Raw genomic sequence first — 57,671 nt, 5'->3', positions numbered from 1 at the left:
AGGGCGACCTGCCGACGCCGTCCTTCATCACCGATGCCGCGTCGAAGGCATTGGCCGACGGCGAGACGTTCTACACCTGGCAGAGGGGCATTCCCGATCTCAGGCAGGCGCTGGCGCGCTACTACGCCAGGCATTTCGGCAAGACCTTCCCCGAGGAACAATTCATCGTCACCGGCTCCGGCATGCATGCCATCCAGCTGGCGCTCGACGCGCTTGCGGGCGCCGGCGACGAAGTGATCTACCTGTCGCCCGCCTGGCCGAATTTCGACGCCGCCGCCGCGATCGCGGGTGCCGTGCCGGTGCCGGTCACGCTCGATCACTCCGGAAATGGCTGGTCCTGCGACGTCGAGAAGATCGCTGCGGCGGTCACGCCGCGCACTAAGGCGTTGTTCATCAACACGCCGTCCAATCCGACCGGCTGGACCGCCGACCATGAGACCTTGCGGGCGATCCTCGATCTCGCCCGGGCCAAGGGCCTGTGGATCATCGCCGACGAGATCTATTCGCTGTTTCACTACGGCCATGGCCGCGCGCCGTCCTTCCTCGACATTGCCGAGGCCGAAGACCGCATCCTGTTCGTCAACAGTTTCTCCAAGAACTGGGCGATGACCGGCTGGCGGGTCGGCTGGATCAAGACGCATCCGAGCCTGCAGCAGGTGTTCGAGAACCTGATCCAGTATTCCAACTCGGGCGTCGCCCAGTTCATGCAGCGCGGCGCGGTCGCGGCGCTCGACGAGGGCGATGCCTTCGTCGCCGAACAGGTGGAGCGGGCGCGGAAAGCCCGCGACCTGGTCTGTCGCATTCTCGGCGAAACCGGCAAGGCGCGCTTCACCGTGCCGCAAGGCGCCTTCTACCTGTTCTTCACGGTCGACGGCATCACCGATTCACGCAGCGCCGCCTTCGACATCGTCGACAAGGCCAATGTCGGCCTGGCACCCGGCACCGCCTTCGGCCCCGGTGGCGAAGCGTTCCTGCGGCTGTGCTTCCACCGCCGCCTCGATCAACTCGAGGAAGCGGCAAACCGGCTGGCAAGGTGGATGAAGACTGTTTGAGATCGGTTGGGATTGATCGCCGGCAGGAGATGACAGCGTGCGCCGGCAGCCTGCCGACCGTCGCATTCTTCGGCTGATGTCGCGGCATGGATCCCTAGGGTCTGCGCCGCGTCGCTCCGCTCCTTGCTTCGCCCTAGGATGACGAAGCGATGGGTGTTTCGGCTAATGTCAAAGGTTTGCGATGGCCAATCTCCAATTTCCGAGATTAGCCGAAAAGCCTCGCTGCCTTCGTCATCCTAGGGCGTAGCAGTCGCGAAGCGACGTCGCGGAGACCCTAGGATCCATGCCGTGGCCTCTAGGCATTGCTGGGGGCTGAAGAAACGGGCGGAAGGCAGCGCCCCAACCAGCCAGTCGGCCACAAACAGCGCCGTCAGCCGCCCGACTTGGGCACCAGCAGCGGAATAATCCGGTCGCTTTTGGCGACGGCCGGCCGTCCCGCCGAACCGTAGGGGATGCCGAGCGCGTCCCAGGTCTCGACCAGCGCGTCCTGCAGTTCGGCGATCAGCGCATCGGAATGGAATGGCGTCGGCGTGATGCGCAGCCGCTCCGTGCCGCGCGGCACGGTCGGGTAGTTGATCGGCTGGATGTAGATGCCGTGCACGCCGAGCAGGCGGTCGCTGGCCATCTTGCAGAGTTCCGGATCGCCAACCAGCAGCGGTACGATATGGGTTGGCGACGCCATCACCGGCAGGCCGGCCGCCGACAGGATCTGCTTGGTTCGCGTTGCCTGCTGCTGCTGGGCGTCGCGCTCGGCCTGTGAGCGCTTCAGGTGACGGATCGAGGTGGTGGCCGCGGCGGCGATCGCCGGCGGCAGCGCGGTGGTGAAGATGAAGCCTGGCGCGTAGGAGCGAACCGCGTCGATGACGGCGCTCGTGCCGGTGATGTAGCCGCCCAGCGTGCCGAAGGCCTTGGCAAGCGTGCCTTCGATGATGTCGATGCGGTCGGCGAGGCCTTCGCGCTCGGTGATGCCACCGCCGCGCGGCCCGTACATGCCCACTGCATGGACCTCGTCGATATAGGTCAAGGCATTGTAGCGCTCGGCGAGCTCGACGATCTCCTTGATCGGCGCGATGTCGCCGTCCATCGAATAGACGCTTTCGAAGACGATCAGCTTGGCGCGTTCGCGGCCCGCCGCCTGCAGCAGGCTTTCCAGATGCGCGACGTCGTTGTGGCGGAAGATCTTCTTCTCGGCGCCCGAGCGCCGCACGCCTTCGATCATCGAGGCATGGTTCAGCTCGTCCGAGATGATCAGGCAATTGGGCAAAAGCCGTGCGATGGTCGAGATCGAGGCCTCGTTGGAGACGAAGCCGGAGGTGAAGACCAAGGCGGCTTCCTTGCCGTGCAGGTCGGCCAGCTCATGCTCGAGTTCGACCAGCGGGTTGGACGTGCCAGAAATGTTGCGGGTGCCACCGGCGCCCGAACCCATCTTGCCGGCCGCGTTCTGGAACGCGGCGATGACGTCGGCGTGCTGGCCCATGCCGAGATAGTCGTTGGAGCACCAGACGGTGATTTCCTCGGCGCGGCCGTTGGAACGCCAGATAGCACGCGGAAACCTGCCCGCGATGCGCTCGAGGTCGGCGAAGACGCGGTAGCGACGCTCGGCATGGAGCTGATCGATCGCTTCCTCGAAAAACCGCTGATAGTTCATATCGACTTCCCAATTTTGCGCGGGATCATAATCATTGGCCTTTTGGTCGTCCACCGGGCCGATTTGGTCAAAATGCCACGCCCCGGACCTGTTCCTAACGACAGCGGATCGTGGCCTATTCCCAATTCATGGCACGGTCTTTGGTTCACTTTTGTTTCCGCACGATGCCACATCAAGTGAACGCTGGTTACCTCTCGTTTTAATGGGCAGACGGCAGACTTTCCAGTAAGGCGGTTGTTGAGACAGTTTCCGATAAATCTTGGGTAAGCGAGGACTTGGGATGACGGTTTTGGTAACAGGCGGCGCCGGCTATATCGGCAGCCATATGGTCTGGGAGTTGCTGGATGCGGGCGAGAACGTCGTCGTTCTCGACCGCCTTTCCACCGGCTTCGAATGGGCGGTGGCGCCTGAGGCGAAGCTGGTCGTCGGCGATGTCGCCGACAAGGAATTGGTCGGCTCGATCATCCGGGAAAACAAGGTCGACGCCATCATCCATTTCGCCGGCTCGATCGTGGTGCCGGAATCGGTCGCCGACCCGCTCGCCTACTACGAGAACAACACCTCGAAGACCCGCACGCTGATTGAAACCGCGGTGCGCGAGGGCGTGCCGAATTTCATCTTTTCCTCGACAGCCGCCGTCTATGGCGGCGCCGGACTGGAGCCGGTGCGCGAGGATGCCCGCCTGGCGCCGGAATCGCCCTATGGGCTGTCCAAGCTGATGAGCGAGTGGATGCTGCGCGACGCAAGCCTTGCGCACGACATCCGCTACACGGCGCTGCGCTATTTCAACGTCGCCGGCGCCGATCCGAAGGGCCGCACCGGCCAGTCCACCCCGGGCGCCACCCATCTGATCAAGGTCGCCTGCGAAACCGCGCTCGGCAAGCGCCCGTTCATGCAGGTCTTCGGCACCGACTATCCGACGCCGGACGGCACCTGCATGCGCGACTACATCCATGTCAGCGATCTGGCCGCCGCGCATCGCCTGGCCTTGCAGAGGTTGCGCGACGGGGGGCAGAGCCTCGTCGCCAATTGCGGCTACAGCCATGGTTATTCCGTGCTCGAGGTCATCGACAGCGTGCGCCGCGCCTTTGGCCATGATTTCGAGGTCAGGATGGGCGACCGGCGTGCCGGCGACGCCGCGGCGGTGGTCGCCAATTCCGATCTCGCCCGGTCCGAACTCGGCTGGACCCCGCAGCGCGACGATCTCGACCAGATCGTCAACGACGCGCTGGCCTGGGAGCGCATCCTGACCAGCAAGAATTCCGCACGGAGCTAAGCCCGCGCTTTCTCCAAGGGCTCGCAAGGCGCGCGGCGAAGCGCTATGGAAGCATTCGCGATACGGTGCCGAGGCGCCGTGCCGCGAGGAGCTTTGGGGGATCGCATGAAGATAACGGTGCTTGGAGCCGGGGTCGTCGGCACGGCAGCCGCGTATTATCTGGCCGCGGACGGTCACGAGGTCATCGTGATCGAGCGCCATCCGGCGCCGGCGCGGGGCACCAGCCAGTCGAATGCCGGCCTGGTGTCTCCCGGGGATGCCACCGCCTGGGCCTCGCCTGCGGCACTTAAGACGTTCCTGCGCGGGCTCTACAATCATGATCTCGGCATCAAGGTCAGGCTGCGCTTCGATCCCTATTTCCTCGCCTGGAGCCTGCGCTTCCTGCGCCAGTGCACGGTGGCCCGCCTGCGCGCCAACAGCCAGGTCAAGCTGCGGCTGGCGCTCTATTCGCGCGACTGCATCAACGCCATCTCCGCCGAGACTGGCATCCATTACGACGAGCGCAAGAAGGGCATCCTGTATTTCTTCCGCTCGCAGCACAGCCTCGATACCGGCACCGACAATTATCGCTATCTGGCCGAGCATGGCCTGCCGATCGAGATCGTCGGCCGCGATCGGCTGGTCGAGCTTGAACCGGGTCTTGCCGGCGTCAAGGAAAAGATCGCCGGCGGCGTCTATTCGCCGATCGACCAGACTGGCGATTCCCGGCAGTTCGTGGAAAATCTGGCCGCCTATGCCGCCGAAAAGCTCGGCGTGAGGTTTCGCTACGGCACCACGGTCGAAGGCCTCGACATCGAAGGCGACCGGGTGCGCGCCGTGATGACCTCGGCCGGGCCGATCGTCGGCGATGCAGTGGTCATCTCGATGGGGCCGGAGAGCGGTCTGCTCGGCCGCCGCTATGGCATCGACCTGCCGGTCTATCCGGTGAAAGGTTACACGGCGACGATTCCGCTGGAGGACGAGAGCAAGGGCCCGACCATGGGCGGCGCCGACGAGGACCAGCTGATGGCCTATTCGCGCCTTGGCAATCGATTGCGGTTGGCTTCGACCGCCGAATTCACCGGCTTCGACCGCACCCACAAGCCCAGCGACTTCGCCACCATGTTCAGGACCGGCAAGGATCTGTTTCCTGGCGCCTTCGACGAGAAGAAAGCCGAGCTGTGGGCGGGTTTGCGGCCGATGATGCCGAACTCGGTGCCGGTCATCGGCCAGGCGAAATACCGCAATCTCTATCTCGACACCGGCCACGGCCATGTCGGCTGGACCATGGCCTGCGGCTCGGGCAAATTCCTCGCCGACCTCGTTGCCGGGCGCAAGCCGGAGATCGATCCCCAGGGACTGGTCTACGGGGGATAAAATGTCGGGACCGCAAGTCGCCATCGACCTTGGCCGCATCGAGCGCAACGCCCGCACCATCGTCGACCGCTGCGCGCTGTCTGGCATCAAGGTGTTCGGCGTCACCAAGGGCACATGCGGCATGCCGCAAGTGGCGCGCGCCATGCTGCGCGGTGGGGTGGCCGGCATTGCCGAATCCCGCTTCGAAAACATCCGCCGGCTGCGCGCCAGCGGCATATCGGCGCCGATCATGCTGTTGCGCAGTCCGCCGATGGCGCGCGTCGAGGAGGTGGTGCGCACCGTCGACGTCAGCCTGCAGTCGGAACTGACCATCATCCGCGAGATCTCGCGCATCGCCGAGCGCATGGGCCGTGTCCACGACATCATGCTGATGATCGATCTCGGCGATCTCAGAGAAGGCATCTGGCCGAACGACCTCATCCCCACGGTCGAGCAGATTCTGGACATGAAGGGCGTGCGCATCGCCGGCATCGGCACCAATCTCGGCTGCTTCGGCGCCATCATGCCGACCCAGGAAAATCTCGGCCAGCTCGTCGCCCATGCCTACAAGACCGAGCGTCTGTTAGGAAAAAGCCTGGACTTCATCTCCGGCGGCGCCTCGTCGTCGCTGCCGCTGTTGCTCGAAGGCAAATTGCCGGCCGGCATCAATAATCTCAGGGTCGGCGAGGCGATCCTGCAGGGCGGCGTCGAGACTTTTCGCGATGTGCCATGGGCCGAACTCGAACCCGATGCCTGTCGGCTGACCAGTGACGTCATCGAGGTCAAGCTAAAGCCGTCACGGCCGATCGGCATGTCGGGCTACGATGCGTTCGGCAACCAGCCGGTCTTTCCAGACGAAGGCGACAGGCTGCGCGCCATCGCCAATATCGGCCGCGAGGACGTGCTGGTCGAAGGGCTGACGCCGATCGCAAAGGGGATACGGGTGCTCGGCGCCTCCAGCGACCATCTGCTGCTCGATGTGCAGGACGCCGATCCGCCGCCGGCCGTCGGCGACCGCGTCGCCTTCCGCATGAGCTATGGCGCCATGCTGCTGGCGATGACCTCGGAATATGTCGAAAAGGCCCCGATGCATGACGTCGCCGACTTCTCCGGCCGCAAGATGGTACAGATCACGGCCGAGCCTGGGGCCGCCGGCATCCTGGCCAGGGAAGGCACCGGTGCTCGGCTGGAAACGATGAATTTCGATGTCGTCGAACTGGCCGATATCGATCGGCCGCCCTCGGGCCTGATCCGATTCGCCGCCGGCGCCGATCGTCGCATCGCGCACAAGGCGCTGATCGCAACGGCCCGCGCGACCCACTCCTTCGGCCTGATCTGGATCGATTCCATCGCCGCGCTGATGCCGGAGGACGAAGATGGCATCGATCTGCCGGAGGCGTCCGTGCTGGCGCGTACGCTTGGGCTCGACCACAAGGCGGGCGCGCTGCAGCCGCAGCTGTCGCCGGAAAACGTCGTCATCGTCGGGCTGCGCCATGCCGATCCGGCGGAAGCGCGGGTGCTGAAGGATTCGCGCGTCTCGGCCTTCACCATGACCGACATCGACGCCATGGGTATGCGCGACCTGATGCACGAGGCGATCCGCATCGCCACCTCCGGCACACAAGGTTTTCATGTCAGCTATTCGCCCACGGCGACCGAATTCGCCGGCTGGGCGGCTGGTTCCGGCGGCCTCACCGTGCGCGAAACGCATCAGTCTATGGAGGCGATCGCGCTTTCCGGCGGACTGCTGTCGATGGATGTCTCCGGCCTTAGTGCCGATCTGGAGCCCAGGATCGGCACCGAGACCATCAACTTCGTCATGTCGGCCTTCGGCAAGCGGATCCTCTGATTACCCAACTGCCTCGACCGCCGTCCGCCACGCGCGCGCATACTCCGCCCAGGCCGGATCGACCGGGGGCTCTTGTGTCTGGCCCTTGCCATGCGCGGCTCCCTGATCCGATGCCAGCAGAGCGGCCCCGATGCTGGTGCCGGTCGCGGCTTGCGATGCGATGACCGCACGGCCAGTGCTCGCGGCGAGCATCCGTGTGAACAATTGGTTGTGCGCAAAAGGTCCCTCGACGGTGGTCGGACCATCGCCGCCGATGAGGTCGAGGCAAGTGACGGTCATCAGCGCCAGGTAGAAGGAGATGGCGGCAAAGCGCTGGCCGGGAGGGATGGCCTCGCCCTTGCGCCATGCGGCCGCATGATGCGGAAACGGCCCCGAGCCTTGCTGGGTAGAAGGTAAAAGCAAGGTCTTGCGCGCCAGCACGGCGGCGACGTCGTTGTCGGTCCAGTCCTGCGCCGCGCCTTCAGTCAGCAGCGAGAATTCGCGGCCGCCCATGAAACGCGCCGAGGGCACGGGGTCGCCGATCGCATTGACGTTGACCAGCGTATCCCTTGCAGGGTCGAGCGCCACCGTCCTGCCGCCGACCGCCATCGACACCACCCAGGTGCCGGTCGAGACGACCGAGAAAGGCGGTTTGTCGGCCAGGAGATGCGGCAGCAGCGAGGCGTTGGAATCGTGCAGGCCGCAAAAGACGGGCGTTTGAGGATCGAGCCCGGTGCGCTGCGCAAGCACGGGCAGGACCGAGCCAAGACGGTCCCTGGCAGGTCGCACGGGCGCCATCAGGCCGCGCCAGCCCAGCCGGTCGACCAGCGCCGAAAAATCCGCTGTCCAGGGGTTCCACAGATCGGTGTGGCAGCCGAGCGATGTCACCTCATTGGCGGCGACGCCGGTCAGGCGCAGCGCCCAGTATTGTGGGTACATCAGCATCGCGGCGACCTTCGCGAACTCCGTCGGGAAGCTTTGCTGCTGCCAGAAGAATTGCGCGCCGAGATTGAGGCCGAGCGGCAGGCGCGGGGTGCCGGTCTCGGCGAAAGGCGGGCGGATCGCGTCATAGTCCGCCGCGAGCCCGTCGGGTCCGTCGAATTCATAGTCGAGCACAGGCAGCACCAGCTCGCCCGTGGCGTCGACCAGCACGCCGGTCGCGCCATGGGTGGTGATCGAAATCGCGTCGATGCGCTGGTCGCGGTTGAGGTCGGCGAGACTGTCGAGGATGAACGCCCACAGCGCGTCGACATCGTGATGCGGGTAGGGCGCCTGCCGCACCGGCGCGTTCGCCATGCGGCGCAGCGCCACCTCGCTCAATGTGGCGAGATCGACCAGCGCCACCTTGGCGTTGGTCTTGCCGATATCGATGACGGCGATGTGGCGGAGCGTGCTCATTCCATATGGAACACGGTTTCCAACGGCACAGCCACTGGCTCGTTGTCCGCCTTCGTCTCCATGACATCGGCCATGTGGGCCCACCAGCGTTGCATCACCGGATGGCTGGGCAGATCGGCCATGCCGTGATCGTCGCGCCGCCACAGCACGCCGAACAGGATGTTGGTGTCTTCGTCGAGATGGATCGAATAGTCGGAAACGCCGGCCTGTTTCAGCAGCGTCACCAGTTCGGGCCAGATTTCGTCATGACGCTTTTTGTATTCGGCCTTCATGCCCGGATTGAGCATCATCTTGAACGCGTATTTATGGGCCATCATCTGCTACCACGCAGCCGCCGCCAGACGATCGGCAGGGCGATGACGATGATCAGGAGCAGGCCGATGAAGATCGACATGACGATGCCGGGCACGTTGAGCAGGCCCAGACCAAATGTCACCAGCCCCATGATCAGGGCGGCAAGCACCACGCCGACAATGCTGCCGGCGCCGCCAAGGATCGAGACGCCGCCAAGCACCACCATGGTGATCACCTCGAGCTCGTAGCCCTGCGCGATCGACGGCCGCGTCGAGCCGAGCCGCGAGGTGATCAGCACCGAGGCGATGCCCGACATCAGCCCGGTCAGGCAAAACAGGATGAATTTCGTGCGGCCGACGCGCACGCCGGAAAACTGCGCCGCGATCGGATTGTTGCCGATGGCGAAGACACGGCGGCCGAAACTCGTGCGGTGCAGCACAAACCAGTAGACGACGGCCGCGATGAGAAAGAGCACCAGTTCGAACGACACCACCCACCAGACATAACCCTGGCCGAAGAAGGCGAAGCTTTCTGGATAGCCCTTGTAGGCCTGATCGCCGAGGATGATGAAGGCGATGCCACGAAACAGGCTCATCGTGCCGATGGTGACGACGATGGACGGCAGGCCGAGGCGCGTCACCAGCAGCCCGTTGAAGGCGCCGCAGCCGAGGCCGACGCCGATGCCGATCAAGACAAGCACCGGCGTGTCGGCGCCGGCCTGCACCGCCATCCCCATCATGGTCGAGGCAAGGGCGATGATGGCGGCCACCGACAGGTCGATCTCGCCGGAAATGATCAGCAACGCCATGGCAAAGGCGATCAGGCCCTTCTCGGTGAAATTGAAGGTCAGGTCCGACAGCGAATAAGGGTCGAGGAAATAGGGCGAGGCGAAACTGTTGATGGCGAAGATGGCGATGGCCACCACGACCAGCAGCGCTTCCCAGGAAAAGATCGCCGAGGAGAGCGGCTTGTCGAGCCGGTCGGGAATGTGGCGCGGGGCGGGAACGTCGGTCATGCCGCTTCCACTTTCCTGAGGATGATGCGGCCTTGCTGGCGCTCGCCGCGTGCATTGAGCACGACGGCCAGGATGATGGCGCTGCCCGAGATCGCCATCTGCCAGAAGGGCGAAATGTTGATGACCGGCAGCGCGTTGGAGATGATGCCGAGGAACAATGCGCCGAGCACCGCTCCGCCGACCGAACCGATGCCGCCGGCGATCGAGATGCCACCGATGACGCAGGCGGCGATGATGTTGAGCTCATAGCCGTTGGCGACCTCGACCGAGGCGATGACGTAGCGCGAGATCCAGAGATAGCCGGCGAGGCCGCCGATCATGCCGGCAATGCAGAAGACGATGAATTTCGTGCGGCCGACATCGATGCCGGTATAGACCGATGCCGTCGGATTGACGCCGATCGCATAGATCGAGCGGCCGAGCGCGGTACGCGTCATCAGGACGAAGAACAGCGCGATGACCAGCATGGCGATCCAGGACAGCACGGGAATGCCGAGCAAAGCGGCGCGCTGGAAGCCGATGAAGTCCGGGCTCATCTTGTCGGCATTGACCCAGGCGCCGCCCGAAATGACGAAAGTGGCGCCGCGATAGATGGTGAGCGTGCCCAGCGTCACCACGATCGATGGGATGTTGAGCCGCCACACCAGAAGACCGTTGATGGCGCCGAGCACCAGCCCGACGGCAAGCGCGATCACGATCAGCAGCGGGATCGGGATCGCCGGATGGGTGGCGTTCAGCATCGCCACCACCATGCCGGTGAAGCACAGGTTCGAGGCCATCGACAGGTCGATGGAGCGGGTCAGGATGACCACCATCTGGCCGAGCGCCAGGATCATCAGGATCGAGGTGTCGTTGAACACCTGGCGCAGATTGCCTGGGTCGGCGAAGGCCGGAAAGCGCGTCGAGATCAGCCCGATCAGCACGGCGATGGCGGCCAGCAGCCAGATTTCGCGGTATTTGAGCAAAGCCTTCATGCCGCGATCCCCGCTGCCGTCCGGACCAACGTCTCGGCGTCCAGTCCCTTATTGTCGTAGACCGCGGCGACGAGGCCCTCGCGCATGACGACGACGCGGTCGGACATGCCAAGAATTTCCGGCAGTTCCGACGACACCATGATCACCGAAAGGCCCTGCGCCACCAGCTCGGCCATGAAGCCGTGCACGGCGGCCTTGGAGCCGATGTCGATGCCCTTGGTCGGCTCGTCCAGGATGATCACCTTGGGTGTCGTCGCCAGCCATTTGGCGATGACCACCTTCTGCTGGTTGCCGCCCGAAAGCGTACCGACATCCTGGCTGAGCGAAGAGGCGCGCAAATCCAACCGCTCGGTGTAGGAGCGGGCCAGCGAAAACTCCTCCGCCAGCCGCAGCATGCCCGACTTGGAGGTGCGGGCGAGCGATGGCAGCGAAACATTCTGGAAGATCGGCAGGCCGATCACCACGCCTTGCTTGCCGCGTTCCTCCGGCACGTAGACGATGCCGGCCTCGATCGAATCCGCCGCCGATTTCGGCGCGATCGCCTTGCCTTCCAGCGTGATCGTGCCGCCTGATATGCGGGTGATGCCTGAAATCGCCTGCATGACCTCGCTGCGCCCGGCGCCGACGAGGCCATAGAAGCCGAGGATTTCGCCCTTGTGCAGATCGAAGCCGATATCCCTGAACTCGGTCGGATGTGACAGGCCGGAAACGGAAAGCACCGGCGCGCCGATCTCGGCCTTGCGCTGCGGAAAGATGTGGTCGACCGAACGGCCGACCATCATGCGCACGATCTGGCTCTGGCCGGCATCCCTGATCAGCCCTTCGCCGACCATCTCGCCGTCGCGAAACACGGTGTAGCGGTCGGCGATGCGGTAGATCTCGTCGAACTTGTGGCTGATGAACAGGATCGCCTTGCCCTGCTCCTTGAGGAACTCGATGAGCAGGAACAGATCCTCGATCTCTTTCATCGAGAGGGCGGCCGTCGGCTCGTCCATGATGACGATCCGAGAGTCGATCGACATGGCGCGCGCGACGGCGACGAGATGCTTGTTGGCGATGCCGAGATCCCTGAGCCGCGCATCGGCGTCGATATGGCCGGCATGCATGGTGTCGAGAACTTCGCGCGCATTGTTGCGCATCGTGCGCCAGTCGATGGTGCCGAAGCGGCTGCGCGGCGCATGGCCGAGAAAAATGTTTTCGGCGACGCTGAGATCGTCGAACAGCACCGTTTCCTGATGGATGGCGGTGACGCCAATTCCGAAGGCGGCATGCGCGCTTGGCAGCGTGACAGCCTGGCCGTCGATGCTGATGGTGCCTGCGTCGGGCTGGTAGATGCCGGTCATGATCTTGACCAGCGTCGATTTGCCGGCGCCGTTCTCGCCGATCAGCGCGGTCACCTGGCCCGGATAGAGCGACAGGCTGACATTGTGCAGGGCGCGGACACCGGGAAAGCTTTTCGAGATGCCGGACAGCGTCAGGCGTGCAGCCGAGGCCGGAGGCCGCTCCTGCGTCTCGCTGTGTCGGGCCGTCGTGTCCATATCCGTATCAAGCCCTGAAACTAGAGCAATTCCAGGAAAAGCGTGTAACGGTTTTCCGTCCGGAATTGCGTGAAAACAAAGAGTTAGAGCGGGTCGGCGGTTCCATCAAACGCTGAACCGCTCTAGGTCCGTTTGAAGTCGCGGCGGGACGTGAGCCCCGCCGCGTCAGCTTGAGAACTCGGAGATCAATAGATCTTGGAGAACTTCTCGATGTTGCTCTTGTCGAACTGGAAGGGCGGAGCCATCGCGGCCGAGTTGGTGTCGTCGAGCGTCACCTTGCCGACGCGGCCGATCGACAGCGTCGCACCGGGCTTGGCTTCTTCCTTCTTCACCGCCAGGTCATGGGCGAGGTAGACGGCGGAATAGCCGAGGTCGATAGGGTTCCACAGCGCGACCGCCTGGCTGGCGCCGTTGTCGATGAACTTCTTGAACTCGGACGGCAGCGCCAGGCCGGTGACGTTGACCTTGCCGATCAGGTTCTCGTCGGTGACGACCTGGGCGGCGGCAACGACGCCGACGGTGGTCGGTGCGATGATCGCCTTGAGGTTCGGGTAGGACTTCAAGAGGCCCTTGGCCTCGTCGGTGCTCTTGGCCGAATCGTCATCGCCATAGACGGTGGCGACGAGCTTGATCTTGGGGAACTTCTCCGGGAGCACCTTCTTGGCCGCTTCGATCCAGGAATTCTGGTTGGTCGCGGTCGAGGAGGCCGACAGGATGGCGACGTCGCCGCCTTCCGGCAGATAGTCGGCGGCGAGCTTGATGATGGTCTCGCCGATCAGGCCGGTGTCCGACGGGTTGAGGTGAAGCTGGCGGCCTTCCTTGGCGACGCCCGAATCCCAGGAGATGACGGTGATGCCGCGCTCCATGGCCTTCTTCAGCACCGGCACCAGCGCGTCGGCGTCATTGGCGGAAATCGCGATGGCGTTGACCTTCTGCGCGATCAGCGAATTGACCACTTCGATCTGTGCCTCGGCGGTCGCCTTGGTCGGGCCGGTGTAGATGATATCGACGTCGCCGAGTTCCTTGGCGGCCTCTTCGGCGCCCTTGTTGGCGGCATCGAAGAAGCCGTTGCCGAGCGACTTCACCACCAGCGCGATCTTGACGTTTTCCGCGTAGGCGGCATTCACGAACATGGCGGCCGAGAATGCCGCGGTCACCATCAATTTCTTCAAGAAGCTCATCTGATATCCTCCCTTGAGCGTTGCATTTCCATCGCCGCCGCGGACGTGAGTTGGTCTCAGGCCTGCAGTGAAGATTCTTCCTTTGTCGACTTGCGGGCGACGATCAGCGTCACCCCCGCGGTCTCCAGCATCTTGGCTTCGCGGTCCTCGATGCCGTCGTCGGTGATGACGGTGGCGATGCGCGAAAGACCGCACAGGATCAGGCTGGAGCGTTTGCGGAATTTCGAGGAATCGACCAGCACCACCAGTTCGTCGGCCTGGTCGATCAGCTTCTGCTCCGCCTGGATCAGCAGCGGGTCGCCTTCCATCAGGCCGAGCGGCCCCAGCCCTTGAGCACCCATGAACATGCGGCGCGCGTAGAAATTGCGCGTCACGTCATTGTCGAAGGGCGACAGGATGATGTTCTGCTCGCGGTAGATCGTGCCGCCCGACAGCATCACCGTGTTCTTGGAGTGCTTGAGCAGGTGCTCGGCGATCGGGAACGAATTGGTGAAGATCGGCATGCGGCGCCCGGTCAGGAAATGCACCATCTGGAAGGTGGTGGTGCCGCCATTGATGATGATCGGCTCGCCGTCCTTGCAAAGTTCGACCGCTTCTCGAGCGATGGCGCGTTTCTGCGAGGCATTGAGCGTTTCGTTGACGGAGAAGGGCCGACCGGCCAGCCCGATGAACTGCGGCGGCGAGATCGCCTCGGCGCCGCCGCGCACCCGGCGCAGGCGTTTCTGGACATGGAGAGCCGCGATATCGCGCCGGATCGTTGCCTCGGAGGACTCCGTCAGGTCGACCATCTCCTGCACCGTCACCACAGGTTTTTCCTGGACGGCGGACAAAATGATCCTGTGGCGCTCTTTTTCGTGCATGGTTCCTCCCTGCGTGGCCATCTAGGCATCCAAAACGAGCAGTGTCAATCATTTCCGATCATATAATTTCATTGTGCAGTGCAATATGATCGATATTGATCGTTTGTGATTGACAAGCCGTCTGCTTCCGTAGACATTCCCGGCCAAATGGACCGTGCCTTTTCGGGTCCCTAGGGAGGATTACCTATGCTCGACAAGCGCTCCGGCTCGCGCCTCGCCAATCTTTGGGATGATGCGAAAGTGCAGGGGATGAGCGGTCCCGAGCTGCTGGTCTATCGCTCGAACACGCTCGGTTCCGACAAGCGCGTCACCAATTATGGCGGCGGCAATACGTCGTCGAAGATCCGGCAGAAGGACCCGCTCACCGGCCAGGACGTGGAAGTACTGTGGGTGAAGGGCTCGGGCGGCGACAGCGCCTCGATCAAGCTTGACGGCTTCGCCACGCTCTACATGGACAAGCTGCAGGCGCTGAAGGGCCTTTATCGCGGCGTCGAGCACGAGGACGAGATGGTAGGGTATCTGCCCCACTGCACCTTCAACCTCAATCCACGCGCGGCCTCGATCGACACGCCGCTGCACGCTTACGTGCCGAAGCCTTTCGTCGACCACATGCATCCCGATGCCATCATCGCCATCGCCGCCGCGAAGGATTCCAGGGCGCTGACCAAGGAAATCTTCGGCGATGCCATCGGCTGGTTGCCGTGGAAACGGCCGGGCTTCGAACTTGGCCTGTGGCTGGAGAAATTCTGCGTCGAACACCCTGCCGCCAAGGGCGTCATCCTCGAAAGCCATGGCCTGTTCACCTGGGGCGATACCCCGAAGCAATGCTATGAAACGACAATCGCGGTGATCAACCAGGCGATCGAGTGGTTCGAGCGCCGCTCCGAAGGCGTGGCGATCTTCGGTGGCGAGGTGGTGAAGGCGCTCGACGCTACCGCGCGTCGCGCGATTGCCGCCAAGCTGATGCCGAAAATCCGCGGGCTGATCTCGGAAAAGAGCCACAAGCTCGGTCATTTCGACGATTCGGCCGCCGTGCTCGAATTCGTCAACTCCAGGAATTTGCGCCCGCTGGCCGCGCTCGGCACCTCATGCCCGGACCATTTCCTGCGCACCAAGATCCGGCCGCTGGTGATCGAGTTCGATCCGGCGAAGCCCGATGTCGACGCCGTCATCGCGCGCCTCGCCGACGACATTGCCGAATATCGCGTCGGCTACCAGGCCTATTACGATAGCTGCAAGCATCCGGATTCGCCCGCCATCCGCGATCCCAATGCCGTGGTCTACCTGATGCCCGGCGTCGGCATGTTCACCTTCGCCGGCGACAAGGCGACGGCGCGCATTTCGGGCGAATTCTACGTCAACGCCATCAACGTCATGCGCGGTGCCTCGACCGTATCGTCCTATGTCGGCCTCCCCGCGCAGGAAGCGTTCGACATCGAATACTGGCTGCTCGAGGATCTGAAGCTGCAGCGCATGCCGAAGCCGAAGTCGCTCGCTGGCCAGATCGCGGTGGTCACCGGCGGCGCCGGCGGCATCGGTCGCGCCACGGCCAACCGGCTGTTGCGCGAAGGCGCCTGCGTCGTGCTGGCCGATATCGACGAGGCGGCGCTCGCCAGCGCCAATGAGGAACTGGCAAAGGCCTATGGCAAGGATTTCGTCCGGCCGGTGCTCATCAACGTCACCTCGGAGGATCAGGTCGTCGCCGGCTTTGCCGAGACCGCGGTCGAGTTCGGCGGCATCGACATCCTTGTCTCCAATGCGGGGCTCGCCTCCTCGGCGCCGATCGAGGAGACGACGCTGGCGCTGTGGAACAAGAACATGGACATCCTGTCGACCGGCTATTTCCTGGTCTCGCGCGAAGCGTTCCGGCTGTTCAGGGTACAGAAGATCGGCGGCAATGTCGTCTTCGTCGCCTCCAAGAACGGCCTTGCCGCATCGCCCAACGCATCAGCCTATTGCACCGCCAAGGCCGCCGAGATCCACCTCGCCCGGTGTCTGGCGCTTGAGGGCGCGGAAGCGCAGATCAGGGTCAATGTCGTCAATCCGGACGCGGTGCTGCGCGGCTCGAAGATCTGGACCGGCGAGTGGAAGGAACAGCGCGCGGCCGCCTACAAGATGTCGACCGACGATCTGGAAGAACATTACCGCTCGCGTTCGATGCTGAAGCGCTCCGTCTTCCCGGAAGACATCGCCGAGGCGATCTATTTCCTCGCCTCCGACATGTCGGCCAAGTCGACCGGCAACATCATCAACGTCGACGCCGGCAACGCACAGAGCTTTACGCGCTAAGCCTTCCTTCTCCCCGTTCTACGGGGAGAAGGTGCCCGAAGGGCGGATGAGGGGCGGCGCCAGCCGTGCGAGTACCGGGAGGAACAGCAGTGTCCGAATTGATCATCTCCGCCGACATCGTCGCCAGCAGTAACGCAGCGCGCAAGGCCGACCTCGAGCGCGACTATGCCTCGCTCGGCGAACGCCTCGACCGCCGAGGCATCGCCATCGACGCCATCCGCGACAAGGTCGAAAACTTTGCTGTGGCGATCCCCTCCTGGGGTGTCGGAACCGGGGGAACGCGCTTTGCCCGCTTTCCCGGCGCCGGCGAGCCGCGCGATGTCTTCGACAAGATCGAGGATTGCGCCGTCATCAAGCAGTTGACGCAGGCGACCCCGACCGTCTCCCTGCACATCCCGTGGGACAAGGCCGACCCGAACCGGCTGAAGCAGGCGGCCTCCCGCTTCGGCCTCGGTTTCGACGCCATGAACTCCAACACCTTTTCGGACGCGAAGAACCAGGAGCATTCCTACAAGTTCGGGTCGCTGTCACATGCCGATGCCGGCGCTCGCCGGCAAGCGGTCGAGCACAATCTCGAATGCATCGAAATCGGCAAGACGATCGGCTCAAAGGCCCTGACGGTGTGGATCGGCGACGGTTCGAATTTCCCCGGCCAGGTCAATTTCGCCAAGGCGTTCGAGCGTTATCTCGACGCCATGCGGGAGGTTTATGCCGGCCTGCCGGCTGACTGGAAGCTGTTCACCGAACACAAGATGTACGAGCCGGCCTTCTATTCCACGGTGGTGCAGGACTGGGGCACCAACTACATCATATCGAAGGAATTGGGCGACAAGGCCTTCTGCCTCGTCGACCTCGGCCACCACGCGCCCAACGTTAACATCGAGATGATCGTGTCGCGGCTGATCCAATTCAGGAAACTCGGCGGCTTCCATTTCAACGATTCGAAATATGGCGACGACGACCTCGACGCCGGCTCGATCGATCCCTACCGGCTGTTCCTGGTCTTCAACGAGCTGGTCGACGCCGAACTGTCGGGCGCCGAGGGGTTCGATCCCGCCCATATGCTCGACCAGAGCCACAACGTCACCGATCCCATCGAGAGCCTGATGCTGTCGGCGGTCGAGGTGCAGCGCGCCCATGCGCAGGCGCTGCTGGTCGATCGCAAGGCGCTCGAAGGGTTTCAGGACGGCAATGACGCGCTGATGGCGACGCAGACGCTGAAGGCGGCCTACCGCACCGATGTCGAACCGCTCCTGGCCATGGCGCGGCTAAAGACCGGCGGCGCCATCGATCCGGTCGCCGCCTACCGGGCGGCGGGCTACCGCGCCAAGGTCGCCGAAGAACGTCCGGCGGTCGCCGGCGGTGGCGGTGGAATCGTCTGAGGTCGAGCCACTCCCCCTCATCCGGCCGCTTCGCGGCCACCTTCTCCCCGAGGGGAGAAGAGGTCAGCGCCGGCGCAAGCTCCTCTCCCCTTGGGGAGAGGTCGGATTGCCCGAATTGCTCTTGCAATTCGACTTGGCAATCCGGGTGAGGGGGTCTCTCACGCGCTTATTCAATTGTTATTGGACGAACGCCTCCCGAAGGTCTTTCCTAGGCGTCCCCGCTTAGGAGTCCCGCCATGCATCTCACCCGCCGGACGCTCATTGCCGTCAGCCTTTCGATCACCTTCGCCTTCCCACCATCCGCCGCCGTCCTCGCCGCGTCGCCAGCCCCTGCCAAAGGCGAGAACGGCATGGTCGTCACGGCGCAGCATCTCGCCTCGGAAGTCGGCGTCGAGGTGTTGAAGAGAGGCGGCAATGCCGTCGATGCGGCGGTCGCCGTCGGCTATGCCTTGGCCGTCGTCTACCCCAATGCCGGCAACATCGGCGGCGGCGGCTTCATGACCATCCGCTTCAAGGACGGCAGATCGACCTTCCTCGATTTTCGCGAGCGAGCGCCGCTTGCCGCGACCAAGACCATGTATCTCGACAAGGACGGCAACCCGGTGAAGGGCGCCAGCCTCGACGGCTATCTGGCGGTCGGCGTGCCGGGCTCGGTCGCCGGTTTCGAGATGGCGCGCGAGAAATATGGCACCGTGTCCAGGCAGGATTTGATGGCGCCGGCGATCGCCTATGCCAGGGATGGCTTCGTCCTAAACCAGGGCGATGCGGCGTCATTCGCCGGCGGTGCCGACAGGCTGGCGAAGGATCCAGCGGCGGCGGCCATCTTCCTCAAATCCGACGGCAAGCCTTACGGCATTGGCGAGAAGCTGGTTCAGCCCGACCTTGCCGCCTCGCTGTCAGCCATTTCCGAGAGAGGGCCCGATGCCTTCTACAAGGGCGCTATCGCCGACGCCATCGTCAAGGCGAGCGGCGCCAAGGGCGGTATCCTGGCCAAGGGCGATTTCGAGCAATACGCGGTGCGCGAACTGAAGCCCGTCACCTGCTCCTATCGCGGCTACGAGATCATCTCATCGCCGCCGCCGAGCTCCGGCGGCGTCATCATCTGCGAAATCCTCAACGTGCTGGAAGGCTATCCGCTTTCCTATCTCGGCGCCGGATCGGCCGAGACCGTCCATGTCATGGTCGAGGCGATGCGCCACGCCTATGTCGACCGCAATTCGGCGCTCGGCGATCCCGATTTCGTCGACAATCCGGTCTCGAAGCTGCTCGACAAGGGCTACGCCAAGGACATCCGCGACAAGATCGATCCATTCCGGGCCGGCGTGTCGCAGGACCTGATGCCGAAGGGATTTGGCGAGTCGAAGGAGACCACGCATTATTCGATCATCGACAAGGAGGGCAACGCAGTCGCGGTCACCTACACGCTGAACGGCTCGTTCGGCGCCGGCGTCGTTGCCGACGGCACCGGCATCCTGCTCAACAACGAGATGGACGATTTCACCCAGAAGCCCGGCGTGCCCAACCTCTATGGCCTCGTCCAGGGCGAAGCCAACGCCATCCAGCCGAAGAAGACGCCGCTGTCCTCGATGAGCCCGACCGTCGTGGCCAAGGACGGCAGGCCGTTCATGGTCATCGGCAGCCCGGGCGGCTCGCGCATCATCACCATCACGCTGGAAGCGATCGTCAACGTCATCGACCACGGCATGAACATCCAGGAGGCGATCGACGCGCCGCGCATTCATCACCAATGGCTGCCCGACACCGTCTATATCGAGCCGTTCGGCCTGTCGCCGGACACCGAAAGGCTGCTGGCCGGCATGGGCTACCACCTCGATCTCGCCGACCAGAGCTGGGGCCAGGCGGCGGGCATTCTCGTCGGCGGCAAGAGCCTGGCCGAAATCGAGAAGGGCGGCGGCGCGCGTTACAATGGTGCCATCGACAGCCGCGCGGCATCGGGCGAGGCGCTCGGATACTGACAGGCGGCAAGCCCGTTCCCTGAGCGGCGAAGCCGGACTCCGCCTTTCGGGACCGGCAAGTGCCGTCAGGTCACCAGTGTGATGGTCGATGCAATCAGCATCAAGGCGGCAATGCCGACGAACAGCGCGTAGATGCGCGGCCGGTCGAGCAGAAGCGCATTGCCGGAAATCCAGGCCGACGTGGCGCCGCCGAGGGCGAAGAGGAAGCCGTTGCGATGGCCGAACGTCATCGACGCGGCCATCAGCCCGCCGATGATCAGGGCGCCGAACACGATGATCACGGCGACCGCGTATTTCTCGAAGTCGTTGCCGCCGCCCATGGCTGGACCGATTGCGTTCAGATTCGGCAGGTCGTCCGGATCGAAGGGGTTCGCCGACCCGTATTCGTCTTGACCCATGGATTCTCGCATCACTTGATCTCCGCTGACCGGCAACAAACCATCAACGCCTGCCGAGTGCAACCCGATCGCGCTGTGGCGGATGCGCCCGGCACCGGCTTCGGCCCGTTTTTGGCGATGGTTTGCTGACGGATTTCCGGAGCTGTTGCCGGTTCGCGTCACCTGCGTCCCTCGCATTTGTCGCCTCCCATCTCGTCTTAAAACTTGACTGGAAATATCCTGTTTTATAGTCAACCGGGATCGGTCGCCGAAGACCAGGTCCCGGCAAACAGGCAAGACAAGTTGAACACAGACCATCGACCCCGGCCAGGAGAGGCAAATCGCCCGCACGGCCTGATCACACGCCGCCGCGCGCTCGCGCTGTTCACCTTGCCTTTGGCCGGCATGGTGACGCCGCCAGCCAAGGCGAAGCCGCTGCGCATCGTCTGCCTCGATGACGGGCTGGCGGAGACCTTGCTGATGCTCGGCGTCACGCCGGTCGCCGTCGCCGACCGCGAAGTCTGGGAGAAGTGGGTCGTCGAGCCGAAGCTGCCGCCCGAGGTCGCCGATATCGGCACGATCCTGGAGCCCAATCTCGAATTCCTGCAGCAGCTTCGTCCCGACGTCATCCTCTCCATCCCTTTTCTCGATGGCATCAGGCCGCTGCTCGAACGCGTCGCGCCGGTGACGACGATCGGCATCTATACGCCGGACGGTCAGCCCTATCAGCGCGCCGTCGAGGCGACCCGGCAACTGGCCAGGCTGGTCGGCAAGGAAAGCGAAGGCGAGGCGCTCATCGCGGCGACGGCGGCCCATTTCTCGACCATCAAGCAGCAGTTGGAGCCGCTTTCGGCACGGCCGGTCTATGTCGTCAGCTTCCTCGATCCGCGCAATGTGCGCGTCTATGGCGAAAAAAGCCTGTTCCAGGCGGTGTTCGACCGCATCGGCATGCGCAATGCCTGGACCGGCGAGACCAATTACTGGGGATTTGCGACCGTCGGCATCGACGGCCTGACGACGTCCGACGACGCACGCCTTGCCTATCTCGAACCCTTGCCCGAAGGGGCAACCGGTACACTGACCGAGAGCCCGGTCTGGAACGCCATGCCGTTCGTTCGCAACCGCTCGATCATGCGCCTGCCCGCGGTGCTGATGTTCGGCACGCTGCCTTCGGCGCGCCGCTTTGCCCGGCTGCTGGCCCGGGCGCTGATGGCGGAGACCGCCCGTGGCTGAGCAGCAAGCAATCTTGCCCGACGATGCCAGCCTCATGCGCGGCCAATCCTCGCCGTCCCGCATGCCAGACAAGTATCCTCTGGGCGCGATGCTGCTCTGCGTCGTGCTTGTCTGCGCGGCCAGCGCCGCGACCCTCTCCAACATGAGCGTGCAATTGCCGGCGGCACGTTGGCCGGATGCGCTCGCAAATCCCGATGTTGAAGATATCAGGCAGGTGCTCGTTCACTACGCCTTCCTGCCAAGGCTTGCCGTCAGCCTTCTCTGTGGCGCGGCGCTTGGTTTGGCCGGCGCGGTGCTGCAGCAGGTTCTGCGCAACCCGCTCGCCTCGCCGGAGACCGTCGGCGTTTCGGCCGGTGCCTATCTGGCGCTGGCGCTGGCGACGCTCCTGGCGCCCTCCCTGTTGGCCCACGGCCGCGAATGGGTGGCGCTTGCCGGCGCTTTCACGGCCCTTGCCGCGGTCCTGGCGCTCTCCTGGCACAAGGGCCTGTCGCCGCTTTCGGTCGTGCTCGCGGGGCTGGTCGTCAGCCTTTATGCCGGCGCCATCGGTGCCGCGCTGGTGGTGCTTCGGCATGAATGGCTGGCCAGCCTGTTCCTCTGGGGCGCTGGTTCGCTCGGCCAGCAGGACTGGTCGGCGACGCTGTGGCTTCTGCCGCGCCTTGGCGGTGCCGCGCTGGCGATCGGCCTGATGGTGCGCCCGCTGACCTTGCTTGGCCTCGACGACGAAGGCGCGCGCAGCCTCGGCGTTCCGCTCGGTGTCTATCGCTTCGCCGGCCTGGCGGCGGCGGTCGCCCTGATCGCCTTCGTCGTTGCCGCCGTCGGCGTCATCGGCTTCGTCGGTCTCGCAGCCGCCATGCTCGCGCGCATCGGCGGCGCCCGCCGGCTTGGCCAGCAACTGGTGATGGCGCCGCTGATCGGCGCGGCACTGCTGTGGGCCGCCGATCAGGGGGTGCAGGTGGCGACCGGGCCGCAGGGCGACCTGCTGCCGACCGGCGCGATGACCGCGCTTCTCGGGGCGCCGCTGCTGCTGTGGCTTCTGCCCCGACTCGCGCTTGGGACGGAAGCGCCGGCCCTGACCACCGAGCGGTTGCCCAGAACGACAAGGCCGGGCCTTGTGCTGGCGGCGATTGCTGGCGTCCTGCTTCTGCTGCTCGTGCTGGCACTGCTCTACGCGCCGGGGCCAGATGGCTGGACATTCGCGTCCGGCGATCAGCTGCAACCCTTGTTGTCCTGGCGGCTGCCCAGAGTGTCCGCGGCGCTTGCCGCCGGCGCGATGCTGGCGCTGGCCGGGCTGATGATGCAGCGGCTGACCGGCAATCCGATGGCAAGTCCCGAAGTGCTCGGCATCAGCGCCGGCGCGGCGCTTGGCATGATGGTGGCGCTGTTCGCGCTCACCGACGCCAGCCGACCGGTGCAGACCGTGGCCGCCACGATCGGCGCCTTCGCCGCCCTTCTGGCGACGCTGGCGATCGGCCGCCGCGCCGCCTATGCTCCGGAGCGGCTGCTGCTTGCCGGCGTCGCTCTGACGGCCCTGTTCGACGCGCTGATCCTGGTGCTGACCGCCACCGGCGATCCGCGCGCCATGCTGCTGCTCAACTGGCTCACGGGTTCGACCTATGGCGTCGACGCGGGCTCGGCGTTTTTGACCTCGATGACAGCCTTTTGCCTGTTCCTGGCGACCCCACTCTTCATGCGCTGGCTGGACATGCTGCCACTCGGATCCGCCGCGCTTCAAAGTCTCGGCGTCAACCTCAAGGCAACACGGCTGCTGGTGCTCCTGATGGTCGCCGCACTCACCGCCGCCTCGACCCTTGTCGTTGGGCCGCTGACCTTCATCGGCCTGATGGCGCCGCACCTGGCCCGACGCCTCGGCCTGTCACGCGCGCTGCCGCAAGCCATCGGCGCGGTGCTCGCCGGCGCGCTGATCATGGTCTGTGCCGACTGGATCGGCCGCACCGCCATCTTCCCGCGCCAGATCCCGGCCGGCCTCGTCGCGACGCTGATCGGCGGCCCCGTCCTGATGTGGCTCCTGCGCCGCCGCTGACGTTTGTCCCTGTGGAGATATTCATGTCCAAGTCGACGCCCGCTTTGATCGCCGACACCACTGCTCACGATTTCGTTCCGGCCTATGGTGGCGCCCCCTGGCGGGTCTTCATCCATGTGCCCTCCGGCCCGGCGCCCGAGACCGGCTGGCCGGTGCTCTACATGACCGATGGCAATGCCGTCATCGCAACGGCGGTCGACGCCATGCGCGCGCAGGCCTTCTATCCCGCCGGCACCAATGTCGGCTGGGGCGTCATCGTCGCCATCGGCTATCCCGTCGAGGGCGCCTACGACCCGCTGCGCCGCTCCTGGGACCTGGGACCCCCACCGGGCCAGACCTACCCGCCCTTCTACGAAGGCACACCGGAAGTCAGGACCGGCGGGGCAGGGGAGTTCCTGGCCTTCATCGAGGATGAGCTGAAGCCTTGGGTCGCCAGCCGGGTCAGAATCGATACCAGCCGCCAGGCACTTTACGGTCACTCCTTCGGTGGCCTGTTCGCGCTCTACGCCCTGTTCACGCGCCCGCTTTCGTTCCGTACCTTCATCGCCGCCAGCCCGGCCATCTACTGGGAAGACCGCGCCATCGACCGCTTCCTGAAGCCATTCGAAATCGCCATACCAGAAGGATTGGAGGCTGACGTGATCCTGTCGGCCGGCGAATACGAGACTGAAAAGCTGGCGCCGTTCCAGATCGGCGCGGAAGACGAGGAAAAGCGCCTGCAGCAGAAGAAACTGATCCGCACCGACGAATTCGCGCGGGCGATGGCGGAACGCCTCGACGCGCTGCCGGGCCTGCGGGCGAGTTTCGAGCTGCACGCCGGCGAGAACCACATGTCGATCCTGCCGGTGACCGTCAATCGCGCGGTGCAGGCGGCGTTCGCGGTGCGGTAAATTTCTGTTCAGCGCGCCGGCAGCAGTTCGAACAGCTTGGCGCCGTTTTCCTGGCCGCGCTCGTCATAGCCGATAATGCCGAACCATCGGGCGACGTCGGGCCCCTGCAGCCAGCTGCGCGAGTGGATGGGCAGGTTCCCGGCAAGCGCCTGGATATGCCTGATGTGCCGCTTGCAGAAGCGCACGGTCGAGCCGCGGAAGAAATCCTCCTGCGCGGCAAACAGCGTATCGGCCGCGTCGCTGTTCTCATGCCAGGCAATGATCGCCACGGCCTTGTCGCCCTCGACCAGTGCGTGCGCCCGGCCTTCCTTCAGATTCATCATCAGATTGTCGTAGGCGATCTTGCTGTCCTTGCCTGCCGCCGCGTACTCGTCCGACATCCGTTTGGACAGGCCATGGAAGACATCCTCGAGATCCCCCAGCGTCGCTGCGCGTGCTCTCATTTCACCTCCTGCAGCCCCGGCAGGGAGTTTGCCCTAGGGTTGTGGGATCACCAAGCAAATTGAATCCGCAAGAAGGCGGATGAGAGCAAAGTCGTACCGCCCACTGAAGCGGTCAGACCCGCTCCAGCGCGATGGCGATGCCTTGGCCGACGCCGATGCACATGGTGGCCAGCGCATAGCGTCCGCCGCGTTCGCGCAGCTCCAGTGCCGCCGTGCCGGAGATGCGGGCGCCGGACATGCCTAGGGGATGGCCGAGCGCGATGGCGCCGCCATTCGGGTTGACGTGCTCGGCATCCTCGGCGATGCCAAGCTGGCGCAGCACGGCGATGCCTTGCGAAGCGAAGGCTTCATTGAGCTCGATGACGTCGAATTGTTGCGGCGTCAGGCCAAGCCGCGCGCATAGCTTTTGCGCTGCCGGCGCCGGACCGATGCCCATGATGCGCGGCGCGACACCGGCGGCCGCGCCGCCGAGGATGCGGGCGATCGGCGTCAGCCCGTATGTCTTCACGGCCGCCTCCGAGGCAACGATCAGCGCCGCCGCGCCGTCATTGACCCCGGAAGCATTGCCGGCCGTCACCGTGCCGCCTTGCCGGAACGGCGTCGGCAATTTGCCGAGCGTCTCGACCGTGGTACCGGCGCGGGGATGCTCGTCCTTCGAGACGACGACTGCGTCGCCCTTGCGCTGCGGGATCGTCACCGGGGTGATCTCCTTCGCCAGCCGGCCATTGGCCTGTGCCGCGACCGCCTTGTCCTGGCTGCGTGCGGCGAAAGCATCCTGGTCCGCGCGGGAAACTGCGAAGTCTTCCGCCACGTTCTCGCCGGTCTCGGGCATGGAATCGACGCCGTACTGCTTCTTCATCAGCGGGTTGACGAAGCGCCAGCCGATGGTGGTGTCATAGATCTCCGCATTGCGGGAAAAAGCAGCGTCGGCCTTGGGCATGACGAAGGGCGCCCGGCTCATCGATTCGACGCCGCCCGCGATCATCAGCTCCGCTTCGCCGGCCTTGATCGCGCGCGCGGCGATGGTCAGCGCGTCCATGCCCGAGCCGCACAGCCGGTTGACGGTCGAACCCGGTATCTCCTTCGGCAGCCCGGCGAGCAGCAGCGCCATGCGCGCCACGTTGCGGTTGTCCTCGCCGGCCTGGTTGGCGCAACCATAGACGACGTCGTCGACCGCCTGCCAATCGATGCCGGCATTGCGCTCGACCAATGCCCTTAGCGGTATCGCACCAAGATCGTCCGATCGTACCTGGGATAGCGAACCGCCGAAGCGGCCGATCGGCGTGCGGATGTAGTCGCAGATATAGGCCTCGGCCATGTCAGGCTGCTTTCCCTTTTCCGGTCCCTTCATGCGCCGCCTTGGTGCGGGCCTGCAGGTCGCGCAATGTCTTCAGTTCGAGTTCGCTTGGCGCCGGCGTTTCGTCAAGCGCCTCGGCGAACCTGACCGTCCAGCCACAGCTCTCCTGCACCTGTTGACGGGTGACGCCGGGATGCAGCGAGACGACAATGAATTCCTTGGTCAGCGGATCCGGCTTCCAGATGGCGAGATCGGTGATGAGAAGCGTCGGGCCTGATGTATCGATGCCCAGCCGCTTGCGATGATCGCCGCCCTCGCCATGGCCGAAGGAGGTGAAGAAATCGATCTTCTCGACCATGCCACGCTTCGACTGCGCCATGGTGATGTAGATCTCCTTCGACGAGGTCGCGATCTCCGGTGCGCCGCCGCCGCCGGGCAGCCTGGTCCTGGGATGGAAATAGCCGCCGATCACGGTGGTGTTGATGTTGCCGAACTTGTCGAGCTGGGCGGCACCCAAAAAGCCAATGGAAATGCGGCCGCCCTGTAGCCAGTAGCGGAACATCTCCGGCACCGCGACGGTGGTGACCGCCGTCTCGCACAATTCGCCATCGCCGATCGACAGCGGCAGCACATCGGGCGCGGTACCGATCGTGCCGCTTTCGTAGATCAAGGTGATGTCGGGCGCGTGCGTCAGCCGGGCCACGTTGCAGGCGGCCGATGGCGCGCCGATGCCGACGAAGCAGACATCGTCGTTTTTCAACGCGCGGCTGGCGGCGATGGTCATCATCTCGTTGGGGGTGAAGCCCAAGGGGCCATCATTGTCGCTCATGCCGCTCTCCTCAGATGCTCGATCCGGGCGGCGAAATCATCGGCGCTCTTCTCGATCACATTTGCCTGCATCCAGGCCTGGAATTTCTCGCGGTCGCCGGCGATCTCGTCCCATTCGAGATAGGCGGCATTGTCCCTGACATAGTAGCCATGCGCGTAGGATGGATGCGAACCGCCCGGCACGACCGAGATCGCCGCGATGGTCCAGCGCGGCAGCACGGTCAGGTTCGGGTGCAGATCGTCGAAACTGTCGACCACTTCCTCGACCGTCACCACCGCGCGTTTGGCGGCGAGCACCGCTTCCTTCTGGATGCCGATGATGCCTTCGACCAGCACATTGCCTTTTCTGTCGGCCTTCTGCGCATGGATGAAGGTGACGTCAGGCCGGATCGAAGGCACGGCCGCGAGCACCTCGCCGGTGAACGGGCAAGTGACTGACTTGATGTTCGGATTGACCTCGACCAGCCCGGCGCCGCGATAGCCGCGAAACACCGCGCAAGGCAGCCCGGCCGCGCCTGCCTCATAGGCATTGGCCATGCCGGCGTGACTGTGCTCCTCGATTTCGATCCGCCGGGGGAAACCGTTCTCGATGGCATCACGGGCGCGCCGCAGCAAGCCGACGCCGGGATTGCCGACATAGGAGAAAACAATCTTTTTCGCCATGCCCATGCCGATCATCTGATCGTAGATCAGGTCGGGCGTCATGCGGATCAGGGTCAGGTCGCGAAACCCCTGGCGGATCGCCTCATGCGCGGCGGCTGTGGGGATCAGATGGGTGAAACCTTCGAAGGCCACCGTGTCGCCGTCATGCAAATTCTCCGCGACAGCCTCTTTCAGGGGCAGGAACTTGACCATTCCAATGGCTCCGCATCTGCAAAAAAGTTCGTATTGCGAACATGTGTTTTATATGCGATACTTTTACGTCGAGCTCTGCCGCCGAGTCAATCCGGTGGCATTGGATTTCCGGAGGCGGCATTGGACGACGAGACCGTTTCGCGTGACCATGTCGGATCGCTCGAGCGTGGGCTTGGCGTGATGGAGATTCTGGCCCGGCATCCCACCGGCATGACCCTGACGGAGATGGCCGAGGAAGCCGGCCTGACCCGCGCCGGCGCGCGGCGCTTCCTGCTGACCTTGGTCGCCACCGGCTACGCGACCCAGTCCGGTCGTGTATTTTCCTTGTCGCCGCGCCTGCTGACTGTCGCCCGCACCTGGCTGGGAGGCGCCTCGCTGTGGACCTTCGCGACGCCCATAATGCGTGCCGTGGCGGCGCAGTTGAACGAGGCTTGTTCGGCGGCGATCCTGTCGGGCGAGGATGTCGTCTATGTCGCCCGCATTCCCGGCCGCCGTATCGTCAGCATCTCGCTTGATGTCGGCACCAGGCTGCCCGCCTATTGCACCTCGATGGGAAGAATGCTGCTGGCAGGACTGACATCAGGGGAATTGGAAGCATTTCTTGGCAAGGCGACGATCGAACGGCGGACGCCGAAGACGATTGTTGAGAGGTCGTTGCTCGCGAAGGCCATTGCCAAGGCCAAGACGGACGGGTTCGCCATCGTCGACGAGGAACTGGAGCTTGGACTGCGCTCGATCGCCGTACCGATCAACGACCGCGCCGGCCACATCGTCGCGGCCATCAATGTCTCGACCCAGTCGGCGCGCTTTTCGGTCGAGGCGATGGAACGCGACATCCTGCCGGTGCTTCGAATGGCCAAGGGGCGGGTGGAGGAGTTCTTCGTCGTCTGAGGCCCGGGATTTCCGGAACACTCTCGGAAAAGATCACACGCGCAAGCGTAGAGGCTTCGGCGAAGGGGAGTGGCGGGAGGGAAATGGTGCCCAGAGGCGAGGCACAGAAAATAGGCAGATTCAATGCCTTGCGGCGCGGCTGGACAGTTTCGCTTCCCACGCAATCATTGATCTTTTCGCAAAAGTGTCCAGCAGCTATCATGGCGCATGTCTGACCAGGTTCCGAGCCAGAAGAGACCGAAGCTCATCGTCGTCGTCGCTTTCGATCGTGGCAATGATGGCGAGCTATTCCCTGCATTCGGCCCGGCCGATCAGCAGAGCGAGGAGCGCGCAATCCGCATTGCCAAAGATCTGGCAGGGAAGCACGTCGGCGTGCCTACGTTTGAAACGACCTCTTGGCCGTCGTCGTCCGTGATGATGGTTGCATAGCGAGTTGACATAGAAGTCTCCTTGTGGGGGCTCAGATGGAACATCGTTGCTGTCATCAAGTTTGGGCCTGAATTGCCTTGATTCAGAAAGTGAACCCGATGACAGACAATCTATCGCGCCGAGAGGAACAGAAGGGAACAGGCCGGGTCCTCAAGTGGGGAGTGGTCTTGGCCGGGGCCATTTTACTATGCCTGCTGGCAATTTTTGTGCTTACGCCCCTGTCAGGGGGCTCATGGCGGACAGCGCCGTTCAAGCGCGCTCCTGAGCAAAACCAGGGTGGGAATGCGCCAGCGGAAACCTCGCCGTCGCCGGGCGTCCACAAAGATCCCAATGGATATGCCAAAATGCCAGGTTCGCAGTAGCCCTCGAAGCCGCGACCCTCACGCAGCTCGATCCCCACGAAGTCAACAAAAAACCCGCCTGATTTGGCGGGTTCCCGGCGCAACACACCACTATGACGGCGCGCGGCTTGAACAGGCTGCAAGCTTCAGCCTACATCGTTGAGGATCGGACGGATGGCATCCTCCGGTTCTATTTCCGCCGCGGCAAAGCAAAGAAGATCCCGCTACCCGGCGTCCCCGGCACCGACGAATTCAACACAGTCTATTATCAGGCCCTGAAAGGCGAGATCAAAATTGGCGCTACAGGTCCAAAGCTTGCCGGCAAGGGAACTCTGCGTTGGCTGTGCGAGCAATACTATGCGTCGGCCGAGTTCAAGCACCTCGACCCGAAGACGCGCCAGGTTCGCCGGCTCATTCTCGAATCCTGCTGGGCTGAGCCGACCAAGCCGGGCGGAACGAAGCTCTTCGAGGATATGCCCCTGCCAGCCTTTACGGCGAAGTCGGTGCGCGTGCTGCGCGACCGCAAGGCCGACCTGAAGGAAGCAGCCAACGGCCGCGTCAAGGCGCTGCGCCAGGTCTTCAAATGGGCATGCCTTCCCGAGATCGACCTTGTCACCGTCAACCCGGCCCGAGATATCGCCTATTTCAAAACAGGGTCGGAAGGCTTCCACTCCTGGACCATCGAAGAGGTCGAGCAGTTCGAGAAACGGCATCCGGTCGGCACCAAGGCCCGCCTTGCCCTCGACCTGCTGCTCTACACCCTTCAGCGCCGAAGCGATGTGGTGCTGTTCGGCAAGCAGCACGTGCGCAAGGGCGTTCTCCACTTCACCCAGTACAAGGGTCGAAACAAAAAACCGATCACGTTGGAAATCCCGATCCACCCCAGGCTGCAGTTCACCATCGACAACAGTCCCTGCGGGGATCTGACGTTTCTGGTGACCGAGTTCGGCCGTGGCTTCACTGGCAACGGCTTCGGCAACTGGTTTCGGAAGCGGTGCGACGAAGCCAACTTGCCGCAATGCAGCGCCCATGGCCTACGGAAGGCAGCATCAAGCCGCATGGCCGATCGCGGCGCCACCGAGCATCAGATCATGTCGATGACGGGGCATCAGACCTCAAAAGAGGTGACGCGCTACACCAAGGCAGCGCGCCAAAAGGTCATTGCCAAGAGCGCGGTCGGACTGCTTGCCGATAGGGAAGGTGCGGAGGAAACCGAGAACAAAAGTGTCCAGAAAAACGGAGTGGTGTAAATCGGCTGGACAAAACGGGGCAAAAAACCGTGCAAATCAGACGGCAAGGAAAGTGATGGTGCCCAGAGGCGGATTCGAACCACCGACACGCGGATTTTCAGTCCGCTGCTCTACCAACTGAGCTATCTGGGCCTGTTCCGGCTAACGAAAACTCGTGCTCCGGATTTCATGGCAGCGCCGTGGGCGCCCCTTGAAAGCGCGTGGGTTATAGCATGGGAATCCGGCCTGTCCAGCGCCTAGATGTGGATTTCCGGCAGGAAAAGAAATGCCGTGCGATCCGCTGCTTTCCGCGCCGCGGTCCGGCCTATCTGGCGCTTGCCAGCCCCTTGCGGAAATCGGAAGGCGTCATGCCGGCGAGCTTGCGGAAGGATTTGTTGAAGGCGCTGAGCGAGCCGAAGCCAGAGTCCATGGCGACGCGCAGCACATTGGCGTCCTGGTGCATCAACAGTGCCTGCGCATAGCTCAGCCGCAACAGGTTGACATATTCGTTGAGCGTCATGCCGGTCGATTTCTTGAACAGGCTCATGGCGTATTTGGGGTGGATGTCGGCGGCCGCCGCTATGTTCACGCAATCGATGTCGTAGAGGAAATTCTCGGCGATGAAATCGCACATGCGACCGACATTGCGCGACGATTGCTGGTCGAACGGGTTGCCCGCTTCCTGTCCGGCCGGGTTTTCCGGCACCAACCTGTAAGGTTCGAACCGCACCCGCTCCAGCCGCAGCAGCAGCTCGTTGACGGCGTGCTCGGTCCTTGCCGCATCGCCCGAGCGGGCATAGCGGTTCCAGCGCGCAAAATTGTCGTTGTCGGATTGGTCGGTGGCGCTGGTCACCAGCGTTGCCCCGGTCATCAGCCGGTGGCGTATGTCGGCTGGCAGATGCAACCGGAAGAAATGCACCAGCGGCAGGTGCGCGCCGGCATAGATGGCGTCGTCGCTGAGATCGTCCATCTGATGCGGCAGGCCGCCCCAGAAAAAGCACATCTCCCCGGCCGAAAGCGAAATCTCATGCTCGTTCATGCGGTAGTGCACACTGCCGCGCACGATGAAATTCACCTCGACCTGGGCATGCCAATGTGGCTTGAGCATCACCAGCGGCGCGGTGTGAAACATCTGCAAGAGCAGCGGCAGCCCTTCCACGCTGCTGGCGCCTGGCTGGTAAAACGGCCGTTCCGGCATCTTACTTTCCGCCAATTCCGTATTCCCTTTGTCGGCGACAAGCCTTCCGCGCCGCCTAGTCTAGCCGGGCTCGCAGAGAGAGCAAATGAAATGGGAGGATTTCAATGCGCATCACACTGACATGCGCCGCGCTCGCGCTTGCCCTGGGCTCAGCCCCGGCCTTTGCGCAGTCCGGCGAAATCACCATCTGGAGCTGGAATGTCGCCGCTTCGTCGCTGAAGGCGACGGTTGCCGGCTTCAACAAGGCCCATCCCGATATCAAGGTCACGGTCCAGGATCTCGGCAATCAGCCGACCTACGACAAGTCGATCGCCGGCTGTGCCGCCGGCGGCGTCGGACTGCCCGACATCGTGACCATCGAGAACGGCGAGGCCGAGAATTACTGGAGCCAGTTCCCAGACTGCTTTGTCGACCTGCACACGCTGGGCTACAGCGCCGAGGACCAGAAGAAATTCCCCGATTTCAAACGCACCGAACTCGAGGTCGGCGACAAGGCCTATGCCATGCCGTGGGATTCCGGCCCGGTCGCCGCCTTCTATCGCCGCGACTTCTATGAGAAGGCCGGCGTCGATCCGGCATCGATCAAGACCTGGGACGATTTCATCGCCGCCGGCAAGAAGATCCAGGCCGCCAATCCGGGTGTCTCGATGACCAACGCCGATTTCAACGGCGACAGTGAATTCTTCCGCATGATCGCCAACGAACAGGGCTGCGCCTATTTCGCGGAGGACGGCCAGTCGATCACGGTCAACCAGCCCAAATGCGTCGACGCCATGACCAAGCTCAAGGAGATGAAGGACGCCGGCATCGTCACGTCCGCCGACTGGGGCACCAAGATCACCAACAACACCGCCGGAACCGTCGCCACCCAGGTCTATGGCGGCTGGTATGAAGGCACCATTCGCACCGAATCGGCGGGCGAGAACGGCAAATGGGGCGTCTATCTGATGCCGAGCCTGACCGCGGACGGCCCGCGCGCCGCCAATCTTGGCGGCTCCTCGCTCGCCATCACCTCGGCGTCGAAGAACAAGGAAGCTGCCTACGAGTATTTGAAATACACGCTCGGCACCAATGAAGGCCAGATCACCATGCTGAAGGAGTTCGGCCTCGTCCCCTCGCTGGTCTCGGCGCTGAACGACCCCTATGTCAGCCAGGGCTTGCCCTACTGGGGTGGCCAGGCGGTGTGGAAGGATATTCTCGGGACCTTGCCCAAGGTGGTTCCGAGCCGGGGCACGCAGTTCCAGAGCGATGCCGAGATCATCGTCCGCGCGGTGCAGACCAAATATCTCGCCGGCGGCTATCCCGACGCCAAGGCGGCACTCGACGATGCCGCCAGCCAGATCGCCTCGGCGACCGGGCTGCCGGTCAAGTAAAGCGCCGTCTTGCCTTCTCCCACAAAGGGAGAAGGAAAAGCGAAAGGAGGAGAAAAGATGCGCAACCGCAATGCCACGGCCTATCGCTTTCTCACGCCCTATCTCTTGATCTTCGCCATCTTCTGGGTATGGCCGATCATCTCCTCGTTCATGATCTCCTTCCAGGCGACGCGCACCGTCCCCTGGCGCTTCGCGCCAGGCTTCAATTGGGGGCGGCTGATCGGCGATCCTGCCTTCTTCAACGCGCTGAAGAACACGCTGCTCATCCTGGTCATCCAGGTTCCGGTGATGATCGCGCTGGCCATGGTGATGGCGGTGCTGCTGAATTCGCCGCTGCTCAAGGCCCGCGGCCTCTACCGCTTCGCCTTCTTCGCCCCGGTGGTGGTCGGTGAGGTCGCCTATTCGGCGGTGTTCCGGCTGATGTTCAGCCTCGATTTCGGCATCGTCAACAAGCTCCTGAACAGCATTGGCCTGCCCAAGATCGACTGGTTCTCGAATGTCACGCCGGCCATGGCGCTGATCATGATCGCGGTCACCTGGCGCTGGGCCGGTTACAACGCCATCATCCTGCTCGCCGGCATGCAATCCATCCCAGAGGATGTCTATGAGGCGGCGACGCTCGACCGGGTGAGCAAGCTCAAGCAGTTCTTCTACATCACGCTGCCGCTGCTGAAGCCGGTCATCGTCTTCTGCGCCGTGCTATCGATCATCGGCACCATGCAATTGTTCACCGAGCCGTTCCTGATCACCGAACGCGGCGGGCCGGGCGGCGGCACCGAGACGCTCGGCCTGCTGCTTTACCGCCAGGGTTTCCGCTCGCTCAACTTCGGCTATGCCTCGGCCGTCGCCTACACCATGGCGGGGCTGGCGATCGCCATCACGCTGGTGCAGCTGTGGCTGACGAGGGAACCGAAATGAGCTCGCTCGCATCGGCAAGACTGAAACGCAGCATCGCGTTGCATCTTTTCCTGACGCCGCTGGCGCTGATCTGGCTGTTTCCGCTGTGGATGATGGTGGTGTTCTCCACCATGCCCGACAATGGCATCTTCAGCCCCGGCATCGAGCTGTTGCCGCACGGCAATTTCATCGACAATTTCAACAATCTGCAGCGCGACACCGACTTCGTCGGCGCCATCGTCATCTCGGTCTGCGTGGCCGTGACCTACACCTTCCTGTCGGTGATGCTGACCTCGATGGCGGGCTGGGCGCTGGCGCGCTACCAGTTCGTCGGCAAAGGCGTGGTCGTCGCCATCATCCTCGGCACCATCACGCTGCCCTATGCGGTGGTGCTGATCCCGCAATTCATCATGGTGGCGCGCGACTTCAAGCTCGCCAACACCTGGGTGGCGCTGATCGTGCCGCCGCTGTTCAATTCGCTTGGCGTGCTGTTCATGCGCCAGAGTTTTTCGATGATGCCCGACGACCTGTTCGACGCCGCCCGCGTCGAGGGCGTCAAGGAGTGGCGCATCTTCGTCTTCATCGCCCTGCCGCTGGCGCGGCCGATGCTGGCCGCGCTCTGCATCATCCTGTTCCTCGCCTCCTGGAACAACTATCTGTGGCCGCTTTTGATCAACAGCCAGCCCGGTTCGATGACAGCACCCGTGGCGCTCGGCACGCTGATCGGCCTCACCAAGGTGTCGTGGGGCGGCATCATGGCGGGCGCGGTGATGCTGACGGTGCCGATGCTCATCGTTTTCGTGCTCCTGCAGCGTCATTTCATCGCCGGCATTGCCGCCGGCGCGGTCAAGTAAGAGGCAGCATGGCAAACGTCACGCTCACCAATGTCGCCAAGCGTTTCGGCGCCTTCGAGGTTGTCCACGGCGCCAACATCGACATCAGGGACGGGGAATTCGTCGTCTTCGTCGGCCCGTCAGGCTGCGGCAAGTCCACGCTACTGCGGATGATCGCCGGGCTCGAGGACATCAGCGGCGGCGAGATCGCCATCGGCGGCAAGGTGGTCAACGATGTCGAGCCGGCCGATCGCGGCATCGCCATGGTCTTCCAGTCCTACGCGCTCTATCCGCATATGAGCGTCGAACAGAACCTCTCCTTCGGACTGCGCATGACCGGCAATCCCAAGGCCGATACCGACCGGCGGGTGAAGCGGGCGGCCGAGATCCTGCGCATCAGCGAATTGATGGAGCGGCGGCCGAAAAAACTCTCCGGCGGCCAGCGCCAGCGTGTCGCCATCGGCCGCGCCATCGTGCGCGAGCCGCAAGTGTTCCTGTTCGACGAGCCGCTCTCCAATCTCGACGCCGAACTGCGCGTGCAGATGCGGGTCGAGATCTCGCGGCTGCACAAGGAACTCGGCACCACCATGATCTATGTCACGCACGACCAGACCGAGGCGATGACGCTCGCCGACCGGATCGTCGTGCTGCGCGCCGGGCATGTCGAGCAGATTGGCCGGCCGCTCGATCTCTATGACAATCCCGACAATATTTTCGTGGCCGGCTTTGTCGGTTCGCCGAAGATGAACTTCATCAAGGCCCACATTGTCGGGCGCGATGCAAAAGGGGTTCTGGTCGAGCTGGCGGGCGAGGAGAAAACCCGCATTGTGCAACCATTGGCAGGGCCCGCACCCGAAACCGGCAGCAAAGTCATCGTCGGCGTGCGGCCCGAGCATTTCGGCGGCGCCGGTGAAGGCGATGCCGATCTTACCGTCGCCATCGACGTCGTCGAGCATTTGGGCGGCACGAGCTTCCTTTATGCCAGGACGGCCCATGGCGAGGACGTGGTGATCCAGCGCGACGCGGCAAGGGTCCCCGAGACATCGGAGGTCACCGTTTCCATCCGCAAATCCTATTTGTTCGACGAAAAGGGGCTGCGGCTGCGCTGACCGGCCGCCCCTTTCCAAGCCCGCAAGGAGAATGACATGACTGTATCAACGCCCATTCGCTGGGGCATCCTCGGGCCGGGAGACATCGCCAGGGCCTTTGCCGGCGGCGTCGCCGGTTCGCGCACCGGGAAATTGGTCGCCATCGGAGCGCGCAATCCCGGCAAGCCGGGCCTTTCGGAAAAATTTCCCGGCGCCCGTATCATCGACGGCTACGACGCGCTGCTTGCCGATCCGGAGATCGACGCGGTCTACATTTCCATCCCTCATCCCGGCCACGCGCAATGGGCGATCAGGGCGGCGGAAGCCGGGAAGCATGTGCTGTGCGAAAAGCCGCTGGCGCTGACCGCCTTCGAGGCCGACGCCATGATGCATGCCGCGCGCAAGGCCGGCACCTTTCTTGGCGAAGCCTTCATGTACCGGCTGCACCCGCAGACGTTGAAGCTGGTGGACCTGATCAAGTCCGGCGTCATCGGCGAGGTCAGGATGATCAAGTCGAGCTTCGGCTTCGCCATGCCCGATTTCATGCCGGCGCACCGGCTCTACGCCAATGACCTCGCCGGCGGCGGCATCCTCGATGTCGGCGGCTATCCCGTCTCGATGGTGCGGCTGATCGCGGGTGCCGCCGTCGGCGAGCCGTTCGCCGAACCGGACAAGGTGGCCGGCCTTGCTCATCTTGGCCAATCCGGCGTCGACGAATGGGCGTCCGCTGTCTTGCATTTTCCGGGTGGCATCGTCGCCGAGGTCTCCTGCAGCATCTCGCTCAACCAGGACAATGTCCTGCGTATCTTCGGCACGAAGGGGCGTATCGAGGTGCCGGACTTCTGGTTCGCCGGCGGCGACCGCAATGTCGGCCTCGGCCGGATCGATGTGATCGGCGCCGATGGCACACAAAAGACCATCAGCGTCAACGAAAAGCGCCATGTCTATTCCTTCGAGGTCGATGCCGCCGGCGATGCGATCCGCGCCGGGCGCCAGGAATTCGCCTGGCCGGGCATGGCCTGGGCCGACAGCCTCGGCACCTTGCGCGTGCTCGACAGATGGCGCGCCGCCGTGGGGCTGGAGTATGAGATCGAGAAGGCTTCCGAGCGCACCAGTACCATCTCAGGCCGGCCGTTGCGCTCTGACGGCACCGCGATCGGCAAGCGCGCCATTCCCGGCCTGGCAAAACCGGCATCGGTGGTGGCACTGGGCTTCGAGGATTTCCGCACCTTCTCCTCCGGGTCGATCCTGCTCGACGCCTTTTTCGAGGCCGGCGGCAACCTGTTCGACACCGGCTATGTCTATGGCGGCGGCTACACCGAGATGCTCCTCGGCCAGTGGCTGAGGAGCCGTGGCGTGCGCGAGCAGTCGGTTGTTATCGCCAAGGGCGCGCATACGCCGCTCTGCTATCCCGACGTTATCGCCAAGCAGCTAGCCCAGTCGCTCGACCGCCTGCAGACCGACCATGTCGATATCTATTTCATGCATCGCGACAATCTGGACGTGCCGATCGGAGAGTTCGTCGACGCCATGGATCGTGAGGTGAAGGCCGGCCGCATCCGCGGACCGTTCGGCGGCTCGAACTGGACGATGCAGCGCATGGACGAGGCGATTGCCTATGCCGAGCGCACCGGCAAGCAGAAGCCCGGCGCGCTTTCCAACAATTTCTCGCTGGCCGAAATGCTGGAGCCGATCTGGGCCGGCTGCATCACCTCCTCCACCGATGACTGGAAGGCCTGGCTGACATCCAGGCAGATGCCGAATTTCGCCTGGTCTAGCCAGGGGCGCGGCTTCTTCACCGACCGCGCCGGGCGCGACAGGCTGGACAGCGAGGAACTGGTGCGGGTCTGGTACTCCGAGCGCAATTTCGGTCGCCGTGACCGGGCGATCGAACTCGCCGCCAGGCTGCGCAAGAGCCCGATCCATATCGCGCTGGCCTATGTGCTCAACCAGCCCTTCCCATCGGTGCCGTTGATCGGGCCGCGCACACTGGGCGAACTGGATGACAGCCTGCGGGCGCTCGACATCGCGCTTTCGCCAACCGAACTCGATTGGCTGGACGGCGGCACTCTGCACGCGGCCTGATGGAACAAGGCTCGAAGCGGCGTCAGGTCTCGTCGTCCGACACCTTGGCGCCGCCCCTGGCCGGCGTTCGCAAGCTGGCATACATGCCGGTGGTGCGGAACTGGCTGGGCGTCGTGCCGTAGAGGCGGCGAAAGACCTTGGAAAAATAATTCGCATCCTCGAAGCCGCACAGGATGGCCACTTCCTTCACCGGCAGAAAGTCCGCTTTCGTCAAAAGCTTTGCCGCCCGTTGCAGCCTTTGCTGCAGCACGAACTCGGCGGGCGGCAGGCCTTCGCTCTCGGCGAAGCAGCGCGAGAAATGAGCCCGGCTCAGCCCGCTGATCTGGACGAGGTCCGCCACCGGCAGTGCTTTGTCGAGATTGGCGTTGATGTGATCGATGACCGGCTGCATGGCGCTCTGTTTTTCGGCAAAGGCGTGCGAGCCGAACACATCGTCATAGAGCGCCATGGCGGCCTCATAGGCGATCGCCGACGCGGCTCCCGGCGAAACGGCTCCCTTGATGAGGCGAAGGCTGCAATCGGCGAGATGATCGATCGTCGCCGGCTGCAGCCGAAAGACCGGTCCCGACACGTCGAGGATCGATTTGTGGACGCGCAACGCCTCCTCGCCGTTCATCGAGATCCAGAAATATTCCCAGCGCTCGTCCCTGGCCAGCCAGTAGCGGTGGTTGTGCGGCACCAGCACCAGCAGCGTGTCGTTCTTCTGCAGGCGGTAATCGCGGTTCTCGTAGCGCAGCCGGCCGGTGCCGCTGATCGTATGTTGGAGCACGGTGAACGGCGTCTGGCCGCGCTTTCGCCCGTCCCAGTCATAGGTCACGTCCTCGCGCAGCTCATAGCCCGTGCTCGTCGGCATGGCATGCAGGCGCTGGCGACCGCGCGGCAGCGAGATCGTCCGCATCGACTGTCCGTTGGCGATCAAATCACGCAGCACAAAATTACCCCTGAAAGCATAATCCTTCTCTGGCCGCGCCCGCGAATAAGCGCATAATCCCGCCTCGAAGAACGCGAATAACCCGCGATCGAGGAGCGGGCGGGAGGAAGGAAAGCCGGATTCCGGCTTGAATGGCATGCACGCCAAGGCGTGTGGCCGTTTTCCTCCCTTGCTGCTCCTTGCCTAGCATTCGATTGGATCGAGGTGAAGGTGATGAGTTTCAAAATCGCTATTATCGGCGCCGGCAGCGTCGGTTTCACCAAGAAGCTGTTCACCGACATTCTCTGCGTGCCCGAATTCAAGGACATTGAATTCGCGCTGACCGACGTCAGCGAGCACAATCTGGGAATGATCAAGGCGATCCTCGACAGGATCGTCGAGGCGAACGGATTGCCGACCAGGGTGACCGCGACGACCGACCGCCGCAAGGCGCTCGAAGGCGCGCGCTATATCATCAGCTGCGTGCGGGTCGGCGGCCTCGAAGCCTATGCCGATGACATCCGCATTCCCTTGAAATACGGCATCGACCAATGCGTCGGCGACACGATCTGCGCCGGCGGCATCCTCTACGGCCAGCGCAACATTCCGGTGATCCTCGACTTCTGCAAGGATATTCGCGAGGTCGCCGACACCAACGCCAAATTCCTCAATTATGCCAACCCGATGGCAATGAACACCTGGGCGGCGATCGAATACGGCAAGGTCGACACGGTCGGCCTCTGCCATGGCGTCCAGCACGGCGCCGAGCAGATCGCCGCGGTGCTGGGCGCGAAATCGCCGCGGGAACTCGACTATGTCTGTTCCGGCATCAACCACCAGACCTGGTTCATCGATTTGCGGCTCAACGGCCGCAAGATCGGCAAGGATGAGCTGATTGCCGCCTTCGAGGCGCATCCGGTCTATTCCCGGCAGGAAAAGTTGCGCATCGATGTGCTCAAGCGTTTCGGCGTCTATTCGACCGAAAGCAACGGCCATCTCTCCGAATATCTGCCCTGGTACCGCAAGCGGCCCGACGAGATCACGCGCTGGATCGACATGTCCGACTGGATCCATGGCGAGACCGGCGGCTACCTCCGCTATTCCACCGAAACCCGTAACTGGTTCGAGACGGAATATCCGCAATTCCTCGAAGCGGCCTCGAAGCCGATCGATCCGCAAAAGCGCTCCAACGAGCATGCCAGCCATATATTGGAAGCGCTGGAGACCAACCGTATCTATCGTGGCCACTTCAATGTGAAGAACGACGGCGTGATCACCAATCTGCCGCGCGACGCCATCATCGAGTCGCCCGGCTTCGTCGACCGCTTCGGCATCAACATGGCCGCCGGCATCACGTTGCCGGAAGCCTGTGCCGCCACCTGCATGGCCTCGATCAACGTCCAGCGCATGTCGGTCCATGCAGCCATATCCGGCGACATCGATCTTCTGAAGCTTGCCGTGCTGCATGACCCCCTGGTCGGCGCCGTGTCGACGCCCGAGGAGGTCTGGCAGATGGTCGACGAAATGGTCGTGGCCCAGGCGCAATGGCTGCCGCAATACGCCCATGCGGTTCCGGCGGCCAAGGAGCGGCTGTCGAAATCCGCGGTCAAGACCCGCGAATGGGCGGGTGCGGCGCGGCGAAGCGTGCGCTCGATCGAGGAATTGCGCGCCGAAAAGGCCGCGCTGAAACAGGCCGTCTGAAACCGGGGCGGCGGCGGATCCAGGGAGGCGGGTCCACCGCGGTCAGCCGTCCGTGCAATTCCAGGAGAATGTAAAGCCCTCCGGAATTGCGCCGAGGCATGGGCAAGACGAGCAGCAGCAGACGTCTGAACACGAGGGAGGAGACCATGATGAACCTACGCAGCATTGGCATTGCCGCTGGACTGGCGCTGAGCGTCTCCGTTCCGGCACTCAACGCTCTCGCTTCTGAGCCGACCGTCCCGCCGGTGCCGGCGACGTTTCCGGCCGAAGGCAAGATCAAATACGTGGCGCGCGACTCCATCGTGGAGTTCAAGGCGCTGCCCGAGTATCACGAGCCGGACTGGGTGACGGAAAAATACGTCAAGCCCGGCAAGCTACCGCCGGTGAAGGACCGGCTGCCGAAGGAGCCGCTGGTCTTCAAGACCGCCAACATGCCGGACGGCGTCGGCGTCTATGGCGATACGATGCGCCATGTCATCGGTGGCCGGCCGGAAGGCTGGAACTATGGCGCCGGTCAGACGCAGGGGTGGGGCGGCATCGATATCGCCCTTTCCGAATGCCTGACGCGTACCGCGCCGCTGTTCCAGGTCGAGGCCAAGGACACCGAGCCGTTGCCGAACCTTGCCAAGAGCTGGGACTGGTCGGCGGACGGCCACAAGCTGACCATGCACCTGATCGAAGGCGCCAAATGGTCGGACGGCGTGGCCTTCAACGCCGACGACGTCATGTTCTACTGGGACGATGAGGTTGTCGATCCCAACGTCTCGCCGCTCAACGGCGCAACGCCGGAAACCTTCGGCGTCGGCACGACGCTGAAGAAGATCGACGACTACACCGTCGAGTGGACCTTCAAGGACGCCTTCCCGAAACAGTACCTCTACGCGATGGCCTACGGCACCTTCTGCCCCGGTCCCGCGCACATCTTGAAGCCGCAGCATCCGAAATATTCGAAGAACACCTACGAGCAGTTCAAGAACGCCTTCCCGCCGGAATATATGAACATGCCGGTCATGGGCGCCTGGGTCCCGGTCGAATACCGGCCGGACGACATCATCGTCATGCGCCGCAATCCCTATTATTGGAAGGTCGACGAGAAGGGCAATCAGCTGCCCTACCTCAACGAAGTCCAATACAAGCTGTCGACCTGGGCCGATCGCGATGTCCAGGCGGTGGCTGGCTCGGGCGACTTCTCCAATCTCGAGCAGCCGGAAAACTTCGTCGCCTCGCTGAAGCGCGCCGCGGAGGCGAACGCTCCGGCGCGCCTTGCCTTCGGCCCGCGCCTCATCGGCTATAATCTGCGCATGAATTTCTCGGCCAATGGCTGGGGCAATCCGGACGAGCGCGGCCAGGCTATCCGCGAGCTGAACCGCAACGAGGATTTCCGCAAAGGCGTCACCATGGCGCTCGATCGCAAGGCGCTGGGCGATGCGCTGGTCAAGGGACCGTTCACGGCCATCTATCCCGGCGGCTTCTCCTCCGGCACCAGCTTCTACGACCGCACCTCGACCGTTTACTATCCCTTCGACCTCGAGGGCGCCAAGGCTGAACTCGCCAAGGCTGGCCTCAAGGACACCGACGGCGACGGTTTCGTGAACTTCCCGGCCGGCACCGCCGGCGGCAAGAATGTCGAGATCGTGATGCTGGTCAACAACGACTACACCACCGACAAGAGCCTCGCCGAAGGGGTTGTCGCCCAGATGGAAAAACTCGGGCTGCGGGTCGTCATCAACGGGGTCAACGGCACCCAGCGCGACTCTACCCAATATGCCGGCCGCTTCGACTGGCTGATCCGGCGCAACGAGACCGAACTGACCTCCGTTGTGCAGAACACCGAGCAGCTTGCTCCGGTCGGCCCGAAGACCAGTTGGAACCATCGGGCGCCGGAAAGCGGCCAGGTTGACCTGATGCCTTTCGAGAAGGACCTCGTCGATATCGTCAACAAGTTCGTCACCTCCGACGATAATGATCAGCGCGCTGCCTTGATGAAGCAGTTCCAGAAGATCTCGACGGAGCACGTCTACAATGTCGGCCTGACGGAATATCCCGGCGCCTTGATCGTCAACAAGCGCTTCTCCAACATCCCACAGGGCACGCCGATCTTCATGTTCAACTGGGCCGAGGATTCGATCATCCGGGAAAGGGTCTTCGTCGCGGCGGACAAGCAGGCGAAATATGAATTGTTCCCGCAAGAGCTTCCCGGCAAGCCTGGAGACAAGGGTCCGATGTAAGTTCAAGGGCCCAATGCAAGTTTACCTCCCCTGACTGAGAGACCCGGCCGCGGCCCGGGGGGGGGCCGGGGCCGGGGCAAACCAACCCACCGAGCGCACCCAAGGGAGCGCCCGGCGAGATGAGGAAGCGGACCGTCCATGCTGCGATTCCTGCTCATGCGCATAGCGTCGGCAATTCCGGTTCTCGCCATTTTGAGCCTCGTCACCTTTGCCATCATCCAGGCGCCGCCTGGCGACTATGCCGATTACATCCGCTCGCAGCTGATCAACCAGGGCGGCGCTTCCTTCGCCGAGGCCGACGCGCAGGCCCAGGCCTATCGCGTCGAACACGGCCTCGATAAGCCGCTGCCCGTCCAGTATCTCAACTGGATCGGCGGCATCGTCACCCGCGGCGATTTCGGCTACAGCCTCTATTACAACAAGCCGGTGGCCGACGTGGTCGGCGAGCGCCTGCCGCGCACGCTGCTGCTGGCGCTGGTCTGCCATCTGCTCGCCTCGGTGCTGGGCATCACCTTCGGCATCTGGGCGGCGACCCGGCAATACACCTGGATCGATACGACGCTGTCGGCCATCTCCTTCCTCGGCATGACGGTGCCGCGCTTCCTGATGGCGCTGATCATCGTCTATCTCCTGGTCTTCCAGTTCAACGTGTCGGAGATCGGCTCGTTCTTCTCGCCGCAATATGGCGGCGCGCCTTGGTCGTGGGCCAAGTTCGTGGACCTGGTCAAGCATGTCTGGCCGGTGGTGGCGATCGCCACCTTCGGCGGCCTCGCCTACAATATGCGCGTCATGCGCGGCAATCTGCTCGATACGCTCAACGCGCAATATGTCGAGACGGCCAAGGCCAAGGGCCTGACCGGGAGCGCCGTCGTCATGCGCCACGCCGTGCCCAACGCGCTGCATCCGCTCGTCATGTACCAGGGCGTGGTGCTACCCTACATGCTGACCGGCGAGATCGAGACGGCCATCATCTTCGCGCTGCCGACCGTCGGCCCCGCCATCGTCGGCTCGATGGCGGTCGGCGACGTCTATGTCACCGCCACTTTCATGATGGTGCTGTCGGCGACGCTGATCGTCGGCAACATCATCGCCGACATGCTGCTGGTCCTGCTCGATCCGCGCGTGCGCCAGTTCGGGGAGGGCTAGATGCTGGCGCGCGACCCTTCACCACCGCCCTTGCCGGCCGAGCGAGCCACAGTGGCGCCCGCGCGCGGCAATGAGAGCTACATGGCGCTTGTCTGGCGCCGGCTGAAGCGCTCGTGGACCGGCATGGCCGGGCTTTGGCTGGTCGTGCTGCTCCTGGTCATGGCCGTGTTCGCCGAATTCCTGGCGCCGATGGACCCGAAGGCGACCGATGTCGGCTTCGCGCCGCCGCAGTTGCCTTCCTTCCACGACAAGGACGGCAATTTCGTCGCGCGGCCGAGGGTCTATGCGCTGGCCGATTCGGCCGACCTCGATCCGGTCACCTTCCAGCCCATCGTCGGCCCCGACTACGATCACCCGAGGCTGCTCGGCTTCTTCGTCGAGGGCGCGCCCTACAGGCTCTTCGGGCTGATCCCGGCGAACCGGCATTTCTTCGCCTCGACCGACGGCCAGCCCGTGCACTTCCTCGGCACCGACAAATTCGGCCGCGACGTGCTGTCGCGCGCCATCCACGGCTCGCGTGTCTCGCTGATGATCGCGCTGACCGTCGTCTTCATCATCACCGTCGTCGGCACCACCGTCGGCATGGTCTCAGGCTATTTCGGCGGCAGGTTCGATGTCTGGATGCAGCGCTTCGTGGAACTGGTGCTCGCCTTTCCGCAACTGCCGCTCTATCTGGCGCTGACGACACTGATCCCGGTCACCGCGCCGACCAATGTGTTCCTCGCCTTCGTCATCATCGTCATGTCGGCGCTCGGCTGGGCGCAGATGTCGCGCGAGGTGCGCGGCAAGACACTGGCGCTGGCGCGCATCGAATATGTGCGCGCCGCCATGGCGGTCGGCGCCACCGACCGGCGCATCATCCTGCAGCACATCTTCCCCAATGTGATGAGCCATGTGATCGTCGCCGTGACGCTGGCGATCCCGACGGTGGTGCTGCTCGAATCCTTCCTCGGGTTCCTCGGCTTCGCCGTCAAGCCGCCGTTGATTTCCTGGGGCCTGATGCTGCAGGACACGGCGACCTATTCGGTCATCGGCACCTACCCTTGGATCCTGTCGCCGGTCGGTTTCGTGCTCGTCACGGTCTTTGCCTTCAACGCGCTGGGCGACGGCCTGCGCGACGCCGTCGATCCGTATTGAGGGGGGCCGGGATGACCGTTCTACTCGCCGAGCCCTTCGCACCAGCCTTCCGCCTTGACCATGATGGGCGCAAGGGAGAGCCCGTCATCGACGCCCACAACATCGAGGTCGCCTTCAAGGTCGAACACGGCACCGTCGAGGCGGTCAAGGACATCTCGTTCCAGCTCTATCGCGGCGAGACGATCGCGATCGTCGGCGAATCCGGTTCCGGCAAGTCGGTGACGGCGCGGACCGTCATGGGCCTGCTGTCGCGTCGCGCCACCGTGTCGCCGAAATCGAGCATCTGTTACGACGGAAAGGACATCCTGAAATTCCCCGAGAGCGCCCGGCGCAAGCTGCGCGGCAACCGCATCTCGATGATCTTCCAGGAGCCGATGAGCTCGCTCAACCCGATCTATACGGTTGGCAGCCAGATCGTCGAGGCGATCAGGGTGCATCGCAAGGTGAGCCGCAAGCAAGCCTGGGCGCGGGCGCTCGAGCTGCTTCGGCATGTGCAAATTCCCGAACCCGAGGCGCGGCTCAAGCAATATCCGCACCAGCTCTCGGGCGGGCAGCGCCAGCGCGTGATGATCGCCATGGCGCTCGCCAACAATCCCGACGTGCTGATCGCCGACGAGCCGACCACCGCGCTCGACGTCACGGTGCAGGCGCAGATCCTCAACCTGATCCGCAATCTGCAGAAGGAATTGCGGATGGCGGTGATCCTGATCACCCACGATCTCACCGTGGTGCGCAAGTTTTCCGACTACGTCTATGTCATGCAGCATGGCGAGATGTGCGAACACAACGTCACCGAACGGCTGTTCGCCGATCCGCGGCATCCCTACACGCAGCGGCTGCTCGCCTCCGAACCGCGCGGCCGACCGCAACCGCTGCCCGAGAGATCAGGCACCATCCTCGAAGCGAATGGCGTGCACGTCTGCTTCATGCTGCGCCATGGCACGTTCCTGAAGCCGGACTGGCGTGAACTGGTTGCGGTCGATGATCTCGATCTCAAGCTTTGCCGCCACGAGACGCTGGGGCTGGTCGGCGAATCCGGTTCCGGCAAGACCACCTTCGGCCAGGCGTTGCTGCGGCTGACCGACGCCAAACGCGGCGAGATACGCTTCGATGGCCAGCCGATCCATGGCCTGTCGCGGGCGCGGATGCGGCCGCTGCGCTCGCGCATGCAGATCGTCTTCCAGGACCCGTTCTCCTCCCTCAACCCGCGCATGACGATCGGCCAGATCATCGAGGAAGGGCTGATCGTCAACAGCATCGGCGCGACACGGCGCGAGCGGGTCGAGCGGGTGCGCGAGGCGCTGGTCAGCGCCGGCATGCCGGGCGATATCCTGTCGCGGTTCCCGCATGAATTCTCCGGCGGCCAGCGCCAGCGCATCGCGATTGCGCGAGCCATCGCGCTCGAACCCGAATTCATTCTGCTCGACGAGCCGACATCGGCGCTCGACCTGTCCGTCCAGGCGCAGATCATCGATCTCTTGCGCAAGCTGCAGGACGAGCGCGGCCTGAGCTATCTCTTCATTTCGCACGACCTGAAAGTGGTGCGCGCGCTGTGCCACCGCGTCATCGTCATGCAGCACGGCAAGATCGTCGAGCAGGGACCCGTCGACGAGGTCCTCACCCATCCCAAGACCGCCTACACCGAACGGCTCGTCAGGGCCGCGTTCGACGTGGCCTGAACATTAGCCGGAGGTTAACGTGGCAAGACATCCAAGGATCACTTTCATCGGCGCCGGCTCGACCGTGTTCATGAAGAACATTGTCGGCGACGTGCTGCAGCGTCCGGCGCTTTCGGGCGCCACGATCGCGCTGATGGACATCAATCCGCAGCGGCTGGAAGAAAGTGCCGTCGTCGTCAACAAGCTGATCGCCACACTTGGCGTCAAGGCGAAGGCCGAGACCCATACCGACCAGCGCAAGGCACTCGCCGGCGCCGATTTCGTCGTCGTCGCCTTCCAGATCGGCGGTTACGAGCCCTGCACCGTGACGGATTTCGATGTGCCCAAGAAATACGGCCTGCGCCAGACCATCGCCGACACGCTCGGCGTCGGCGGCATCATGCGCGGCCTGAGGACCGTGCCGCATCTTTGGAAGATCTGCGAGGACATGCTCGCCGTCTGCCCGCAAGCGATCATGCTGCAATACGTCAACCCGATGGCGATCAACACCTGGGCGATATCGGAGAAATATCCCGAGATCAGGCAGGTCGGCCTTTGCCATTCGGTGCAAGGCACGGCGATGGAACTCGCGCACGACCTCGACCTTCCCTACGACGAGATCCGCTACCGCTCGGCCGGCATCAACCACATGGCCTTCTACCTGAAATTCGAGCATCGCCAGCCGGACGGATCCTACCGCGACCTCTATCCGGACCTCGTGCGCGCCTATCGCGAGGGCCGGGCACCCAAGGCGGGCTGGAATCCGCGCTGCCCCAACAAGGTGCGCTACGAGATGCTGACGCGGCTGGGCTATTTCGTCACCGAAAGCTCGGAACATTTCGCCGAATACACGCCCTATTTCATCAAGGACGGCCGCCCCGATCTGATCGAGAAATACGGCATTCCGCTCGATGAATATCCCAAGCGCTGCATTGAGCAGATCGAGCGCTGGAAGGACCAGGCGCAGGCTTACCGCTCGGCCCAACGTATCGAGGTCGGGGAGTCCAAGGAATATGCTTCCTCGATCATGAATTCGGTCTGGACCGGCGAGCCGTCGGTGATCTACGGCAATGTCCGCAACAATGGTTGCATCACCTCGCTGCCGCGCGATTGCGCCGCCGAAGTGCCATGCCTGGTCGACGCCTCCGGCATCCAGCCGACCTATATAGGCGACCTGCCGCCGCAACTGACGGCGCTGATCCGCACCAACATCAATGTGCAGGAACTGACGGTGCGGGCGCTGATGAGCGAAAACCGCGAACACATCTATCACGCCGCGATGATGGACCCGCACACGGCGGCCGAGCTTGATCTCGATCAGATCTGGTCACTGGTCGACGATCTCCTGGCCGCTCACGGCGACTGGCTGCCGGCCTGGGCGCGTGTGAAACGCAAGAACGAAGCCGCCTGACTGGCGGCGCTCGTCTTATTTAGGCTCGTCGGCGTCCGGTTCTTCCTCATCGTCGCGGGCCGAGATGACATAGGCGCCCTTCAGCCAGCGGTTGAGGTCGATGTCCTTGCACCGCGTCGAGCAGAACGGATAGGTCTCGCGCGCCGACGGCTTGCCGCATTCCGGGCACGGGCGCTTGGGCCGCAGGGGCGTGACCTTGTCGTCGAGGCTCATGGTCGCGCGGACGACCAGTTTTGATGGGTCTTGAAACCTTCGCCCGACAGCAGCGCCACCGTTTCATAGAGCGGCAGGCCGACAATGTTGGTGTAGGAGCCGACGAGCTTGACGACGAAGGCGCCGGCCAGGCCCTGGACGGCATAGCCGCCGGCCTTGCCGCGCCACTCGCCCGACGCGACATAGGCGTCGATCTCCTCGCGCGGCAGCCGCTTGAAACGCACCCGCGTCTCGACCAGCCGCTGGCGCAACTTGCCGCCCGGCGTGATCAGGCAGATGCCGGAATAGACCCGGTGCGAACGTCCGGACAACAGCCCGAGGCAGTTGGCGGCGTCGTCCAGCGTCTCGGCCTTGGGCAGGATGCGCCGCCCGACGGCGACCACCGTGTCGGCCGCCAGCACGAAGCTCGGCGCATAGTCCGTCTCGGTCTTGAGCAACGCGAACGCCCTTTCGGCCTTTTCCTTCGACAGCCGCTTGGCTAGCGAGCGCGGATGCTCGGCACGCAGCGGCGTTTCGTCGATATCGGCTGGCAGGATGCGGTCCGGCTCGATACCGGCCTGCTGCAAGAGTTCGATGCGGCGGGGCGAACCCGAGGCAAGCACCAGCTTCTGCAAAATGCTCATCGCGTTCGGCCGGGCCTTGATCTTACTTGAAGCGGTAGGTGATGCGGCCCTTGGTCAGGTCGTATGGCGTCATCTCGACCAGAACCTTGTCCCCGGTCAGCACGCGGATGCGGTTCTTGCGCATGCGGCCGGCCGTATGGGCGATAATCTCGTGTTCGTTTTCGAGCTTGACCCTGAACATCGCGTTGGGCAACAATTCCGTGACGATACCCGGAAACTCGAGGACTTCTTCCTTCGGCATTCGATACCTTTGCTTGGATGGCAGTTCCGGCGTCTAGAGCATGATGCCGAAAAGTGTGAAGCGGTTTTCGGACGACATCATGCTCAACTTCCGACTCTGGCCGGAATTTCGGCGGAACCTATATGATAATCGTGCGCTTGTGAACACGCTTAATCCGTCGCGTTTTTTGCTTCGGGAGGCAAAAAACGTCGGCCTATGCGCAACTTCAGCCGCTCGCGCACGTCGCGATAGCTGGCCATGATGTGTTCGCGCGTGCCGCCGGCATCGGTCGGGTCCGGCGTCGGCCAGTATTCCACCTCGACGGCAAGCGAGCGGGTGAGTTCGAGCGCGGCATGGTGCGCTTCCGGCGCCAGCGTCACGATCAGGTCGAAATAATCGTCCTCGAGATCGTCCAGCGTTCGTGGATGGCGCTCGCCCAGCGTGAGACCCTCCTCGGCAAGCACGGCATCGACGAACGGGTCGCGCTCGCCGGCGCGCACGCCGGCCGAGGCGACGAAAATCGAGGCGGGCAGCATCCGGCGCGCCAACTGCTCGGCCATTGGCGAGCGCACGGCATTCATGCCGCACAGGAACAGAATCGAACGAGGCAGGGCGCCGGGAGCCAGGATCAGCCCCGCCAGTGCAGCACGCAGACCAGCGTGAACAGCCGCCGCGCCGTGTCGAAGTCGATGTCGATCTTGCCGGAGAGCCGGTCCATCAGCGTCTGCGAGCCCTCATTGTGCAGGCCGCGGCGGCCCATGTCGATCGCCTCGATATGGCTCGGCGTCGAGGAGCGGATGGCGTCGTAATAGCTCTCGCAGATCATGTAGTAATCCTTGACGATGCGCCTGAGCGGCGTCAGCGACAGGATGTGGGTGACGACCGCGGCGCCGTCCTCGCGCGCCACGGCAAAGACCAGACGGGACTCGGCCAGCGACAGCTTCAACCGGTAGGGCCCCGTGCCGCTGTCGTTGACGGGCTGAAACCTGTTTTCCTCGATCAGGTCGAAGATCGCCACCGCCCGCTCATGCTCGACATCGGGCGTCGAACGGCCGATCGATTCATCGAGTTCGACATCGATCAGTTTTGCGCGGGTTTGATCGGAGCCCGTCATCTCGGCCTACATGTTCAGCCGGATGGTGACGGAGCGGCCATGCGCGTCAAGTCCTTCCGCCTGGGCAAGGGCGACGGCCGGTGGCGCCAGAGCCCGCAACTGCTGTGGTCCGAGCTTCAGGATAGAGGTGCGCTTGACGAAATCGAGGACCGAAAGGCCCGACGAGAAACGCGCCGAGCGTGCCGTCGGAAGCACGTGGTTGGAGCCGCCAACATAGTCGCCGATGGCTTCCGGCGTATGGCGGCCGAGAAAGACGGCGCCGGCATTGCGCATCCTGGCCAGGAAGCCCTCGGCATCGTCAATGGCCAGTTCGACATGCTCGGCCGCGATGCGGTCGACCAGCGGCAGCGACGCCTCGATGGTCGAAACAAGGATGACGGCGCCGAAGTCGCGCCAGCTCTGCGCCGCCGTCTCGCCGCGCGGCAAGGTCTGCAACTGACGTTCGACCGCCTGTTCGACCGCCTTGCCGAAGGCCGGATCGTCGGTGATCAGGATCGACTGCGCCGACACGTCATGTTCGGCCTGGGCGAGCAGGTCGGCGGCGATCCAGTCCGGATCGTTGTCGCCGTCCGCCACCACGAGCACTTCGGAAGGGCCGGCGATCATGTCGATGCCGACCGTGCCGAACACCTGCCGCTTGGCCGCGGCGACATAGGCATTGCCCGGACCGACGATCTTGGCGACGGGCCTGATCGTCTCGGTTCCGTGGGCAAGCGCCGCGATCGCCTGCGCGCCGCCGACGCGGTAGATTTCCGACACGCCGGCAATATCGGCGGCCACCAGCACCAGCGGGTTGATGACGCCACCAGGAGCCGGGACCACCATGACGATACGCTCGACGCCCGCCACTCCCGCCGGGATGGCGTTCATCAGCACGGAACTCGGATAGCTCGCCGTGCCGCCTGGCACATAGAGCCCGACCGCTTCGATCGCGGTCCAGCGCCAGCCGAGTTCAACGCCGGCCGCATCCGTGAAACGGTCGTCCTTGGGTCGCTGCCGCTCGTGATAGGCGCGGATGCGATCGCGCGCGAATTCGAGTGCTTCGATGGTGCTTGGATCGGCGGTCTTGTAGGCCTGGGCGACATCGTCCTTCGAGACGGCGATGCCGAGACTGCCTAGGTCGGCACGGTCGAATGTCATCGTGTAGTCGATCAGTGCCGCGTCGCCCTCGGCGCGCACGCGCGCGATGATCCGCCGGACCGCGGTATCGACGTCCTCCGACACCTCCCGCTTGGTCGTCAGAAAGGCAGCAAAACGCTGCTCGAAATCGGCGTCGGACTGGGCAAGCGTGACGGCCATCGTATGCTCAAGCCTTATGCACGGGGCGCGACGTGGCTTCCCACGCACCGCCGATATCGGCAAGGCGGGCCTCGATGCATTCGACATCGAGCATGATGGTGCCGCCGCCTGAAAAAATCAGTTCGACGATGCCGGCCGGCTTGCTGATCTCGATGAAGCTGATCGCCAGCAGCGAGAGGATTTCGGCCGGCTTGTCGCGGGCGATGCCATTTGTCTTGGCGCCCAGCACGCGGTCGAAATGCAGCACGGCCTGCCGTCGCTCATTGTGTTGGCGAAACAGGCCGGATCTGGCTTCCCACACGAAACGGTTCATGGTCAGCACGAAACGCTTGGCCTTGGGCAGGAATTCGAGGTCACTGACTTTGAGCACAGCGTCCTGGACGTGAGCCGAAACAATGCTCAGATCCTGGTCGTCGAGCGCGATAAGCTTGAGGGCCATGCGGATTTCACACCTAAAGGTTGGCAATTCAGCCTTTCTGTTAGGCGGTCTTTCCGATCGGTGCAACCGCGACAGGGACCCCGCTGGAGGCAATTGCCTCAGGTTTTGCGCTGCCCCTCATCGCCCTGTCGGTCACTTCTCCCTGCATGGCGACGGGGAGAAGGACGCCTTCGCCGATGATTTCGCCAAGCGACTGGAGATCGCTAGGCTGAAATGCGCTCGATCACCGCACCGCAATTGGAGAGCTTTTCCTCCAGCCGCTCGAAGCCGCGGTCGAGATGGTAGACACGGTTGACCGTGGTTTCGCCCTCGGCCGCGAGACCGGCGATGACCAGCGAGACGGAGGCGCGAAGATCGGTCGCCATGACCGGCGCGCCCTTCAGTTTGGCCACGCCGTCGACGATCGCGGTCTGGCCCGAAAGCGTGATGTGGGCGCCGAGCCGGGCCAGTTCCTGGACGTGCATGAAGCGGTTTTCGAAGATCGTCTCGGTGATGCGGGATTTGCCCTTGGCCATGGTCATCAGGCCCATGAACTGTGCCTGCAGGTCGGTCGGGAAGGCTGGGAAGGGCGCCGTCGTCACGTCGACTGGCGAAATCCCGGCGCCGTTGCGCTTCACGCGGATGCCGGAATTGGTCTGCGTGATCTCCGCGCCCGTCTGCGAAATCACGTCGAGCGCCGTCTGCAGCAGCTCCGGCCGTGCGCCTTCGAGCACGACGTCGCCGCCGGTCATCGCCACGGCCATGGCATAGGTGCCGGTCTCGATGCGGTCGGGGATGACGCGCACGCGCGCCCCCGACAGCGCTTCGACGCCGTCGATGGTAATGGTCGGCGTGCCGGCGCCCGAAATCCGGGCGCCCATGGCGTTGAGGCATTCGGCGAGGTTGACGATTTCGGGCTCGCAGGCGGCGTTTTCCAGCACCGTCTCGCCCTTGGCCAGCGAGGCCGCCATCATCAGCACATGGGTGGCGCCGACCGAGACCTTGGGGAACACGTAGCGGTTGCCGATAAGCCGGCCGTTCTTGGTCTTGGCGATGACATAGCCGGTGTCGACGTCGAGATCGGCGCCCAGCGCCTGCAGGCCTTCGAGGAACAGGTCGACCGGCCGCGTGCCGATGGCGCAGCCGCCGGGCAGCGACACCTTGGCCTCGCCCATGCGGGCCAGCAGCGGCCCGATCACCCAGAACGAGGCACGCATCTTGGACACCAGCTCGTAAGGGGCTGTCGTGTCGACAATGTTGCGAGCGGAGAAATTGATGGTGCGCGAATAGCCCTCATTCTGCTTTTCGCGGCGGCCGTTGACAGAATAGTCGACGCCGTGATTGCCAAGGATGCGGATCAGCTGCTCGACATCCGCCAGATGCGGCACGTTTTCGAGTGTCAGCGTGTCGTCGGTCAGAAGCGAGGCGATCATCAGCGGCAAGGCGGCGTTTTTCGCGCCGGAGATCGGAATGCTTCCGGCAAGCTTGTTGCCGCCGACGATTCTGATGCGATCCATTGGAGAATGTCCCTCTCGGCCAGAAAAAGGCCGGTTCAATCGTTTGAGTATCGGCCCGTCTAGACCATCGGCCGATCCGGTTCAAGAAATAGGATTTCCGAGCATCCAGGCCAAGAGTGGCCGATTTGAGTTAATCTTTTTGTATTTCCTTTGCCGCGCCGAGCCCGTCGGGCCGCTTGTCGGCGTCGCCACTACGGCGCGAGCGCGACTGCGCCTTGCGCTTCTGCAGATTGGCGCGCAATTGCTCCGCGAGCCGGTTCTTGCGGATCGTTTCGCTGTTTTTCGGTGAATTCGTCTTGTCGCTCATCGTCTCCGCCCCGGCTGGCGACCAGCCACCCCGCCATTCAGGGATAGCCAACATTGTGGCGCCGCCATGTCAACAAAAGCTATCCGGCAAAGGCTTTCACACAAGCGCTGTTCTTGGCCTTGCGCTTGCCGGTTCGATATGGCAGAAGCCCCGCCATTGGCGGCTGCGGTAGCTCAGTGGTAGAGCACTCCCTTGGTAAGGGAGAGGTCGAGAGTTCAATCCTCTCTCGCAGCACCAGATCTCCCTGGCTTTGACGAATCGGCCCATTCTGGTTCCCCCGACACGCGTCGGATGTGTCCTGTTCGGCGGATCGGAGCAGGTCCGCAATTGGCATCTCGCCATGCGCCTCAATGCGGTCGCCGGTCTCGTGGCAATGGCCGGCTGATAGTTTTCGCTCGCCGACGGCTTGTCTGGCGCCCGGGTCGATGGCTAAATGATCGAGCACAGGGGAAGGTAATATGGCACTTCACCTTTCGGCAGATGCCCCAGCGTCAGCCGCGGCCACGCCGCAAAAATATCTCTTTGGACCGTTCATCGACTTTTTCATGCTTGGCGGAAGCGCGCTTCTGATCCTGCCGGTCCTGTATTTTGTGCCTCTCAGGTACGAAGCTACCCTGACGCTGGCGATGTTCTTGCTGTCCCACCTCATAAACCAGCCGCACTTTGGTCATTCATACCAGATCTTCTACCGCGATTTCGCGCGCAAGATTCGCGGCGACGGCTACGGCCGGAATCTCCAGATCCGTTATGTCATTGCCGGCATCGTCGTCCCGTTGGCCATGATTGCCTTCTTTGCCTATGGCTCGCTGACGGGGAACGCCCGGCTGCTCGGCTACGCGACCAACGCGATGGGCTTTTTCGTGGGCTGGCACTACGTCAAGCAAGGCTACGGCATGCTGATGGTGGACGCCGTGCTGAAGCGCAAATTCTTCAGCGAGCAGGACAAGAAGGTGTTGCTGTTCAACGGCTACGCCGTGTGGCTGTTCGCATGGCTCCAGACAAACGTGGTGATCACCGAAAGGCAATTCTGGGGTCTGGATTATTACACGTTCGCGGTCCCGCCATGGCTCATCACCATCGCCATGTCGATCGCGGCTGCTTCCTCGGCGGCTACCGCCGTGATGTTCATCAATCGCTGGCGCAAGCATGGTGGGGCGCTGCCTTATAATGGCGTCGTCGCCTATGTCGTGTCGCTCTATGCCTGGATCCTGTTCGTGACGCTGAACCCTCTCTGGCTGCTGGTGGTGCCGGCGCTCCATTCATTGCAGTACCTGGCCGTGGTCTGGCGCTACCAGACCAATGTCGAGCGCGACCGTCCGGACGCCGTCGAGAGGCCGGCATGGAAGGTCCTGTCCATTCTTGGACCTCTGTACAGGCTGCGCGTGCTGGCGTTCATCGTCGTGGGCGGCATTCTTGGCGCGCTCGGCTTCTGGCTGGTGCCGATGGCGCTGATCGACCTGGTGCCTTACGACAAGGCGGTGCTCGGCTCGTCGCTTTTCCTCTTCATCGCCTGGATATTCATCAACGTTCATCACTATTTCCTGGACAATGTGATGTGGCGGCGCGGCAACCCGGAAGTCTCGAAATATCTGTTCCGCTGAGGCGATTGATTGAATTCACCGTGGGACGGCCCATGCCGGGCACCGACACGATTCGTTAACCAAGATGCTGTTCATCGATATGACGGGTTTTGGGACGGATTCCCGTCTGCCCCGGGTCGAACCCATGCCTTCTCGGGTCGAGACCGCCGAGAAAGAAGGCTCCGCATCAGGGCGAAGACGTCAAATCGCCTGAAACAAAATCAATGTGCAAGGCATGAACGTGATTGAAAGCCAACAAAACGCGCCCGGCGCTTCCCATAGTTGGGCACGCTTGCCGGCCTTCCTGGTCGCATTCCTTTGCATGTGCGTCACCGATGCGTTCGGCGAAACGCGGGCCCTGCGAATTCAGCATCTCCACACGGGCGAGAAGGCGGAGATCGTTTTCAAACGCGATGGACGTTACGATCAGGCGGGATTGAAGAAGATCAATTTCATGCTGCGCGACTGGCGCCGCAACGAGCCGACCAGGATGGATCCGCGCCTGCTCGACCTGGTCTGGCAGGCCTACCGCGCCAGCGGCTCGAACAGCTATATCCATGTGGTCAGCGCCTATCGTTCGCCGGCGACCAACGCCATGCTGCGCGGCCGCTCCAAAGGGGTGGCCCGGGAAAGCCAGCACATGGTCGGCCGCGCCATGGACTTCTTCCTGCCTGACGTGCCGCTGAAGAAATTGCGTGACATCGGCCTCAAGATGCAGGGCGGCGGCGTCGGCTATTATCCGACCTCCGGTTCGCCTTTCATCCACATGGACGTCGGCAATGTGCGGCATTGGCCGGGCATCAGCCGCCAGGAACTCGCCAGGGTCTTCCCGAACGGCAACACGCTGCATGTGCCGAGCGACGGCAAGCCGCTGCCTGGCTACGAGCAGGCGTTTGCCGCCTACAAATCGCGCAAGGCCGCCGGCACGCCCAACATCGAGCTGGCAAGCGCGGACGCCGGCCAGCGCAGGCCGGCGCGTGGCCTGCTGGCGACGCTGTGGGGCGGGCGCGGCGCGGATGAAGCCGATGACGCCGCTGAAGCGGTGCCCGCGCCACGCAAGCCGGCCAAGCCGGTTGAACCCAAATCCGTTGAACCAAAATCAGTTGAACACAGGACGGCCGGACAGGGCATCGCCATTGTGGCGCCGGAGGTTGCCCAGCGGGCGGATATCCAGATGGCTTCCGACGGCCCGGCTGAAGAAACGGCCGCGAAGACGCCTGAAGCGATCGTCATGGCGCTGGCGCCTCGTGCGGTGCCGTTGCCCGCCTTCGCACCGCGTGCCGGGCTCGCGGCCAGCACTCCGACCCCGCAGCCGGAACCGCTCCAGGCGGCGAGCGCTGTCAACACGCGGGTCGAACAGGCGGCGCCCGGCGCCGAGAGTCTATCAGCCAGGGCGGGTGCCCCTGCGATCGCCGCGCCGGACATGGTGGCGCTCAACATTCCCTTGCCGACATGGCGGCCGGAAGGCCAGACAGGCCTGGCGCGTCAGGCGGAGGCTGCCAAATCCGCCGATGCAATCGGTGCCTTGCTGGCCATGCATCATCCCGATGGCGGCCTCGATCGGCCGGCCGCTCAGCGCATTGCAGTCCCTGCATCGAAGTCAGAAGATCGTGTCAGGACCAGCCCCAAGGCCGACCGTGTCCAGCCGCGTCTCGATCCCAAGGCCACCGCCGTCATAGTGCCCCCGGCGTCGACCGGCCGGCCGGTTGCGGCTGCTCGTGGCATTGCCGGCGGAGCCGGATCGGCGGCGGCGCCCATTATTGCCGCCAATTTCATCCGCACCACGCCGGAGCAGGTTTATCTCGAGGGGTTCCG

Annotated in this window: 50 protein-coding genes and 2 tRNA genes (2 of these 52 running past the window's edge); 27 read left to right on the top strand and 25 right to left on the bottom strand. The window is 63.6% G+C overall.

The features are described from left to right. Window positions 1–1,052 carry the 3' portion of a pyridoxal phosphate-dependent aminotransferase gene (locus tag LB564_RS06615; RefSeq protein ID WP_224536020.1) on the top strand. The gene continues 115 nt to the left of window position 1, outside the view, so 1,052 of the gene's 1,167 nt are visible here — the last part of the coding sequence; the start codon falls outside the window, past its left edge; the stop codon is at window positions 1,050–1,052. A 370-nt stretch (window positions 1,053–1,422) separates the two neighbouring features. On the opposite strand, the gene hemA is transcribed toward LB564_RS06615, so the two are convergent. Continuing rightward, the gene (gene hemA, locus LB564_RS06610) at window positions 1,423–2,700 is read right to left on the bottom strand and encodes a 5-aminolevulinate synthase (protein WP_224536018.1); all 1,278 of its coding nucleotides are present in this window, start codon (window positions 2,698–2,700) and stop codon (window positions 1,423–1,425) included. A gap of 280 nt (window positions 2,701–2,980) precedes the next feature. Between hemA and galE the strand changes: the two genes are divergently transcribed. The 3 genes from galE (at window position 2,981) to LB564_RS06595 (ending at window position 7,160) form a co-directional block, all read left to right on the top strand. Next, a complete protein-coding gene (galE, locus tag LB564_RS06605; RefSeq protein ID WP_224536015.1) occupies window positions 2,981–3,976 on the top strand; it encodes a UDP-glucose 4-epimerase GalE in 996 nt (331 codons plus the stop codon). A 105-nt stretch (window positions 3,977–4,081) separates the two neighbouring features. Further along, complete coding sequence (locus LB564_RS06600; RefSeq protein WP_224536013.1) at window positions 4,082–5,332, top strand: D-amino acid dehydrogenase; 1,251 nt, start codon at window positions 4,082–4,084, stop codon at window positions 5,330–5,332. A 1-nt stretch (window position 5,333) separates the two neighbouring features. Beyond that, a complete protein-coding gene (locus tag LB564_RS06595; RefSeq protein ID WP_224536011.1) occupies window positions 5,334–7,160 on the top strand; it encodes an alanine racemase in 1,827 nt (608 codons plus the stop codon). Here the strand turns inward: LB564_RS06595 and LB564_RS06590 are convergent, their stop codons facing one another. The 7 genes from LB564_RS06590 to LB564_RS06560 all read right to left on the bottom strand — a co-directional run bounded on the left by LB564_RS06590 (window position 7,161) and on the right by LB564_RS06560 (window position 14,399). Beyond that, a complete protein-coding gene (locus LB564_RS06590; RefSeq protein ID WP_224536009.1) occupies window positions 7,161–8,537 on the bottom strand; it encodes an FGGY-family carbohydrate kinase in 1,377 nt (458 codons plus the stop codon). After that, window positions 8,534–8,851, bottom strand: a complete 318-nt coding sequence (rhaM, locus tag LB564_RS06585) for an L-rhamnose mutarotase (protein WP_224536007.1) — start codon at window positions 8,849–8,851, stop codon at window positions 8,534–8,536. The genes LB564_RS06590 and rhaM overlap by 4 nt, the downstream gene beginning before the upstream one ends. After that, window positions 8,851–9,846, bottom strand: coding sequence for an ABC transporter permease (locus LB564_RS06580; RefSeq protein ID WP_224536005.1), 996 nt, complete (start codon window positions 9,844–9,846; stop codon window positions 8,851–8,853). Before LB564_RS06580 ends, rhaM begins: the two co-directional genes overlap by 1 nt. Then, window positions 9,843–10,820 carry an ABC transporter permease gene (locus LB564_RS06575; protein WP_224536003.1) on the bottom strand — a complete coding sequence of 326 codons (978 nt, stop codon included), beginning with the start codon at window positions 10,818–10,820 and terminating at the stop codon, window positions 9,843–9,845. Before LB564_RS06575 ends, LB564_RS06580 begins: the two co-directional genes overlap by 4 nt. Continuing rightward, complete coding sequence (locus LB564_RS06570) at window positions 10,817–12,358, bottom strand: sugar ABC transporter ATP-binding protein (RefSeq protein WP_224536001.1); 1,542 nt, start codon at window positions 12,356–12,358, stop codon at window positions 10,817–10,819. Before LB564_RS06570 ends, LB564_RS06575 begins: the two co-directional genes overlap by 4 nt. Window positions 12,359–12,543: 185 nt before the next feature. Beyond that, window positions 12,544–13,539 carry a rhamnose ABC transporter substrate-binding protein gene (rhaS, locus tag LB564_RS06565; RefSeq protein ID WP_135861998.1) on the bottom strand — a complete coding sequence of 332 codons (996 nt, stop codon included), beginning with the start codon at window positions 13,537–13,539 and terminating at the stop codon, window positions 12,544–12,546. A 56-nt stretch (window positions 13,540–13,595) separates the two neighbouring features. Beyond that, window positions 13,596–14,399 (bottom strand): DeoR/GlpR family DNA-binding transcription regulator, encoded by an 804-nt coding sequence (locus LB564_RS06560; RefSeq protein ID WP_224536690.1) that lies wholly within the window; start codon window positions 14,397–14,399, stop codon window positions 13,596–13,598. Window positions 14,400–14,585: 186 nt separating this feature from the next. Here LB564_RS06560 and LB564_RS06555 point away from each other — a divergent pair, with 186 nt between their 5' ends. The 3 genes from LB564_RS06555 (at window position 14,586) to ggt (ending at window position 20,046) form a co-directional block, all read left to right on the top strand. Continuing rightward, window positions 14,586–16,688, top strand: a complete 2,103-nt coding sequence (locus LB564_RS06555; protein WP_224536000.1) for a bifunctional rhamnulose-1-phosphate aldolase/short-chain dehydrogenase — start codon at window positions 14,586–14,588, stop codon at window positions 16,686–16,688. 89 nt (window positions 16,689–16,777) lie between these two features. Beyond that, the gene (rhaI, locus tag LB564_RS06550; RefSeq protein ID WP_224535997.1) at window positions 16,778–18,070 is read left to right on the top strand and encodes an L-rhamnose catabolism isomerase; all 1,293 of its coding nucleotides are present in this window, start codon (window positions 16,778–16,780) and stop codon (window positions 18,068–18,070) included. A 236-nt stretch (window positions 18,071–18,306) separates the two neighbouring features. Beyond that, window positions 18,307–20,046: a gamma-glutamyltransferase gene (gene ggt, locus LB564_RS06545; RefSeq protein WP_224535995.1), complete on the top strand. Its 1,740-nt coding sequence runs from the start codon at window positions 18,307–18,309 to the stop codon at window positions 20,044–20,046. A gap of 65 nt (window positions 20,047–20,111) precedes the next feature. On the opposite strand, the gene LB564_RS31620 is transcribed toward ggt, so the two are convergent. Continuing rightward, window positions 20,112–20,456, bottom strand: coding sequence for a hypothetical protein (locus tag LB564_RS31620; protein ID WP_140706583.1), 345 nt, complete (start codon window positions 20,454–20,456; stop codon window positions 20,112–20,114). A gap of 324 nt (window positions 20,457–20,780) precedes the next feature. On the opposite strand from LB564_RS31620, the gene LB564_RS06535 reads away from it, so the two are divergent. From LB564_RS06535 to LB564_RS06525, 3 genes are read left to right on the top strand one after another with little or no spacing between them, the layout of a single operon-like run. Then, window positions 20,781–21,656, top strand: a complete 876-nt coding sequence (locus LB564_RS06535; protein ID WP_411910165.1) for an ABC transporter substrate-binding protein — start codon at window positions 20,781–20,783, stop codon at window positions 21,654–21,656. Beyond that, entirely contained in the window at window positions 21,649–23,697 is a 2,049-nt protein-coding gene (gene fhuB, locus LB564_RS06530) for a Fe(3+)-hydroxamate ABC transporter permease FhuB (RefSeq protein ID WP_411961694.1), read from the top strand. Before LB564_RS06535 ends, fhuB begins: the two co-directional genes overlap by 8 nt. A gap of 23 nt (window positions 23,698–23,720) precedes the next feature. Next, complete coding sequence (locus tag LB564_RS06525; RefSeq protein WP_140706043.1) at window positions 23,721–24,587, top strand: alpha/beta hydrolase; 867 nt, start codon at window positions 23,721–23,723, stop codon at window positions 24,585–24,587. An 8-nt stretch (window positions 24,588–24,595) separates the two neighbouring features. Here LB564_RS06525 and LB564_RS06520 read toward each other — a convergent pair whose 3' ends face one another. The 4 genes from LB564_RS06520 to LB564_RS06505 form a co-directional block, all read right to left on the bottom strand. Next, window positions 24,596–25,030: a hypothetical protein gene (locus LB564_RS06520; RefSeq protein WP_140706041.1), complete on the bottom strand. Its 435-nt coding sequence runs from the start codon at window positions 25,028–25,030 to the stop codon at window positions 24,596–24,598. A 112-nt stretch (window positions 25,031–25,142) separates the two neighbouring features. Then, window positions 25,143–26,348, bottom strand: coding sequence for a 3-oxoadipyl-CoA thiolase (gene pcaF, locus LB564_RS06515; protein WP_224536685.1), 1,206 nt, complete (start codon window positions 26,346–26,348; stop codon window positions 25,143–25,145). Between the two features lies 1 nt (window position 26,349). Next, a complete protein-coding gene (locus tag LB564_RS06510; protein ID WP_224535989.1) occupies window positions 26,350–27,156 on the bottom strand; it encodes a CoA-transferase subunit beta in 807 nt (268 codons plus the stop codon). Next, window positions 27,153–28,010, bottom strand: a complete 858-nt coding sequence (locus LB564_RS06505) for a CoA transferase subunit A (RefSeq protein ID WP_224535987.1) — start codon at window positions 28,008–28,010, stop codon at window positions 27,153–27,155. Before LB564_RS06505 ends, LB564_RS06510 begins: the two co-directional genes overlap by 4 nt. A gap of 120 nt (window positions 28,011–28,130) precedes the next feature. Here LB564_RS06505 and LB564_RS06500 point away from each other — a divergent pair, with 120 nt between their 5' ends. The 3 genes from LB564_RS06500 (at window position 28,131) to LB564_RS06490 (ending at window position 30,921) form a co-directional block, all read left to right on the top strand. Then, on the top strand, window positions 28,131–28,901 hold the full coding sequence (locus LB564_RS06500; RefSeq protein WP_224535985.1) for an IclR family transcriptional regulator C-terminal domain-containing protein: 771 nt from the start codon (window positions 28,131–28,133) through the stop codon (window positions 28,899–28,901). A 207-nt stretch (window positions 28,902–29,108) separates the two neighbouring features. Beyond that, on the top strand, window positions 29,109–29,330 hold the full coding sequence (locus LB564_RS06495; protein ID WP_140706034.1) for a hypothetical protein: 222 nt from the start codon (window positions 29,109–29,111) through the stop codon (window positions 29,328–29,330). A gap of 454 nt (window positions 29,331–29,784) precedes the next feature. Beyond that, window positions 29,785–30,921, top strand: a complete 1,137-nt coding sequence (locus LB564_RS06490) for a tyrosine-type recombinase/integrase (RefSeq protein ID WP_224535984.1) — start codon at window positions 29,785–29,787, stop codon at window positions 30,919–30,921. Window positions 30,922–30,977: 56 nt separating this feature from the next. Here the strand turns inward: LB564_RS06490 and LB564_RS06485 are convergent. Further along, a tRNA-Phe gene (locus tag LB564_RS06485) sits at window positions 30,978–31,053 on the bottom strand. A 172-nt stretch (window positions 31,054–31,225) separates the two neighbouring features. Continuing rightward, window positions 31,226–32,098, bottom strand: coding sequence for a helix-turn-helix domain-containing protein (locus LB564_RS06480; protein WP_140706029.1), 873 nt, complete (start codon window positions 32,096–32,098; stop codon window positions 31,226–31,228). Between the two features lie 104 nt (window positions 32,099–32,202). Between LB564_RS06480 and LB564_RS06475 the strand changes: the two genes are divergently transcribed. The 5 genes from LB564_RS06475 to LB564_RS06455 are packed head-to-tail and all read left to right on the top strand — an operon-like array spanning window position 32,203 to window position 38,374. After that, entirely contained in the window at window positions 32,203–33,471 is a 1,269-nt protein-coding gene (locus tag LB564_RS06475; RefSeq protein ID WP_224535982.1) for an ABC transporter substrate-binding protein, read from the top strand. Between the two features lie 57 nt (window positions 33,472–33,528). Then, entirely contained in the window at window positions 33,529–34,389 is an 861-nt protein-coding gene (locus tag LB564_RS06470; protein WP_224535980.1) for a carbohydrate ABC transporter permease, read from the top strand. Beyond that, on the top strand, window positions 34,386–35,222 hold the full coding sequence (locus LB564_RS06465) for a carbohydrate ABC transporter permease (RefSeq protein WP_224535979.1): 837 nt from the start codon (window positions 34,386–34,388) through the stop codon (window positions 35,220–35,222). Before LB564_RS06470 ends, LB564_RS06465 begins: the two co-directional genes overlap by 4 nt. An 8-nt stretch (window positions 35,223–35,230) precedes the next feature. Next, window positions 35,231–36,310 carry an ABC transporter ATP-binding protein gene (locus tag LB564_RS06460; RefSeq protein ID WP_224535976.1) on the top strand — a complete coding sequence of 360 codons (1,080 nt, stop codon included), beginning with the start codon at window positions 35,231–35,233 and terminating at the stop codon, window positions 36,308–36,310. Between the two features lie 36 nt (window positions 36,311–36,346). After that, window positions 36,347–38,374, top strand: a complete 2,028-nt coding sequence (locus tag LB564_RS06455; protein ID WP_224535974.1) for an aldo/keto reductase — start codon at window positions 36,347–36,349, stop codon at window positions 38,372–38,374. A gap of 22 nt (window positions 38,375–38,396) precedes the next feature. Here LB564_RS06455 and LB564_RS06450 read toward each other — a convergent pair whose 3' ends face one another. Next, a complete protein-coding gene (locus LB564_RS06450; RefSeq protein ID WP_224535972.1) occupies window positions 38,397–39,305 on the bottom strand; it encodes an AraC family transcriptional regulator in 909 nt (302 codons plus the stop codon). A 213-nt stretch (window positions 39,306–39,518) separates the two neighbouring features. Here LB564_RS06450 and LB564_RS06445 point away from each other — a divergent pair, with 213 nt between their 5' ends. The 6 genes from LB564_RS06445 (at window position 39,519) to LB564_RS06420 (ending at window position 48,565) form a co-directional block, all read left to right on the top strand. After that, window positions 39,519–40,985 (top strand): alpha-glucosidase/alpha-galactosidase, encoded by a 1,467-nt coding sequence (locus LB564_RS06445; protein WP_224535970.1) that lies wholly within the window; start codon window positions 39,519–39,521, stop codon window positions 40,983–40,985. 146 nt (window positions 40,986–41,131) lie between these two features. Continuing rightward, complete coding sequence (locus LB564_RS06440; RefSeq protein ID WP_224535968.1) at window positions 41,132–43,213, top strand: ABC transporter substrate-binding protein; 2,082 nt, start codon at window positions 41,132–41,134, stop codon at window positions 43,211–43,213. 138 nt (window positions 43,214–43,351) lie between these two features. Next, window positions 43,352–44,359 (top strand): ABC transporter permease, encoded by a 1,008-nt coding sequence (locus LB564_RS06435; protein WP_224535966.1) that lies wholly within the window; start codon window positions 43,352–43,354, stop codon window positions 44,357–44,359. Then, a complete protein-coding gene (locus LB564_RS06430; RefSeq protein ID WP_224535964.1) occupies window positions 44,360–45,496 on the top strand; it encodes an ABC transporter permease in 1,137 nt (378 codons plus the stop codon). It begins immediately after the preceding gene. A gap of 11 nt (window positions 45,497–45,507) precedes the next feature. Then, window positions 45,508–47,175 carry an ABC transporter ATP-binding protein gene (locus LB564_RS06425; protein WP_224535962.1) on the top strand — a complete coding sequence of 556 codons (1,668 nt, stop codon included), beginning with the start codon at window positions 45,508–45,510 and terminating at the stop codon, window positions 47,173–47,175. Between the two features lie 19 nt (window positions 47,176–47,194). After that, on the top strand, window positions 47,195–48,565 hold the full coding sequence (locus LB564_RS06420) for an alpha-glucosidase/alpha-galactosidase (RefSeq protein WP_224535959.1): 1,371 nt from the start codon (window positions 47,195–47,197) through the stop codon (window positions 48,563–48,565). Window positions 48,566–48,580: 15 nt separating this feature from the next. Here the strand turns inward: LB564_RS06420 and yacG are convergent, their stop codons facing one another. The 9 genes from yacG to LB564_RS06375 form a co-directional block, all read right to left on the bottom strand. Further along, entirely contained in the window at window positions 48,581–48,778 is a 198-nt protein-coding gene (gene yacG / locus LB564_RS06415; RefSeq protein WP_023772777.1) for a DNA gyrase inhibitor YacG, read from the bottom strand. Further along, window positions 48,775–49,401 (bottom strand): Maf-like protein, encoded by a 627-nt coding sequence (locus tag LB564_RS06410; RefSeq protein ID WP_224535957.1) that lies wholly within the window; start codon window positions 49,399–49,401, stop codon window positions 48,775–48,777. Before LB564_RS06410 ends, yacG begins: the two co-directional genes overlap by 4 nt. A 22-nt stretch (window positions 49,402–49,423) precedes the next feature. Continuing rightward, a complete protein-coding gene (gene infA, locus LB564_RS06405; RefSeq protein ID WP_006329283.1) occupies window positions 49,424–49,642 on the bottom strand; it encodes a translation initiation factor IF-1 in 219 nt (72 codons plus the stop codon). A gap of 149 nt (window positions 49,643–49,791) precedes the next feature. Continuing rightward, entirely contained in the window at window positions 49,792–50,262 is a 471-nt protein-coding gene (locus LB564_RS06400) for a low molecular weight phosphatase family protein (RefSeq protein ID WP_224536682.1), read from the bottom strand. Continuing rightward, on the bottom strand, window positions 50,250–50,735 hold the full coding sequence (locus LB564_RS06395) for a UPF0262 family protein (RefSeq protein ID WP_208697294.1): 486 nt from the start codon (window positions 50,733–50,735) through the stop codon (window positions 50,250–50,252). The genes LB564_RS06400 and LB564_RS06395 overlap by 13 nt, the downstream gene beginning before the upstream one ends. Before the next feature lie 6 nt (window positions 50,736–50,741). Beyond that, on the bottom strand, window positions 50,742–52,034 hold the full coding sequence (gene hisD / locus LB564_RS06390) for a histidinol dehydrogenase (RefSeq protein ID WP_224535956.1): 1,293 nt from the start codon (window positions 52,032–52,034) through the stop codon (window positions 50,742–50,744). A gap of 7 nt (window positions 52,035–52,041) precedes the next feature. Beyond that, window positions 52,042–52,473 (bottom strand): DUF2948 family protein, encoded by a 432-nt coding sequence (locus LB564_RS06385; protein WP_140705999.1) that lies wholly within the window; start codon window positions 52,471–52,473, stop codon window positions 52,042–52,044. 203 nt (window positions 52,474–52,676) lie between these two features. Then, the gene (murA, locus tag LB564_RS06380; protein ID WP_224535954.1) at window positions 52,677–53,969 is read right to left on the bottom strand and encodes a UDP-N-acetylglucosamine 1-carboxyvinyltransferase; all 1,293 of its coding nucleotides are present in this window, start codon (window positions 53,967–53,969) and stop codon (window positions 52,677–52,679) included. Between the two features lie 130 nt (window positions 53,970–54,099). Then, window positions 54,100–54,330, bottom strand: coding sequence for a hypothetical protein (locus tag LB564_RS06375; protein ID WP_181173692.1), 231 nt, complete (start codon window positions 54,328–54,330; stop codon window positions 54,100–54,102). A 108-nt stretch (window positions 54,331–54,438) separates the two neighbouring features. Between LB564_RS06375 and LB564_RS06370 the strand changes: the two genes are divergently transcribed. From LB564_RS06370 to LB564_RS06360, 3 genes are all read left to right on the top strand, one after another. Continuing rightward, window positions 54,439–54,513, top strand: a tRNA-Thr gene (locus LB564_RS06370). 221 nt (window positions 54,514–54,734) lie between these two features. Next, complete coding sequence (locus LB564_RS06365) at window positions 54,735–55,877, top strand: hypothetical protein (protein WP_140705993.1); 1,143 nt, start codon at window positions 54,735–54,737, stop codon at window positions 55,875–55,877. Window positions 55,878–56,091: 214 nt separating this feature from the next. Then, on the top strand, window positions 56,092–57,671 hold the 5' portion of the coding sequence (locus tag LB564_RS06360) for a DUF882 domain-containing protein (protein WP_224535953.1). Its footprint extends 79 nt past the window's final position; 1,580 of the gene's 1,659 nt are visible here — the first part of the coding sequence; it begins with the start codon at window positions 56,092–56,094; the stop codon falls past the right edge of the window.

It is taken from the genome of Mesorhizobium sp. ES1-6 (assembly GCF_020164775.1).
In the GTDB taxonomy this organism is placed as follows: Bacteria; Pseudomonadota; Alphaproteobacteria; order Rhizobiales; family Rhizobiaceae; genus Mesorhizobium.
The sequence above is the reverse complement of the archived record's forward strand: the minus strand, read 5'-3'. Positions and strand labels throughout refer to the sequence as shown.

Excerpts from the sequence above, each read along its gene's own strand:
- LB564_RS06410 (WP_224535957.1), bottom strand. The coding sequence starts at position 49,401 with ATGAGCATTTTGCAGAAGCTGGTGCTTGCCTCGGGTTCGCCCCGCCGC.
- LB564_RS06595 (WP_224536011.1), top strand. The coding sequence starts at position 5,334 with ATGTCGGGACCGCAAGTCGCCATCGACCTTGGCCGCATCGAGCGCAAC.
- LB564_RS06525 (WP_140706043.1), top strand. The coding sequence starts at position 23,721 with ATGTCCAAGTCGACGCCCGCTTTGATCGCCGACACCACTGCTCACGAT.
- LB564_RS06560 (WP_224536690.1), bottom strand. The coding sequence starts at position 14,399 with ATGCACGAAAAAGAGCGCCACAGGATCATTTTGTCCGCCGTCCAGGAA.
- LB564_RS06580 (WP_224536005.1), bottom strand. The coding sequence starts at position 9,846 with ATGACCGACGTTCCCGCCCCGCGCCACATTCCCGACCGGCTCGACAAG.
- LB564_RS06365 (WP_140705993.1), top strand. The coding sequence starts at position 54,735 with ATGGCACTTCACCTTTCGGCAGATGCCCCAGCGTCAGCCGCGGCCACG.
- LB564_RS06505 (WP_224535987.1), bottom strand. The coding sequence starts at position 28,010 with ATGGTCAAGTTCCTGCCCCTGAAAGAGGCTGTCGCGGAGAATTTGCAT.
- LB564_RS06520 (WP_140706041.1), bottom strand. The coding sequence starts at position 25,030 with ATGAGAGCACGCGCAGCGACGCTGGGGGATCTCGAGGATGTCTTCCAT.
- LB564_RS06555 (WP_224536000.1), top strand. The coding sequence starts at position 14,586 with ATGCTCGACAAGCGCTCCGGCTCGCGCCTCGCCAATCTTTGGGATGAT.
- LB564_RS06435 (WP_224535966.1), top strand. The coding sequence starts at position 43,352 with ATGCTGCGATTCCTGCTCATGCGCATAGCGTCGGCAATTCCGGTTCTC.
- LB564_RS06600 (WP_224536013.1), top strand. The coding sequence starts at position 4,082 with ATGAAGATAACGGTGCTTGGAGCCGGGGTCGTCGGCACGGCAGCCGCG.
- LB564_RS06430 (WP_224535964.1), top strand. The coding sequence starts at position 44,360 with ATGCTGGCGCGCGACCCTTCACCACCGCCCTTGCCGGCCGAGCGAGCC.
- LB564_RS06470 (WP_224535980.1), top strand. The coding sequence starts at position 33,529 with ATGCGCAACCGCAATGCCACGGCCTATCGCTTTCTCACGCCCTATCTC.
- LB564_RS06575 (WP_224536003.1), bottom strand. The coding sequence starts at position 10,820 with ATGAAGGCTTTGCTCAAATACCGCGAAATCTGGCTGCTGGCCGCCATC.
- LB564_RS06445 (WP_224535970.1), top strand. The coding sequence starts at position 39,519 with ATGAGTTTCAAAATCGCTATTATCGGCGCCGGCAGCGTCGGTTTCACC.
- LB564_RS06375 (WP_181173692.1), bottom strand. The coding sequence starts at position 54,330 with ATGTTGGCTATCCCTGAATGGCGGGGTGGCTGGTCGCCAGCCGGGGCG.
- LB564_RS06480 (WP_140706029.1), bottom strand. The coding sequence starts at position 32,098 with ATGCCGGAACGGCCGTTTTACCAGCCAGGCGCCAGCAGCGTGGAAGGG.
- LB564_RS31620 (WP_140706583.1), bottom strand. The coding sequence starts at position 20,456 with ATGCGAGAATCCATGGGTCAAGACGAATACGGGTCGGCGAACCCCTTC.
- LB564_RS06385 (WP_140705999.1), bottom strand. The coding sequence starts at position 52,473 with ATGGCCCTCAAGCTTATCGCGCTCGACGACCAGGATCTGAGCATTGTT.
- yacG (WP_023772777.1), bottom strand. The coding sequence starts at position 48,778 with ATGAGCCTCGACGACAAGGTCACGCCCCTGCGGCCCAAGCGCCCGTGC.
- galE (WP_224536015.1), top strand. The coding sequence starts at position 2,981 with ATGACGGTTTTGGTAACAGGCGGCGCCGGCTATATCGGCAGCCATATG.
- murA (WP_224535954.1), bottom strand. The coding sequence starts at position 53,969 with ATGGATCGCATCAGAATCGTCGGCGGCAACAAGCTTGCCGGAAGCATT.
- LB564_RS06425 (WP_224535962.1), top strand. The coding sequence starts at position 45,508 with ATGACCGTTCTACTCGCCGAGCCCTTCGCACCAGCCTTCCGCCTTGAC.
- pcaF (WP_224536685.1), bottom strand. The coding sequence starts at position 26,348 with ATGGCCGAGGCCTATATCTGCGACTACATCCGCACGCCGATCGGCCGC.
- rhaS (WP_135861998.1), bottom strand. The coding sequence starts at position 13,539 with ATGAGCTTCTTGAAGAAATTGATGGTGACCGCGGCATTCTCGGCCGCC.
- LB564_RS06590 (WP_224536009.1), bottom strand. The coding sequence starts at position 8,537 with ATGAGCACGCTCCGCCACATCGCCGTCATCGATATCGGCAAGACCAAC.
- LB564_RS06455 (WP_224535974.1), top strand. The coding sequence starts at position 36,347 with ATGACTGTATCAACGCCCATTCGCTGGGGCATCCTCGGGCCGGGAGAC.
- LB564_RS06395 (WP_208697294.1), bottom strand. The coding sequence starts at position 50,735 with ATGACGGGCTCCGATCAAACCCGCGCAAAACTGATCGATGTCGAACTC.
- rhaM (WP_224536007.1), bottom strand. The coding sequence starts at position 8,851 with ATGGCCCATAAATACGCGTTCAAGATGATGCTCAATCCGGGCATGAAG.
- infA (WP_006329283.1), bottom strand. The coding sequence starts at position 49,642 with ATGCCGAAGGAAGAAGTCCTCGAGTTTCCGGGTATCGTCACGGAATTG.
- ggt (WP_224535995.1), top strand. The coding sequence starts at position 18,307 with ATGCATCTCACCCGCCGGACGCTCATTGCCGTCAGCCTTTCGATCACC.
- LB564_RS06465 (WP_224535979.1), top strand. The coding sequence starts at position 34,386 with ATGAGCTCGCTCGCATCGGCAAGACTGAAACGCAGCATCGCGTTGCAT.
- LB564_RS06475 (WP_224535982.1), top strand. The coding sequence starts at position 32,203 with ATGCGCATCACACTGACATGCGCCGCGCTCGCGCTTGCCCTGGGCTCA.
- hisD (WP_224535956.1), bottom strand. The coding sequence starts at position 52,034 with ATGGCCGTCACGCTTGCCCAGTCCGACGCCGATTTCGAGCAGCGTTTT.
- hemA (WP_224536018.1), bottom strand. The coding sequence starts at position 2,700 with ATGAACTATCAGCGGTTTTTCGAGGAAGCGATCGATCAGCTCCATGCC.
- LB564_RS06460 (WP_224535976.1), top strand. The coding sequence starts at position 35,231 with ATGGCAAACGTCACGCTCACCAATGTCGCCAAGCGTTTCGGCGCCTTC.
- LB564_RS06510 (WP_224535989.1), bottom strand. The coding sequence starts at position 27,156 with ATGAGCGACAATGATGGCCCCTTGGGCTTCACCCCCAACGAGATGATG.
- LB564_RS06495 (WP_140706034.1), top strand. The coding sequence starts at position 29,109 with ATGTCTGACCAGGTTCCGAGCCAGAAGAGACCGAAGCTCATCGTCGTC.
- LB564_RS06440 (WP_224535968.1), top strand. The coding sequence starts at position 41,132 with ATGATGAACCTACGCAGCATTGGCATTGCCGCTGGACTGGCGCTGAGC.
- LB564_RS06490 (WP_224535984.1), top strand. The coding sequence starts at position 29,785 with ATGACGGCGCGCGGCTTGAACAGGCTGCAAGCTTCAGCCTACATCGTT.
- LB564_RS06570 (WP_224536001.1), bottom strand. The coding sequence starts at position 12,358 with ATGGACACGACGGCCCGACACAGCGAGACGCAGGAGCGGCCTCCGGCC.